The 57450-nt window shown below is 60.3% G+C and carries 52 protein-coding genes and 2 pseudogenes (1 of these 54 only partly in view); 27 read left to right on the forward strand and 27 right to left on the reverse strand.

Annotated features, from left to right (window positions below):
* The 9 genes and pseudogenes from ACIQWP_RS27790 to ACIQWP_RS27830 form a co-directional block, all read right to left on the reverse strand.
* Positions 1-421: transposase (locus ACIQWP_RS27790; protein WP_402794553.1), on the reverse strand; the 421-nt coding region annotated here is incomplete at its 3' end.
* 114 nt (positions 422-535) lie between these two features.
* A pseudogene (locus ACIQWP_RS27795) lies at positions 536-1295 on the reverse strand (IS5 family transposase).
* 403 nt (positions 1296-1698) lie between these two features.
* Positions 1699-2190, reverse strand: coding sequence for a MarR family winged helix-turn-helix transcriptional regulator (locus ACIQWP_RS27800; RefSeq protein ID WP_402794915.1), 492 nt, complete (start codon positions 2188-2190; stop codon positions 1699-1701).
* A 182-nt stretch (positions 2191-2372) separates the two neighbouring features.
* Positions 2373-3686 carry an MFS transporter gene (locus ACIQWP_RS27805; protein ID WP_402794556.1) on the reverse strand — a complete coding sequence of 438 codons (1314 nt, stop codon included), beginning with the start codon at positions 3684-3686 and terminating at the stop codon, positions 2373-2375.
* Between the two features lie 238 nt (positions 3687-3924).
* Positions 3925-4956: a leucyl aminopeptidase gene (locus ACIQWP_RS27810; RefSeq protein WP_402794559.1), complete on the reverse strand. Its 1032-nt coding sequence runs from the start codon at positions 4954-4956 to the stop codon at positions 3925-3927.
* Positions 4957-5001: 45 nt separating this feature from the next.
* Positions 5002-5643 carry an N-carbamoylsarcosine amidohydrolase gene (locus tag ACIQWP_RS27815; RefSeq protein WP_402794562.1) on the reverse strand — a complete coding sequence of 214 codons (642 nt, stop codon included), beginning with the start codon at positions 5641-5643 and terminating at the stop codon, positions 5002-5004.
* A gap of 10 nt (positions 5644-5653) precedes the next feature.
* Positions 5654-6406 (reverse strand): Asp/Glu racemase, encoded by a 753-nt coding sequence (locus ACIQWP_RS27820; RefSeq protein WP_402794565.1) that lies wholly within the window; start codon positions 6404-6406, stop codon positions 5654-5656.
* A gap of 61 nt (positions 6407-6467) precedes the next feature.
* Entirely contained in the window at positions 6468-7268 is an 801-nt protein-coding gene (locus ACIQWP_RS27825) for an alpha/beta fold hydrolase (protein WP_402794568.1), read from the reverse strand.
* Entirely contained in the window at positions 7265-8401 is a 1137-nt protein-coding gene (locus ACIQWP_RS27830) for an FAD-dependent monooxygenase (RefSeq protein WP_402794571.1), read from the reverse strand. Before ACIQWP_RS27830 ends, ACIQWP_RS27825 begins: the two co-directional genes overlap by 4 nt.
* A 402-nt stretch (positions 8402-8803) precedes the next feature.
* On the opposite strand from ACIQWP_RS27830, the gene ACIQWP_RS27835 reads away from it, so the two are divergent.
* The 19 genes from ACIQWP_RS27835 to ACIQWP_RS27925 all read left to right on the forward strand — a co-directional run bounded on the left by ACIQWP_RS27835 (position 8804) and on the right by ACIQWP_RS27925 (position 34071).
* Positions 8804-9325, forward strand: coding sequence for a (2Fe-2S)-binding protein (locus ACIQWP_RS27835; protein ID WP_402794574.1), 522 nt, complete (start codon positions 8804-8806; stop codon positions 9323-9325).
* Positions 9322-12855, forward strand: a complete 3534-nt coding sequence (locus tag ACIQWP_RS27840; protein WP_402794577.1) for a molybdopterin cofactor-binding domain-containing protein — start codon at positions 9322-9324, stop codon at positions 12853-12855. Before ACIQWP_RS27835 ends, ACIQWP_RS27840 begins: the two co-directional genes overlap by 4 nt.
* A 12-nt stretch (positions 12856-12867) precedes the next feature.
* The gene (locus tag ACIQWP_RS27845) at positions 12868-15558 is read left to right on the forward strand and encodes a carbohydrate-binding protein (protein ID WP_402794580.1); all 2691 of its coding nucleotides are present in this window, start codon (positions 12868-12870) and stop codon (positions 15556-15558) included.
* Between the two features lie 5 nt (positions 15559-15563).
* Positions 15564-17768 carry an MGH1-like glycoside hydrolase domain-containing protein gene (locus tag ACIQWP_RS27850; protein ID WP_402794583.1) on the forward strand — a complete coding sequence of 735 codons (2205 nt, stop codon included), beginning with the start codon at positions 15564-15566 and terminating at the stop codon, positions 17766-17768.
* A gap of 389 nt (positions 17769-18157) precedes the next feature.
* On the forward strand, positions 18158-19234 hold the full coding sequence (locus ACIQWP_RS27855; protein ID WP_402794585.1) for a PotD/PotF family extracellular solute-binding protein: 1077 nt from the start codon (positions 18158-18160) through the stop codon (positions 19232-19234).
* Positions 19224-20138, forward strand: a complete 915-nt coding sequence (locus tag ACIQWP_RS27860) for an ABC transporter permease (RefSeq protein WP_402794588.1) — start codon at positions 19224-19226, stop codon at positions 20136-20138. The genes ACIQWP_RS27855 and ACIQWP_RS27860 overlap by 11 nt, the downstream gene beginning before the upstream one ends.
* 12 nt (positions 20139-20150) lie before the next feature.
* Positions 20151-20930 (forward strand): ABC transporter permease, encoded by a 780-nt coding sequence (locus tag ACIQWP_RS27865; protein ID WP_402794591.1) that lies wholly within the window; start codon positions 20151-20153, stop codon positions 20928-20930.
* Entirely contained in the window at positions 20917-21963 is a 1047-nt protein-coding gene (locus ACIQWP_RS27870) for an ABC transporter ATP-binding protein (protein ID WP_402794593.1), read from the forward strand. Before ACIQWP_RS27865 ends, ACIQWP_RS27870 begins: the two co-directional genes overlap by 14 nt.
* Positions 21964-21967: 4 nt before the next feature.
* Entirely contained in the window at positions 21968-22576 is a 609-nt protein-coding gene (locus ACIQWP_RS27875; RefSeq protein ID WP_402794596.1) for a cysteine hydrolase family protein, read from the forward strand.
* Positions 22577-22618: 42 nt separating this feature from the next.
* Complete coding sequence (locus ACIQWP_RS27880; RefSeq protein ID WP_402794599.1) at positions 22619-23098, forward strand: MarR family winged helix-turn-helix transcriptional regulator; 480 nt, start codon at positions 22619-22621, stop codon at positions 23096-23098.
* A 37-nt stretch (positions 23099-23135) separates the two neighbouring features.
* Positions 23136-25466 carry a beta-glucosidase gene (locus ACIQWP_RS27885; protein ID WP_402794602.1) on the forward strand — a complete coding sequence of 777 codons (2331 nt, stop codon included), beginning with the start codon at positions 23136-23138 and terminating at the stop codon, positions 25464-25466.
* Positions 25467-25780: 314 nt separating this feature from the next.
* Positions 25781-26353: an FMN reductase gene (gene msuE, locus ACIQWP_RS27890; protein ID WP_402794605.1), complete on the forward strand. Its 573-nt coding sequence runs from the start codon at positions 25781-25783 to the stop codon at positions 26351-26353.
* Positions 26354-26395: 42 nt separating this feature from the next.
* A complete protein-coding gene (gene sfnG / locus ACIQWP_RS27895) occupies positions 26396-27499 on the forward strand; it encodes a dimethylsulfone monooxygenase SfnG (RefSeq protein ID WP_402794608.1) in 1104 nt (367 codons plus the stop codon).
* Between the two features lie 139 nt (positions 27500-27638).
* A complete protein-coding gene (locus ACIQWP_RS27900) occupies positions 27639-28544 on the forward strand; it encodes an ABC transporter ATP-binding protein (RefSeq protein ID WP_402794611.1) in 906 nt (301 codons plus the stop codon).
* Positions 28544-29440: a branched-chain amino acid ABC transporter permease gene (locus ACIQWP_RS27905; RefSeq protein ID WP_402794614.1), complete on the forward strand. Its 897-nt coding sequence runs from the start codon at positions 28544-28546 to the stop codon at positions 29438-29440. The genes ACIQWP_RS27900 and ACIQWP_RS27905 overlap by 1 nt, the downstream gene beginning before the upstream one ends.
* Positions 29441-29443: 3 nt before the next feature.
* Positions 29444-30484 (forward strand): branched-chain amino acid ABC transporter permease, encoded by a 1041-nt coding sequence (locus ACIQWP_RS27910; protein ID WP_402794617.1) that lies wholly within the window; start codon positions 29444-29446, stop codon positions 30482-30484.
* Positions 30485-30582: 98 nt separating this feature from the next.
* On the forward strand, positions 30583-31917 hold the full coding sequence (locus tag ACIQWP_RS27915; protein WP_402794620.1) for an ABC transporter substrate-binding protein: 1335 nt from the start codon (positions 30583-30585) through the stop codon (positions 31915-31917).
* A 78-nt stretch (positions 31918-31995) separates the two neighbouring features.
* Positions 31996-32808 (forward strand): ABC transporter ATP-binding protein, encoded by an 813-nt coding sequence (locus ACIQWP_RS27920; RefSeq protein ID WP_402794623.1) that lies wholly within the window; start codon positions 31996-31998, stop codon positions 32806-32808.
* 15 nt (positions 32809-32823) lie between these two features.
* The gene (locus ACIQWP_RS27925) at positions 32824-34071 is read left to right on the forward strand and encodes an SfnB family sulfur acquisition oxidoreductase (protein ID WP_402794626.1); all 1248 of its coding nucleotides are present in this window, start codon (positions 32824-32826) and stop codon (positions 34069-34071) included.
* Between the two features lie 213 nt (positions 34072-34284).
* Here the strand turns inward: ACIQWP_RS27925 and ACIQWP_RS27930 are convergent, their stop codons facing one another.
* On the reverse strand, positions 34285-34575 hold the full coding sequence (locus ACIQWP_RS27930) for a type II toxin-antitoxin system RelE/ParE family toxin (protein WP_402794629.1): 291 nt from the start codon (positions 34573-34575) through the stop codon (positions 34285-34287).
* On the reverse strand, positions 34572-34820 hold the full coding sequence (locus ACIQWP_RS27935) for a CopG family ribbon-helix-helix protein (RefSeq protein ID WP_402794918.1): 249 nt from the start codon (positions 34818-34820) through the stop codon (positions 34572-34574). Before ACIQWP_RS27935 ends, ACIQWP_RS27930 begins: the two co-directional genes overlap by 4 nt.
* 106 nt (positions 34821-34926) lie before the next feature.
* Here ACIQWP_RS27935 and ACIQWP_RS27940 point away from each other — a divergent pair, with 106 nt between their 5' ends.
* Positions 34927-35373, forward strand: coding sequence for a carboxymuconolactone decarboxylase family protein (locus ACIQWP_RS27940; RefSeq protein WP_402794632.1), 447 nt, complete (start codon positions 34927-34929; stop codon positions 35371-35373).
* Positions 35374-35442: 69 nt separating this feature from the next.
* On the opposite strand, the gene ACIQWP_RS27945 is transcribed toward ACIQWP_RS27940, so the two are convergent.
* Positions 35443-36336: a LysR family transcriptional regulator gene (locus ACIQWP_RS27945; protein ID WP_402794635.1), complete on the reverse strand. Its 894-nt coding sequence runs from the start codon at positions 36334-36336 to the stop codon at positions 35443-35445.
* Positions 36337-36481: 145 nt separating this feature from the next.
* Between ACIQWP_RS27945 and ACIQWP_RS27950 the strand changes: the two genes are divergently transcribed.
* The 6 genes and pseudogenes from ACIQWP_RS27950 to ACIQWP_RS27975 form a co-directional block, all read left to right on the forward strand.
* The gene (locus ACIQWP_RS27950; protein WP_402794638.1) at positions 36482-36877 is read left to right on the forward strand and encodes a cupin domain-containing protein; all 396 of its coding nucleotides are present in this window, start codon (positions 36482-36484) and stop codon (positions 36875-36877) included.
* 68 nt (positions 36878-36945) lie between these two features.
* The gene (locus ACIQWP_RS27955) at positions 36946-37707 is read left to right on the forward strand and encodes an SDR family NAD(P)-dependent oxidoreductase (protein WP_402794640.1); all 762 of its coding nucleotides are present in this window, start codon (positions 36946-36948) and stop codon (positions 37705-37707) included.
* Positions 37708-37729: 22 nt separating this feature from the next.
* The gene (locus ACIQWP_RS27960) at positions 37730-38953 is read left to right on the forward strand and encodes a multidrug effflux MFS transporter (RefSeq protein WP_402794642.1); all 1224 of its coding nucleotides are present in this window, start codon (positions 37730-37732) and stop codon (positions 38951-38953) included.
* Positions 38872-39183 carry a PfkB family carbohydrate kinase gene (locus tag ACIQWP_RS27965; RefSeq protein ID WP_402794645.1) on the forward strand — a complete coding sequence of 104 codons (312 nt, stop codon included), beginning with the start codon at positions 38872-38874 and terminating at the stop codon, positions 39181-39183. Before ACIQWP_RS27960 ends, ACIQWP_RS27965 begins: the two co-directional genes overlap by 82 nt.
* 96 nt (positions 39184-39279) lie before the next feature.
* Complete coding sequence (gene istA, locus ACIQWP_RS27970; protein ID WP_402794648.1) at positions 39280-40806, forward strand: IS21 family transposase; 1527 nt, start codon at positions 39280-39282, stop codon at positions 40804-40806.
* Positions 40796-40954, forward strand: a pseudogene (locus ACIQWP_RS27975) (ATP-binding protein); the annotation flags it as partial. The gene istA and the pseudogene ACIQWP_RS27975, both read left to right, overlap by 11 nt.
* Here ACIQWP_RS27975 and ACIQWP_RS27980 read toward each other — a convergent pair.
* On the reverse strand, positions 40938-41396 hold the full coding sequence (locus tag ACIQWP_RS27980; protein ID WP_402794650.1) for an Arm DNA-binding domain-containing protein: 459 nt from the start codon (positions 41394-41396) through the stop codon (positions 40938-40940). The pseudogene ACIQWP_RS27975 and the gene ACIQWP_RS27980 sit on opposite strands and share 17 nt — an antisense overlap.
* Positions 41397-41726: 330 nt before the next feature.
* Between ACIQWP_RS27980 and ACIQWP_RS27985 the strand changes: the two genes are divergently transcribed.
* Positions 41727-43211 carry an MFS transporter gene (locus ACIQWP_RS27985; protein WP_402794653.1) on the forward strand — a complete coding sequence of 495 codons (1485 nt, stop codon included), beginning with the start codon at positions 41727-41729 and terminating at the stop codon, positions 43209-43211.
* Positions 43212-43284: 73 nt separating this feature from the next.
* Here ACIQWP_RS27985 and ACIQWP_RS27990 read toward each other — a convergent pair whose 3' ends face one another.
* From ACIQWP_RS27990 to ACIQWP_RS28055, 14 genes are all read right to left on the reverse strand, one after another.
* Positions 43285-44667, reverse strand: a complete 1383-nt coding sequence (locus tag ACIQWP_RS27990) for a c-type cytochrome (RefSeq protein ID WP_402794656.1) — start codon at positions 44665-44667, stop codon at positions 43285-43287.
* A gap of 59 nt (positions 44668-44726) precedes the next feature.
* A complete protein-coding gene (locus tag ACIQWP_RS27995) occupies positions 44727-46367 on the reverse strand; it encodes a GMC family oxidoreductase (RefSeq protein ID WP_402794659.1) in 1641 nt (546 codons plus the stop codon).
* A gap of 147 nt (positions 46368-46514) precedes the next feature.
* On the reverse strand, positions 46515-47060 hold the full coding sequence (locus ACIQWP_RS28000; RefSeq protein ID WP_402794662.1) for a sorbitol dehydrogenase family protein: 546 nt from the start codon (positions 47058-47060) through the stop codon (positions 46515-46517).
* 123 nt (positions 47061-47183) lie between these two features.
* Complete coding sequence (locus ACIQWP_RS28005) at positions 47184-48263, reverse strand: ABC transporter ATP-binding protein (protein WP_402794664.1); 1080 nt, start codon at positions 48261-48263, stop codon at positions 47184-47186.
* Entirely contained in the window at positions 48260-49060 is an 801-nt protein-coding gene (locus ACIQWP_RS28010) for an ABC transporter permease (RefSeq protein ID WP_402794666.1), read from the reverse strand. The genes ACIQWP_RS28005 and ACIQWP_RS28010 overlap by 4 nt, the downstream gene beginning before the upstream one ends.
* 1 nt (position 49061) lies before the next feature.
* Positions 49062-49934 carry an ABC transporter permease gene (locus ACIQWP_RS28015; RefSeq protein WP_402794668.1) on the reverse strand — a complete coding sequence of 291 codons (873 nt, stop codon included), beginning with the start codon at positions 49932-49934 and terminating at the stop codon, positions 49062-49064.
* A 114-nt stretch (positions 49935-50048) separates the two neighbouring features.
* The gene (locus tag ACIQWP_RS28020) at positions 50049-51059 is read right to left on the reverse strand and encodes an ABC transporter substrate-binding protein (RefSeq protein WP_402794670.1); all 1011 of its coding nucleotides are present in this window, start codon (positions 51057-51059) and stop codon (positions 50049-50051) included.
* A gap of 54 nt (positions 51060-51113) precedes the next feature.
* Positions 51114-51428 carry an NIPSNAP family protein gene (locus ACIQWP_RS28025; RefSeq protein ID WP_402794672.1) on the reverse strand — a complete coding sequence of 105 codons (315 nt, stop codon included), beginning with the start codon at positions 51426-51428 and terminating at the stop codon, positions 51114-51116.
* 5 nt (positions 51429-51433) lie between these two features.
* The gene (locus ACIQWP_RS28030; RefSeq protein WP_402794673.1) at positions 51434-52897 is read right to left on the reverse strand and encodes an aldehyde dehydrogenase; all 1464 of its coding nucleotides are present in this window, start codon (positions 52895-52897) and stop codon (positions 51434-51436) included.
* Positions 52898-52902: 5 nt separating this feature from the next.
* The gene (locus tag ACIQWP_RS28035; RefSeq protein WP_402794676.1) at positions 52903-53943 is read right to left on the reverse strand and encodes an LLM class flavin-dependent oxidoreductase; all 1041 of its coding nucleotides are present in this window, start codon (positions 53941-53943) and stop codon (positions 52903-52905) included.
* Positions 53940-54875 carry a flavin reductase family protein gene (locus tag ACIQWP_RS28040; RefSeq protein ID WP_402794679.1) on the reverse strand — a complete coding sequence of 312 codons (936 nt, stop codon included), beginning with the start codon at positions 54873-54875 and terminating at the stop codon, positions 53940-53942. Before ACIQWP_RS28040 ends, ACIQWP_RS28035 begins: the two co-directional genes overlap by 4 nt.
* Positions 54872-55714: an alpha/beta fold hydrolase gene (locus tag ACIQWP_RS28045; protein ID WP_402794681.1), complete on the reverse strand. Its 843-nt coding sequence runs from the start codon at positions 55712-55714 to the stop codon at positions 54872-54874. Before ACIQWP_RS28045 ends, ACIQWP_RS28040 begins: the two co-directional genes overlap by 4 nt.
* Positions 55715-55730: 16 nt before the next feature.
* Positions 55731-56333, reverse strand: a complete 603-nt coding sequence (locus ACIQWP_RS28050) for an amino acid synthesis family protein (RefSeq protein ID WP_402794684.1) — start codon at positions 56331-56333, stop codon at positions 55731-55733.
* Between the two features lie 352 nt (positions 56334-56685).
* Positions 56686-57450 carry the 3' portion of an agmatinase gene (locus tag ACIQWP_RS28055; RefSeq protein WP_402794687.1) on the reverse strand. 147 nt of this gene lie beyond the right edge of the window, so 765 of the gene's 912 nt are visible here — the last part of the coding sequence; its start codon lies off the right edge, out of view — the gene reads right to left on this strand; it ends in the stop codon at positions 56686-56688.

A 57450-nucleotide genomic window follows, 5' to 3' on the forward strand; every position in this document is an offset into this window, starting at 1 on the left:
CCAGCGCGATCATGCCCTGCTGAATCGCCTTGCGGGCGGCCAAAAGTGCGCGAACCTCCTGTGCCGAAACGGACTTGCAATGTACAGGCCTGAACCACCCCAGCTGAAGCAGCCGGGCAATCCCTTCAGCGTCACGCCGATCCGTTTTGATCGGCATTGCCTTCAGTGCACCCTTCACTTGTCGGGTTTCCATCAGGACGACGTCCCGCCGGGCATCAGTCAAACCGCGATGCAGCCACTGGGACAGCGGTCCGGCTTCCAGCCCGATGATAGCGACCGCTCCCTCCAGGGTGTTCGCAAAGTCTGCAATCGCCTGGGGATCACTGGGAACCTGCGTTTCTTTTACGATTTTTCCATGCTCGTTGATCACACAGACCGCAGTCTTCGCTAGTGATACATCTAGTCCGATAAACAGTTTCATTCCGTATTCCTCCGATTGAGACTAATACGGGAACAGCGACAGGTTGCCGTGGGCAATTGCAAGATGCGTGAGCTGGTGGTGCACGGCGCAGGCCCCGTTACAGCATCTCGTTGATCAAAGCCAGAAGATGACGGCTGCAGCCAGAGCAATGGCGGAGAGGAAGACGGTAGGAGATCGGTCATATCGCATGGCGACGCGCCGCCAGTCCTTCAGACGACCGAACATGATCTCAATGCGGTTGCGACGTCTGTATCTTCGCTTGTCGTATTTTACTGTTGTGATCCGAGATTTTGGGCCCGGAATACAAGGCTTGATGCCCTTTTGTTGCGGAGCATCCCTGAACCAGTCGGCGTCATATCCTCGGTCAGCAAGCACATCCATTGGGCCTTTGGTAGTACATCGAGCAAGGCCGCCGCACCCGTTTGGTCGCTGATCTGACCGGCGGTCATGAAGGAGCTGAACGGCCGGCCATTGGCATCGGTCGAGGCGTGAAGCTTTGTGTTCATGCCTCCTTTGGTACGTCCGATCATCCGCCCAAGGTCCCCCTTTTTACCCCAGGCTCGAGGCCGTGCGGGTGCGCTTTCAAATAGGTTGCATCAATCATGACGGTCTTCGGATCGGCATTCTCGGCGGCAAGCCCTTCCATCATTCGGCCAAATACTCCCATCTCGCTCCACCCTTTCCACCTGTTGTAGAGCGTCTTGTGTGGTCCGTATTCTCGTGGCGCATCCCGCCAGCGCAAACCGTTGCAGTTGACGAAGGCAATCCCGCTCAGCACTCGCCTGTCATCCACGCGGGGCTTGCCATGGCTCTTGGGAAAATACGGCGTAAGCCGCGCCATCTGCCTGTCTGTCAGCCAATAAAGGTCGCTCATGATCAGTCTCCTTGCAGAGCCTGAATCACATCCAACGCATCCTATCAATGGGTCCTGACCCTGGCAAAGACAGCGCAACGAAGGTCATTTCAATGTCGACTAAGAGCCGATTACCAACCAAATCGTAGAGTTACGAAAATTGTTCATTCGGATGAATATATCACGCGGATCGGAACCCGCGATCTTATCATCCTGTTAAGCCGGCGTGCTTGCCGACGAAGAGAAGACCGGAAGTAATGCTCTTGAACGGACGCGAACTTTCTGAAGCGCATTACGTGGAATTCGACGCGAGGGTCCCGAGAAATAGAGCGAAGCCGCGCCTGCCAACCACCCATGCTTGGTGGCGAGTTAAGCCTTCCTGTCCCGAGCCTGGGCGGTAGAAATTGTCATGAACTCCACGGCGTCATATGCAATCAGGCGCCTCTTCGCTTGCCGCCTCGTGGTCCGCTATCTTTCTCAGCAGGTAAAGCAACGCAACCTCCTCGGCAACGTTCAACGGACTCGTCGTCTTTTGCGAGATCAATTTGGCTCGTGGATACATGTCATTCAAAACTGCCTCGCCAGCGGGCAGCAGCGAGACGATTACCTTACGTCCGTCAGTCGCGTCACGCGCGAGCGTAACCAGGCCTCTGGCCCTAAGACGTTCAATGATCCCCCTTATCGTCGCCTGGTCGACTGCCGTCGCCTTGACAAGTTCAGCCTGCGAGATCGGGCCTTGATCGTGCAACGCGCAAAGCGTCACGAATTGTACCGACGTCAGATCGGGATCGGTGGCATTCTCCTGAAAAATCGAAAGATGCCGTTGATAGGCCTTGCGCAGCAGGTGTCCCACCTGCTCGGTTACGCGATAGCGTCCCTGCTCGTCTGCTCTGCTTGCTTCCCGGTCTTCTTCCATTATTGCGGCGCTCACTGTGCTCCCAGGATTTTCTTCTCCCAAAAAGGAGAAAATCACAAGGCAATCCCTGTGGAAAATCCCGCGCAAAAGAAGGTACGCCCCCAATCTGCCCGCTTGGCCGGACCGAAGGCCGCTCCGGTTGAAGCCCGGCGGCGTGATGTACCGCCGGGCACGCACATGATCTATTCGAGCGCCTGGTTCCTTGACTCGACGTTGATCAGCAAGACACTGACCGCCGACAGCACGAGAAGACCGGAAATGATGCCCAGCGCCATCCCGAAGCTGGAAACCATGATCGGAGCGACGATGGACGGCGCCAGCAGTCCGCCCAGGCGGGCGATGGCACCGGCGGTGCCCATGCCGCTCGCCCGCAGCGTGGTCGGGTAGATTTCCGGGGTGAATGCATAGATGGCGCCCCATGTTCCGAGCAGCGCAAAGCTCATAAGCAGCGTTGCGGATACGACGACGGCGGCAGTCTGACCAAGCCCATAGGCAAGCGTTCCGACGGCGCTCAACAACAAGAAGCCAATCAGCGTCGGCTTACGCCCCCATTTTTCCACGCCGTATGCGGCAAGCGCGTAGCCAGGCAGTTGCGCGATTGCCAGAATGACAAGAAAGAGCTGCCCGCGAATGAAGCTGAACCCATCGCTTGCCAGTTTCACCGGCAGATAGACGAACACGCCGTAGTACGACACTGAGATCAGCAACCAGGCCAACATCAGGAAGATCGTGCGACGACGAAGGGCCGGCGACAGGATTGCTGCGATGGATTTTTTCTCTGGCGTTTGCGGAACAAGCGGGGGAATTTCCGTTTTCACCCCATTCGTATTGGCGACCCTTTGCAGAACCTTTCGCGCACTATCGGAACGCCCGTTGCGGTTGAGATAAAGCGGCGACTCCGGAACATAGAAACGCAAGACGACGCCAATGAGAGCCGGCAGGCCGGTCACAAAGAAAATCGTTCTCCAGGCTTCGCCGCCATGGCTGCCGGCGGCGAGCGCGAGCAACGCGAGTGCCACCGTCCCAACGGCCCAGAAACCTTCAAGCAACACAAGCCAGCGTCCGCGGCGATTGGCGGGAAGGAACTCAGCCATCATGGCGTAGTCGACCGGCAGGGTTCCACCAACACCAAGCCCCGTCAGGAAGCGCGCGACGCAGAGCCATTGCAGGTCGGGCGCAAAAGCCGAGGCCACGCCAAACACGGCATCGAGGATGATAGCAGCAAACAGGACCGGCCTGCGGCCGATGCGATCCGCCAGGCGCCCGAACACGAAGGCGCCGACCAGCATGCCCAGAAAGAACAGCGTCCCTGTCTGCAGGGCCTGTGGAACCGTTACGCCGAAACTTGCCGCAATCGACGGCGCACTGAAGCCGATGGCCAGCACCTGCATGGCATCGGCTGCCCAGACGAGGCCGAAGATGACGAACAGCGTATGTTGAAAACGGCCGACTCCCGCCGCCTGAATGCCTTGCTCAATGGTAATTGGTGATTGCATATGGACCCCTCACGATCTTTGATCGAATCTATTTTGTGAATATGCAGTCTATTCGCAGTGCGTGATCTGACGTCACGTTGCCGACCGCCCTGTCAGGCGGCCGGAAGCCGTTGGGTTCCCTTTTCGGGTTTATCTTATCTGAAACCTTGGATGCCCAGAGCATTTCGCTGAAACGCTCTGACCTATTGCTTTACGAAATTCCGAACGGAAAACCGCCGCGCGATTTTCCTGGGATTGCTTAGCCGAACGTGTGCTGCATTTCCTTGACCGCGATATCGCCGTCGAGAACCATCGGCTCGTCGTCCAGGAAAAGGCTGCAATTGCGCATCGGGATATCCAGATGGCATGCCGTGTCGTTCGGACCGCCGAGTTCGTTGTTCGGGCCGGTCGAGAACATCACGTTGCCGTAGAAGGAGCGAGCTTCCATGCCCATGCCACCCGGGAATTCGCCAGGCGCCATGCGATGCCACTTGGCGTTCTGATTGAGACCCCAGCCAACGTGGCTCATGCCCATGCCGCGCGGATCGTTGAAGCCGGCCATGTAAGACTTGACGAGTTCGGCGTCGAGACCGCCGCGAATGTCGGTGATCCAGCCGTTTTCGATCGTGTAGATGATCGGATCGCGCACATACATATTTTGCGGCAGCAGGATGTCCCCCGGAGCAACGACAATCGTGCCATCGACACCGTCATCGTCACCGCCGGTAAACACGAAGCCTGACGGCCAATGGTCCCAGCGGCCTGGCTCATCCGTGCACCCGTATTCGGTGATCGCGGGATAAGTGTTGAGCTTATAGGTGACATCAGTCCCGTGCTTGGAGGTGATACGCATCACCTTGGCTTTGGACAGAAGTTCGCCGCCAAATTCCACGCGCTCGCGCAGCTCTTTCGTCGGCAGCATACGAGCGAGAACTTCCGGCGGCTCCACCGCAGTCAGGATGCGCGTGCCGGATGCCTGGATCGCCATCTGTTCCGGGCTGAAAAGCAGGAAGATGCAATCAATGACCATGTCTGCGGCCTTGAGGGCTTCCACCGCATCCGGCATGGCTGCCAGTCCGGTCTGACCGACGGCCCATGCACCTGCCGGCGGAACTGGCGGCATACGCATGTGATACATTTTCGCGCCGAGACGCATACCAGCCGCCATGAAAGCATCCGCATAATCGAGGCGTTCGTTGCCTTGGGTCAGGACGATAAGCTTTTCGCCCTCATGAACGCCCGACATCTTCAATTGATGCAGGCATATTTCCGTGAAGCTGAACTGATCCATACTCGTTCCCTTATCTTGTTTGCAGGCTTAGGTGTTTCGTCCAGTTTATGGACAGTCGGACTTGACCTTGGCGATTTCAGCAATAGCCTCGCTCAACGGGATGACGTCGCCATATTTGCTGTCGATGTCGAAGAGATTGGCATTGTGCGGGTCGGGGTGACGGTCGCCGACGCAATCGCGCACCACGATCGTGCGGAAGCCGTGTTGCACGGCATCGACGGCACTCGCCCGGATGCAGCCGCTGGTCGAGCAGCCTGCAAGCACGACGGTGTCGATCCCGAGCGTATGCAGATAGGAGGCAAGGCTGGTACCGAAAAAGGCGCTCGCATACTGCTTGACGATCACCAGCTCGCCATCGGCGGGCTCGACGCCATCGCAGAATTCGGCAAGCACGTTACCTTCGACCATCGCCTTCATCACAGGCGCCTTCTGCACCCAGACGCCGCCATCGGCGCAATTGTCGGCGAAATAGAGAATGCGCGTGTGGATGACGGGAATGCCGTTTGAGCGAGCGGCCGCCAAAAGCTCCGGTGTCCTTGCGACCGCGTCGACGACGCCCGGCGCGTAGAGCGGCGCGCCCTCGACTGTGTAGGCCTTTAGAAAATCAATGACGAGGAGTGCCGGCGCGCGGCCAAAGCCGATACGATTTCCCCAGACACCCTGATAATTGGCTTCGGCGCTTGTCATGACATTCTCCTCAATAGGCACCGGACAGAAGCGCGCCGGCCCCCGGCACGACCGCTTCGAGACCAAGCGATTTCAGGATGCAATAGGTCGTGGCAACAGCAGCCGTGACGACCGGCTTGCCGGTCATGGCCTCGACCTTGGCAATGACTGGAAGCGATGGCATCTGGACGCAGGCCGACAGCACGATGACGTCGACATTCGCAAGATCGAGGCTGGCGACGATTGCCGGCAGATTTTCCGGATCGTGCCGGCCAACCTCAAGATTGTCCGGAATTTCCAGCGCCCGCCAATCGACGACGTCGAAGCCCTCTTCGCGGATATAGTTGACGACGAGCTCGGTCAGCGGCTTCATGTAAGGCGCGACGACGGCGATGCGTTTTGCCTTCATCGTCTTCAACCCCTCGATCAGCGCGCCGGCGCTGGTCACGACGGGGATATCGGCGCCATTCTCGATTGTGCGGCCACGCAGCCGGGTTTCCGACTGGCGGTGATAACCAAGGCCCATAGCCATAATCGCCACCAGGCAGGCGTAGCCCAGCACATCGACCCGGGCATCGGAGAGTTCGGCCGCGCAGCGATCGGACTCGGCATCCATCGCCGCCAGCTCATCCTTGCTGACGGTCTTCATTCGCATGCGGCTCGAATGAAACGTGAAGCGCTCCGGACGGATGCCCTGACGCGCCATCAGCATGGCGGGAATTTCCGTTTCCATCGTAGTGTTGGAGCTGGGAACGATTTGGCCGATCCGATAGAGCTTCTGCACGAGCATATCCTTCATACGAAGAGAGAAAATGAAAAAGGGGCGGCATCGCCACCCCTTGATGTCAGTCGACCAGAAAATCGCCGAGGGCCAGGAAGAAGCCGTCAAAGTCATCCCACGGGATCATATGCCCAGCATTCGGGACACGCGTTATCTCGATCGACGGATAGAGCGAGCGGATCTCCGCCTCGTCCTGCGTTTCGATGACCCCGCCGCGACCCGCCACCATCAGCATGGCAGGCAGGTTGAGCCTGGGGAGATCCGCGAAGATGTCGTCGCTATGGAAATCCTCGAACGCCTTGACGATGGCAGGCTCGTAGCAGGTATGGAGCCATTCGGCCCGAAGCTGCAGCTGTTCCTGCGTCCATGTCGGGCAAAAGGCGCGCATCCCTTCGATATCGATTCCCTTTTCGGCCAGCCGGATGGAATCGACATACCAGGGCAGCTTACTCGGATAGGGCCGCCGGCCGGGGCCGGAGACAGGTGGATCGACGAGCGCAAGCTTGCGGAAAATACCCGGTGAGCGAACCGAGGCACGAATGGCGATGCGCGCACCCATCGAATGACCGAGAATTGCCGGCCGATCGAGCTGCAGTGCCTTGGCGAAGGCTGCCGCATCATCCGCCATCGCATCGAGACCATAGTCGAGACCGGGGCCGGTCGATGACAGACCACGACCACGCACGTCGAGCACATAGACGTCGTTGCGCCGGCCTAGCTGCTCAGCGACAAATCCCCATGTGACGGCCGGACTGGTAATCCCAGGGATCAGCAGGACGACGGGGCCCTTGCCGCCATAACGCAGGTAATGCTGGCGAATGCCGTTGGCGAACACGTTGGCGCCGTAGAGATAGGTCGCGGTCATGCTGCGCTCTCGCTGCGCAGCGGTTCGGCATAGATGTCGTAACCATAGACCCAGGATGGATCTTCCTGTTCGAGCAGGAAGGTGTTGGCATTGGAAACGGACTGAACGCGCGTCGCGCGCTCACGACGATTGACCTCATAGAGCCTGAAGGCCGTTGCGTAGTCGCTGATCCCGGTTTCAACGAGGCAGCGCGTCAGCATGGCGGCGTCCTCGATCGCCATCGCGGCACCCTGGGCCATATGCGGCTTCATCGGATGACAGGCATCGCCGAGCATCACCATGCGGCCCTGACTCCAGAGCGGCAGCGGGCTCCTGTTGAAGAGTGGCCACTTGGTGACGACGTCGGTCGATTCGATCAGCGCCTGGATTATCGGGTGATAGCCCGAGAACGCCTCCGACATTTCCTCGCGGCTGCTATCGACGAAGGCAGTCTCGAACTCCCAGGCTGCATGCGGAACGCCGGTGACATAGTAATATTCGTCGCGACGGCCGGTCGTGTAATAGACCATCATGTGGCGGTCAGGCCCCCACCATTTCACGCAATCTTCGAAATCGAGACCATATTTCTGCAGCTTCCCGGCGTTGATCAGGGCGCGATGACCGACCCAACCACTGTAGTGGGGCTTTTCAAAGCCGAGCAGAACTTCGCGCATCTTGGAATTGATGCCATCGGCACCGATGACGATATCGGCGCGCGCCGAGCTTCCCTCTTCAAACTCGAGTTGAACATCGCTGCCGTTATCGTCGATCCGGACCAGCTTTTTGTTGAAATGCAGGCTGCCGGGCTGCAGCGTCTCACACTGGAGCTGCTGGAGATCGCCGCGATGGACAGTGCAATAGGTAGCGCCATAGCCGTCGAGAGGAATGCGAGAGAGATAGTCTCCCGAAAGCCCGTCGCGGCTGAACCAGAATTTCGGCGTGCTGCTGATCGAGACGACCTTCTCGGCAACCCCGATCCGCTCGAAGATCTTCAATACGTTCGGGCCCATGTGAATGCCCGCGCCGAGCCGTGCGAAGGTCGGCGCCTGTTCGTATACATCTACATCGAAGCCTGCATGTTGCAGAAGCGAGCCCGCCACCGCACCACCCAGACCGGCTCCGATGATTGCAATTTTCTGTTTGTCGCCTGACATGCGAACCCCTTATTCGTTGACCTGCGAGCGTCGCATGGTCATTTATCTTTTCTCATAAAAATAAGTGTATACGCTATAATTGGCAAGCGCAATTTTCATGCAAGCATCAAAATTATTGCGTCAATTTTTGATCAATCGCCGCATTTTCGGGCAGAATATCATGAGCCTACCACCCTTGTCACAGGCCAATAACAAGTGTATACGCTATTTATATAAATGGGAACGACCCTGACGAGCCTCGTTGAGTTACACCGCAGGCCACAAAGTTGGGGCATAACATGTCGACACCGGCTAAGGTGCCGACCCAAAGACTGGGATGTTAAGAATGCTGGCAACACCGGTTGCGGCGTACGGGCATCGTCGCGGCAGTCGCGCATATCGTGACAAGCGAGGACGCGCGCAATGATCGCACGGACGTTCGAAATTCGCGTCAATGGCGCCGCGCACTCCATCGAATGCGCAGCTGACACCCCTCTGATCTACGTACTACGCAATGACCTTGCCCTGAACGGTCCGAAATTCGGCTGTGGGCTGGGCGAATGCGGTGCCTGCGCGGTCTTGGTCGACGGGCGGGCGGTCCGTTCCTGTGTCACTCCCCTTTCGGCCATCGGAACCCGCGCCATCACCACCCTGGAAGGTCTGGCCGGCGACCGTGGCCTGCACCCCGTCCAGCGCGCGTTCGTCGACGAGAATGCCGCCCAATGCGGCTACTGTCTGAACGGCATGATCATCGCCATTGCCGCCCTGGTCTCACGCAGAGCGGATGCGACCGAAGAGGATATCCGCGAGGCGCTGCGGCATCATCTTTGCCGCTGCGGAACACACATGGAAATTCTTGCCGCCGCGCGCCGAGCTGTCCTCTATTCGAGCGAACGGGCCGATCGTGACGCCGATGGCGGGCTGCATGATGGGGTAGAGCAATGATGTCCGAAATGCAGGCCGCAAACCCGGCACGCGATATCTCCGGTTCGCTTCGCGTTCATGCCGGCTCAACGGAGGGGCCGCTATTCCTTGAGGTGGGCGCTGATGGCAAAGTCCGGGCCTATAACGGCCATGTCGACCTCGGAACGGGTATACGCACGGCCCTGACGCAGATCGTCGCCGAGGAACTGGATGTCGATTTTACGTCCGTTGAAATGGTATTGGGAAGCACCGTGACAGGTCCCGACCAGGGAGCGACGATTGCAAGCGAAACCATTCAGGTAACCGCCCTGCCGCTGAAGCAGGCTGCGGCCACGGCCAGACGCTACCTGCTCACGCGCGCCGCGACGCTTTTTGACATCGACCCTGACCGCCTCGTCATCGAAGACGGCGTGGTCCGTGATCAAGGCGACGGCAATCTGGCCATCGACTATGGCGAACTCGTCAAGGGCGCCGACGAACAGCTCGTCCTTGATCCTTCCGTGCCGCTGAAGCAGGTTTCAAGCTATCGGATCGTCGGCTCTGCACGCCCCCGTGTGGACATTCCCGCCAAAGCCACCGGCCAATGGACCTATGTCCATGACGTCAGACTGCCTGGCATGCTGCACGGCCGCGTCGTTCGCCCACCCTATGCCGGGTTCGATCATGGCGTGAATGTCGGTAACAGCCTTATCGCCGTAGATGAAGGCTCGGTCGCTCATATCGACGGCCTGATCGCTGTTGTGGCCGATCGCGACTTTGTCGGCGTCATCGCGACCCGGGAAGAAAATGCAATCGCGGCGATGAAGGCGCTCAAGGTCGAATGGCGCGAGCCGCCGCTGCGCCCGGATCTCAATCGGCCGGAAAATGCCTTGCGCGCCAATCCGGCAACGCCGCGCAAGCTGGCCGATCGCGGCAATGTCGATCTCGCTATCGAGGCAAGCACCCATCCGATACACCGGACCTATGTCTGGCCCTATCAGATGCATGGATCCATCGGACCATCCTGCGCGGTGGCCGACTATCGACCGGACGGGCTCACCGTCTGGTCGGGCACGCAGAACCCCTTCCCGATGCAACGCGACCTGGCGCTGCTGCTCGACATGTCGAAAGACGACATCGTCGTGGAACGGCTCGAGGCCGCCGGTTGTTACGGGCGCAATTGCGCCGACGACGTGACGGCCGATGCGGCCCTTCTTTCACGCGCGGTCGGCGCACCGGTCCGCGTGCAGCTGACCCGCGAGCAAGAGCATGCCTGGGAGCCGAAGGGGGCAGCCCAGATCATGGATGTCCGCGGTGGTCTCGACCTCGAAGGTGGGCCGGCAGCCTACGACTTCGAGACCCGGTATCCTTCGAACCTTGCGCCGACACTTGCCCTAGTCCTGACCGGCAAGGTAGCCCCCCTCCCCGAGGTCGTCCAGATGGGCGACCGCACGGCGATCCCGCCCTATGCCTATGGAAATCTGCGCGTTACCGTGCATGACATGCCGCCGATCGCGCGTGCCTCCTGGTTCCGCGGCGTCTCGGCGATGCCGAACACCTTCGCGCATGAGTGCTATATCGACGAGCTGGCGGCGGCGGCAAAGGTCGATCCGATCGAATATCGTCTGCGCTACCTGCAGGATCCGCGCGCGATCGATCTTGTGCATGCCGTGGCCGAGCGGGCGAAATGGGTGCCGCACACCACCTGGGGTACCCTCGGCGGCGAAGGCGACCTTCTCTACGGCCGCGGCTTTGCCTACGCCGTTTACGTCCATGGAAAATTCCCCGGAACGGCCGCCGCCTGGGCAGCCTGGGTTACCGATGTCGCGGTCAATCGCAAGACGGGCGAGATCGCGGTCATCAAGGTGATCTGCGGACAGGACTCCGGCCTGATAATCAACCCTGATGGCGTGCGCCACCAGATCCATGGCAACATCATTCAATCGACGAGCCGCGTGCTCAAGGAAAAGGTGGAATTCTCCGAGACCGCCGTGATCTCCAGGGAATGGGGCGGCTATCCGCTCATCACCTTCCCGGAGGTGCCCGATATCGACGTACTGCTCGTGCCGCGCCCGGACGAGCCGCCGCTCGGCGTCGGCGAGTCCGCCTCCGTGCCGAGTGCAGCGGCCATCGCCAATGCGGTCTATGACGCAACCGGCGTGCGTTTCCGCGAGCTTCCCCTGACACCGGAGGCGATCCTTGCCGGATTGAACGGGACGAATACGTCGCCGCCACCGCCGGCACCCGCCCGTCGCAAATGGTGGAATCTCGGCCTTTCGTTGACAGGCGTCGCGGCAGCGCTTGCCGGCGTCGTTACCATGGCATCACCCTGGCGGCCGTCCATCCCGACGATCCAGCGCCCGGATCCCGGCGTTTACAGCGCGGCCACAATCGAACGCGGCCGGCTCGCCGCTGCGATAGGCGCATGCAATGTCTGCCACGCGGGCGAAAACGGCGCTGCCTTTGCGGGCGGACGACGGTTTGAGACGCCCTTCGGCCTAGTTTACGCCACCAATATCACGCCAGATCCTGACCATGGCATCGGCAACTGGTCCTATACCGCCTTCGAGCGCGCCATGCGCGAAGGCGTGAGCCGCGATGGCCATCACCTCTATCCCGCCCACCCCTACACATCCTTCGCCGGCGCAGAAGATGCCGACCTCCAGGCGCTCTATGCCTATCTGATGACCCAGGCGCCGATTGCGGCCAAGGCGCCGGAGACGGCGCTCTCCTTCCCCTTCAACATCCGGCCGCTGATGGCCGGATGGAACATGCTGTTCCACAAGACGGAGAGCTTCCGATACGATCCGGCCCGGGATGCGGCCTGGAATCGCGGTGCCTACCTCGTCGAAACGCTCGGACATTGTTCCGCCTGTCACACGGACCGGAACCCGCTCGGCGCCGAGAAAACGGGAGCAGCCCATCTTGCCGGCGGTTTTGCCGACGGCTGGCGGGCTCCGGCGCTCAATGGCGCAACGGCGGGACCGGTCACCTGGACGGCCGACGCCTTCTACGACTATCTGCGGACCGGGCATGCCGCGCAGCACGGCAGCGCAGCCGGCCCCATGGCCAAGGTCGTCGACGTCATGAAGCCACTTCCCGACAGCGATATCCGGGCCATGGCCGGCTATCTCGCCAGTCTCAATCCATCGGCAGGCAACGCCGATACGGTGGAGGAAGCCAAGACTGCGATAGCCTCGGCCGAGACGGCAAGGACAAGCGCGTTGCGGACCGCGCCGCGTGGCCAGCGTGTGTTCGAGGGCGCCTGCGCCTCCTGTCATGGCGACGGCACGATCCTGGCCCCGCTTGCGCTGAACGGAAATCTGCACGCCGCGACCCCGGACAACCTTTTGCAGGCCATCCTTGGCGGCGTCGACGCTCCCGCGATCCTCGCCGAAACCTCGGCGGGGGCAGCGCCGGAGGTGATGTCGATGCCGTCGTTCCGCGAAACGCTGAGCGACGACGCCATTGCCGATCTGACGGCCTATGTTCGGGCGCGGTTTGCGCCGGACAAGCCGGCATGGGACGACATCACCAGCGCACTCCTACAAGCCCACTCGGCGGCGCATTGAGGAGGCGAAGACATGTCGCAACACCTCTCGGCCGGCGATAGAGCGACGCAAGCGCTGTTTGAGGCACCCTCCATCGCCTTCCAGCCTGCGGCCTATTGGTTCTGGCACAGTATTCCGGACACCCGAACCTCGAGCCGCCAGCTTACGGATTTCAAGGCACGCGGGATCAGCACCATCTACGTGCAGGCACGGCTATCCATGCCGCGACAAGACTATCTCTCCGATGCCTTCATTGCCGCTTACCGCGATGCGATGGAGATTGCCGCCGAACTCGGGATGAGCGCCGGCATCTACGACGACTACAACTGGATCAGCGGTCAGGCCGCTGGGCGAACTGTCAAAGGCCGGGACGGCCTGCGCGAACGACACTTGTTCTGGTCACAAGGTTCTCAGCGTGGAGGTGCCATCACCGGCATTCGCGTCCCGTGGGCAGCCGGCATGAGCGCGCATATTCTGGAGTGGCAATATGAAGGCGGCGAGCCCGCCTGGTGCGATTGGACACTGGAGGCCGCCCTGCTTCATCCAGCTGTCAACCTCGCCAGGCCCGAGCAAATCACTGATGTCACCCACTTGACGAAGATCGTTGAGGCAGGGGAGCAATCCTGCCGTTTCGAGTTTGCTCGAGACGTGCCGGACGGCTTTATCCTGACCGTATTCCTGAGCGCCCGAAGCCTCACCTCGCACCTCATAAACTATCTCTTGCCGGAGGCGGCGGAGAGTTTCATCGAGCGCGGGCTGGAGCCGCTTGTGACCGCTCTGGATGGACTGATCCCGGATCCGGTCAGCCATATCTTCTACGACCAGCCGGCGCCCGGTTTCTATCGCTGGGACCAGCTTACCGGAAACCTGGAAAACAGCCTGCCCTTTTCCTCTTCGCTTGCGGCAGCGATCGAAAGCCGGACAGGACTGCCGCTCGGCACTGCGCTGTTGGCGCTCGTCATCGATATCGGCCCGAGGACCCCCATCGTCCGCGCCCGGCTCTACGCAGCCGTGTCGGAGCTGACGAACAGCGCGTTCTTCGGCACGTTGCGGCAATGGGCGCAACAAAGGGGCCTCGCCATGACGGGGCACGAGATCCTCCCGCATGTTGGTAGCTGGAGCCTCAATGGCGGCTTTAGCGGCATCGATCCACGGATCGCACCGGCGGTCGACTTTTTCGGCATCGATTCCTTTCGCGATATGACGGCGGCGGACGCCAACAATTTTTCGGCTCAGCTCGCTCCGAAGCTTGCCGATTCCGTGGCGCGCGCCAATGGCCGCAGCCGCTGCATCGTCGAAACCTATGCGACGGCGCTGCGCAGCCCGGTCCGCGCCGCCGGTCAATGGGAACTGACGCTGGAAACGATGCGCGCCCACGCCATCCGGCTTCATTGCCTCGGCATGCGGCAGTCCATCTGGCACGGCCTCTACCAGACGGATGGACGGGATGATGACCCGACGCCCTTCGTCAATCCCCGCTTCGATTTCCCACCGGGGCTGAACTTCGAACCCTGGTGGTTCGTTCACGATCTCTTTGCCTCGGAGACGGCGCGCCTATCCGCCTTCATGGAGCCCGGCCGTCCGCTGATGCGCGTCGCAATCCTCTATCCGCTTCACACCGCCTGGTCCGAAGGGCCGCGGCACCTGCATGCATCCCATGTCGGCCTGTGGAGCGAGGCGCTCTTGAAGAACCGCACCGATTTTCTGTTCGTTTCGGAAGAGGCCCTATCGACGGCGCAGCTTCATCCCGACGGGATCGAGATTTCGGGACAGGTTTTTGAGGCGGTCGTCCTGCCGGCCGTATCCGTCATGGAAAGCAGGCCGGCGATAGACGTGCTCAACCGGTTCGCATCAATCGGCGGCCATGTCTGGTCGTCGGGAGAGATCGAAAGAATCCTGCTGGTCGAAGAGGACGGCTGCGCTCCCAGCCCAGCGGCGACGCAGCTCGGCAAAGCCCCGATGCACGCCGATGTGCTCGAGCTGGTGCGCACGCTGGGCGATAAGGGTCCACGCATCGGCGCTGAAAACGCTCAGCCAATGTGGCGGTGGATCGGCGAGGACGAAGACGGCGGCTGGCGCATCGTCCTGTTCAACGACGGCAACGCGGTCGCATGCGAGCATATAGCTCTCGCTGGCGGTTTCCGCGTGGAGGTCTGGTCGTGCGACACCGGCGAGATAGCGGCTCAACCGGCTTGCGCCGAACTGATCGTGGTGCTCAACCCGCAGGAGCTGCGATGCCTGCGCCTGAGACCGGCCATTCCCGAGCAGCAGAGCCTCACCCTTCCGCCGCAGCTTACCGTTTCGACCAATGACGACGGCGTGATCATACTCGACGGAAACTGGGAAATGCGGTTTTCCGATACCGAAGACACTTACATGATCACAGTCGATCGCGGATGGCACGAACAGGGTTTTGCCACCCGTTCCGGCACGGGTATCTACCGACGCATAATCGAGTTTACCGAGCCCGGCGCATGGTCTCTGGAATTGCCGAGCGTGCATACCGCGGCGACGGTCTCGATAGATGGCCGCGTCGTCGGACGACGGGCGTGGTCGCCATACTGTTTTTCGCTTGGCAAACTGAAGGCTGGAACGCATCTCCTCGAAATTTCCGTTTCGTCAACCGCCGCCAACCGCTACTACGCAGGAACCCCTTATCAGGGGGACCAAATCGATCCCTGCGGACTTTCCTCCGCCCCGCGCCTCATTCGCCTGGAACGTTGATCGCCATGTTGCAACATGCCACCATACCACTGAAACGCGCCTGGAATTCCTGGTCCGACCGCCCTGCGGAAATGATCTTCCTGCCTCTGGGCGTGCGGCTTACGCCAATCCTCTATTCGACGCGCAGCCGCTCGACGTCAGCCATAGAACCGCGCCGCGACACGGTGCGGCTCGGCCGGCATGAGATCGACGGCTCGCGGGTCGAGCTCGAAGTCGACCATTCCGGAACAAGCCTTTCCTTCCATTGGACAAAACCCGCTCCGTTCGTCCTGTGCGGCGGCTGGGAGACGATAAAGTCCGGTGAGTGGGGTCTGCGCTTCTGGGTTACGCTCGCGATCTCGTCGGACAATGGGGAAGCAGTCACCTATGACGAAAATGCCGGCGTTGCGCTGATCAAGATCGGCCAGCGTTATGTCGCGATAGCGAGTGCGGAAGCGCCGGTTCAGATCACCGGCCACGACAGCATCGCGGCCTTGCGCGATGATTTCGAAACGAATGGCTATTTCTACCTTGGAAGCCGACGGCTTTCGGCGCCTGTCCTCGGCCTGCGGTTCAATCTCGAAATGATGCGGAGCGGCGCCTATGCCGCCGCAGTCGCCGACCGCGCCGATCTGGCGATCGACAAGGCACGCGCCGCCCTCTTCGGCAAGACGGATGCAGAGCCCGATCTGGCGGACGAGGCGCTGGCCGCCATTCGCGACATCGTCGGCTGGAATACGATCTGGGATGAGACCAATCACCGTCCCTATACCGCAGTGACGCGTATCTGGAATCTTGGCAAATTCGCCGTCTGGTACAACGATCAAACCTACGCAGCGCTCCTTGCCGGCCTCTTCGACGCCGATCTGGCGCGCGAGAACATGGCAACGGCGCTTGCCGGCGCCACGCCGCAAGGCAATATCGCCTGTATCGTCACATCGAACGACGCCTGGGTGGATCGCAGCCAACCGCCGCTTGGCTCCTTGACGGTGTGGGATCTCTACCAGCGGTCCGGTGAGCGCTCCATCGTGGAGGCCAGTTACGAAGCTCTTGCACGCTGCCAGCGCTGGTGGCGCGCCAACCGCGATCCGGAGCAACGCGGTCTGCTGTCCTGCGGCTCTTCCGACGTCGGCGAGGCCCTCTACAAGGGCACCGCATTCGGCGCGCGCAACGAGACCGGCATGGACAATTCGGCGACCCATGACGAAGCCGTCTACGATCCAGCCACCCGCACGCTTTCGACATTCGATCTCGGCCTGAATTGTGTCGCGGCGGTTGATGCCGAAATGCTCGCCAATCTAGCCGACGTGCTTGGCCGCGCTACCGAAGCTCAGGAATTTCGCCTGTTGGCTGAACGCAGCCGCAGCTTGATCGGCGACATATTGTGGGACGACGAGCGCAAGATCTTCGCCAACAGGCAACGGGACGGTGGTTTTGTTCGTTCGCTATCGCCGACGAGCTTCTATCCGCTCTTGTGCGGCGCGGCCTCGGAGGAACAGGCACGCCATCTTCTTGTGCACCTGGAGGACGAGACGCTTTTCGCCGGCGAATATGCGTTGCCCAACGCAACGCGGGATGATCCTGCCTTCGCCGAAAATGTCTACTGGCGCGGCCGCATCTGGCCGAACGTCAACTATCTCGTCTGGCTTGGGCTCAAACGCTACGGTTTTGCAATGGAAGCTGAGAAGCTGGCGCGCCAATCCTTCGATCTCTTCACAAAATCCTGGCGTGGTCAGCGGATCGCGGCGGAAAACTACAATGCCACGACGGGCGAAGCGCTGGATCAGGGGGATACGGATCCTTTCTACATCTGGGCCGGCCTGCTGCCCTTGATGACCGTCGCGCGGATCGTCGATGTCGACCCTTGGCAGGGGTGGATACTGCACAACCGCGGTGAAGATGCCGAAATCGGGCCGATGCTCTCGCCTTCCGGTCCCCTCACGGCCACGATCCGCGCCGGCGAAATGATGGTTTCGATCAACGGCACGGTGGTCGTTGTGACGGACATGCCGCTGGCTATGAATGGATTCAGCGTCGATGAGGGACGGCTGCGTTGCCGTATCGGCCCGGTCGATCGGCCTGGCACTCTTCAGCTGCCGTTCCTCAATCCGGATCGCATTGTCACCGCGCGCCTCGAGGGGAAGGACATCTCCCCAAAGGCCGGGCAGTCCACCGCCTCCTTCGCTGTTGCCGCCGCTACCCGGGAAAGATTGTTGGACATCATTTTCTAACACTCTCGCAACGCTTCGCGACGGTGAAAACTTGACAAATATTATTTTGAGTGCAATTCTTTGTACACAAATAATAATGAGTAAAAAGACTCGACCGGGCAATGAGGGCTGAACAAACAAACATGTATCACTTGGATAGATATAAGAGTCGTCAAATCGGCGCATAGCGCCTGCATTGACGCGCATGGCATTTGTTGGAGACGGGATGTGATGGCATCGCGCAATGTTTTCTTATGTCCGAACGGTACTTATCTTCCGAAGTATTTTAATTTGTATACGAATTAAATTCAGCATCACTACCTACGAACTGCATTCAAAGTCCGCCCGAAGGCAAATAGCCGGAAACGGGTGGCGAAAGGTCAAAACAAACCATGAAGAGGGGTTTCAGCATGCAGCAGATAACAAGACGCCAGACATTCAAATTGATCACATCGGCGCTCGTCGCCACTGCCGTCTATCCGGCACTTCCCAAGGCGGCATTTGCCGCTGGCCAGATCACCGTTTTGAACTGGCAGGGCTATGGCACGGATGAAGCATGGTCGCTGAAGAAGTTCGAGGAGAAGACGGGCATCAAGGTCGTGCACGACTATTATAGTTCCGAATCCGAAATGCTCACGAAGCTGCGGACAAATCCGGGAACCTACGACCTGGTAATCCTCAACGCAGCCCGTTGCGCTCAGGCGGTCAGCGAAGATCTGTTGCAGCCGATCGACTTCTCGAAGGTCCCGAATGCGGCAAACATCGACAAGAGCCTGCTGGCCAATCCGAACTTCTCGCACGATGGAAAAGGCTACGCCGTTCCGTGGCTCTGGGGCATGACGGCCCTCGCCGTCCGCGAAGGTTCGCCAAAGCCGGATAGTTATGCAGCTTTGGCGAACGCCGCCTACAAGGGGCGTGTCGCCATGGACGACGACCCCATCATCAACGTCGGCATTGGCGCCTTGATGACCGGCCAGGATATGAACGACCCCAAGGATCTCGATGCCGTCAAGAATGCGTTGAAATCCATCAAGCCGAACGTAAAGCTGCTCTGGTCGACGGAGGATCAATGGAACAAGAGCTTTGCGGCAGGCGAATTTGATCTGGCTGTCTTCTGGTCGGGCGGTTCGGTGCGCAGCAAGCGTAACGCGAAGCTGCCGGTGGAATTCGTGGTGCCCAAGGAAGGCCCGGTCGGCTGGGTCGATGGCATCGGCATGCCTGCTTCCGCCCCGAATGCATCGGGAGCCCTGGCCTTTGCAAACTGGCTGATCGATCCTGAATTCTATTATGAATGGGCCACCAAGGTCGGCGCCCCGGCGTCTGCCAACTCCGCCGCCCTGGCCAAGCTGCCGGATACCGATCTCAGCCGCCAGGTGCACAAGCCGGAATATCTAAAGACGCAGAACATCATGTCCGCGTTGCCGGACGACCGACGGGAAGCCTTCAATAACCTTTGGCAGGAAGTGAAAGCCTTCTATGCTGAATAAGACAGTAGACCTTGCGTCTCAGCGCGGATCCCCGGATCCGCGCCCGAGGCGTCAACTGCCGCCGTGGCTGTCGACCGCCGCGTTGCTGCTGCCCACCTACGGCTGGCTGACGCTGGCGGTATTTCTGCCGCTTCTGACGATGCTTGTCTTCTCCTTCCTGACCGCGACCCCGATGGGCAACAAACCCATCGTGTTCACGCTCAAGCAGTATCGCGCCTTCATCGACCAGCCATATCTTATCGGCATCGGCATCAATTCGCTGATGATCGGGTTCTGGACGACCCTGTCCTGCGCCGTGCTCGGCTTTCTGGCTGCGCTCGCCCTGGCGCGCGCCACGGCGGGAAAGGCACGAGAGACGCTGCTGGTGCTCATTCTCCTGCCGTTCTGGACCAATGGGCTGGTGCGCGTCTTCTCCTGGACAATGGTGCTGCGTGAAAACGGCTTTCTCGACAATCTGCTACATATGATCGTCCCTGATGCCGGATCGATCAGCATTCTCTATACGCGTTATGCGATAGTTGTAGGTCTCGTGCACGGTTACCTGCCCTACATGATCCTGACCTGCTACATTGCCCTTGTCACCATCGACGATGCGATCATCGAGGCCGCCACAAGTCTTGGCGCGCGTTGGTGGACCATCCTGTGGAAGATCCTTTTGCCGATGGCGGGTCCGGGCCTGATTTCCGGTGCCATCCTCACATTCGTTCCGGTCATCGGTTCGTTCATGGAGCCGCGCATCCTCGGCGGTCGTGTCGGCGTCACCATGGGCACCGTGATCGAGGACCAGTTTACCCAGGCTTTCAACTGGCCGCTCGGCGCTTCGCTTTCCTTTACCTTGCTCGCTGTCGTGCTTGCCATATTCGCTACATTCTCCGGCGTCCTGCGTCGCGGAACGGCTGCATAAGGGAGGTCCATCATGAAACTGCTCGGCCGCACCTACCTGATCGCCATTCTCGTCTTCCTCTACACACCGATCCTGGTCATGATGGCCATGGGGTTTAACGAGTCCCCGCTTTACGAGCTTCCATTCAAGTTTTCGACGCGCTGGTACTCGGCGCTGATGAGCAACACCACGCTGCTCACGGCAGGCGCCAACAGCATCATTATCGCCATCATCACCGCGGTGCTGGCAACTACGCTTGGGACAATGGCATCCGTGGCGCTTTCGCGCCGCAGCTTTCGCGGCAAGAGCCTGCTGCAACTCATGCTGCTGCCGCCGATTGCCATTCCCTGGCTCATCACGGGAACGGCCATGTTGATCTTCTTTTATTGGAGCGGCATCGGAAGAGGCATGCATGCGCTGATCATCGGCCATGTCGCGCTGGCCATCCCCTATGTCGTCCTGGTGGTCGGGACCGGCTTCAAGACCGTCCGTGCCGACCTGGAAGAGGCCGCCATGAGCCTTGGCTCGACGCCGGTTCATGCCTTCTTCAGCGTGACACTGCCCCTGCTCTATCCCAGCATTCTCGGTGCGGCGCTCTTTGCATTCGCCGTCTCGCTGGATCAATTCGTCATTTCCTATTTCCTAGCCACGCCGGGCTATTCGACCCTGCCGGTGCAAATCTATGCGGCAATACGCAAGGGGTTCACACCCGAAATAAACGCCATCTCGACGCTTCTCCTGCTCGGCTCGATGGCAGCCATCCTGATCTTTGCGCGCTTTGCCAAACCCGGAGAAAACCGTGACCAACGTTAAAGTCCAGTCCGTCGCCAAGAGCTTCGGCGCAACGCCCGTCCTGACCGACATCACGACCGAATTCGGCGAAGGTTCCTTTACCAGCCTGCTCGGACCCTCTGGCTCCGGCAAGACGACATTGCTGCGCATCGTTGCCGGCTTCATCCGTCCGGATCAGGGCGTGGTGATGATCGGCAAGAACGATGTAACGCATATACCCGTTTGGGGACGAAACATCGGCATGATGTTCCAATCTTATGCGTTGTTCCCCCATATGACCATCGCGCAGAACGTTGCCTTCGGGCTCGAGCGGCGCGGCATTCGCGGAGATGCAGCCCGCAAGGAGGTGGAGCGTGCGCTCGAGATGGTGCGTCTGCCCGGTTTCGGCAATCGCCTTCCCAAGCAGCTCTCCGGCGGCCAGCAGCAGCGCGTCGCGCTGGCGCGAGCCATCGTCATCAAGCCGAGCGTGCTGCTGCTTGATGAACCTCTCTCGGCTCTCGATCGGCGCCTGCGGCAGGAGATGCAGGTCGAACTTCTGCGTATCCAGCGCGAAAGCGGCCTGACGACCATTTTCGTCACCCATGACCAGGAAGAAGCGCTGACGCTTTCCGACAATGTCGCCATTCTCGACAAGGGCCGGATCGTGCAGATCGGCGCCCCGGCTACGGTCTACGAGCAGCCGCGTACGCGCTTTGCCGCCGAATTTCTCGGTGACTCCAACTTCCTGGCCGGCACGGTCGAGGCAGGTGCGGTGCGGCTCGACAACGGCGCCGTCGTCCAAACCACAAGCACGCTTCCGGTCACCGGAAGTAAGGTGACGCTCGCGGTACGCCCGGAAAAGATGTCCACCGCGCCCGACACGGGGACCAACAGAATCTCAGCCCGGATCACCACCGTCATCTATGCTGGTGCGGTGCTGTCCTACATGCTGGAAACAGTCGATGGCCTTGCGCTGAAGCTTTTCGCACAGAACCGAGACGGCCAACTGCTACGGCAGGGCGAGACCGTGACGCTTTCCTGGTCTCCCGAACATACCGTCGCGCTCGCGGATTGACACGATGGGGGCGCACAAGCGGGCATCGAACTTCCGGCATGTCGTAATCGACATGCAGCGCCTTTTCGCGGAGAAGACGGCGTGGCACACGCCAGCGCTGGCATCGATTTTGCCGAACGTCGTGCGGCTAAGCACGGCTCTGCGTTCCCACACGCTCTTTGCCCGCTTCATCGTTCCGCGGACGGCGGAGGCGGCGGAAGGAAGTTGGCAAGGATATTATCAGCGTTGGTCGATGATAACCGGTCCATGGCACGATCCGGCGCTGCACAATCTCGTCGAACAGCTGTTGCCGCTGGCGAACGAAGCAAACATGTTCGACAAGCTTGGCTATTCCGTATTCGCCGGGACGGACCTGCATCGGCGGCTCGAGCACGAGCAAGTCGGCACGCTGATCTTTTCGGGCATCGAGTCCGATGTCTGCGTTTATGCGAGCGTGATGGCGGCGATCGATCTTGGCTATGAGGTCATCCTTGCGACCGACGCCCTCGCCAGTGCGGATGACCGAGCCCACAAGGCCGTTCTTGACGTCCTCGCGCCGCGGTTGCCGGAGCAGATCTCACTCATGTCGACGCAGGCCATTCTCGACAACTGGGCACAAGACCTTAATTCTTGAAAACGCCGCGCCGGAGAGGTGCAGCGACGATGCGGGGGGAAGATGGATAAGAGACCGGACGAAACCAACGACCAGGCAGCAAATACCCAGCCCACGGAAAGAGCCGGCATGTCGGACTATGCGCTCGGCGAGCAGATTGGCTTCCTTCTGCGCCAGGCCAACCAGCGACATGTCGCGATCTTCACGAACCTGATGATGGAGAAGCTGACAACGACGCAATGGGCAGCACTCGTCAAGCTGCGCGATCTTCAGCCCTCCTCCCAGGGCAAGCTTGGCCGAGAGACCGCAATGGACATGGCCACCATCAAGGGCGTGGTCGACCGGCTTGCGAAACGCGATCTTGTCAAAACCGCGCCCGATCCGACGGACGCCCGCAGGCTTGTCCTCACCCTGACGGAGGAGGGCGAAGGCATCGTCGATCGCAATCTCGCCGTCGCCGCGGATATTTCGCGGGAAACACTCGGGCCTCTCAGCTATGCCGAGCGCGTCATGCTGACCGAACTGCTGCGCAAGATCAGCTGATACGCCGAAGACTCCGACACAGCCACGGATGAAGACCATGGGAGAACATAGCGAGTTGAACAGCGCCGAACTGGTCGAGCACCTGAGCGACGAAGAAAAGGTAGACCTTATCAGCGGGCGCGGATTGTGGAAGACGGCCGCCATTGAGAAGCTCGGCATCGTATCGATCGTCATGACCGACGGCACCTATGGCGTCCGATATTCCACGACACAGATCGAAGCGGGTGATAGCGATGAAAACGATCTCGCGGCGTTTCAGGCGTTGGTGAACCAGCAGGCCGACGATAACATGTTCGGCTCTACCCGGCCGGCCACCTGCTTTCCGAACGGCAATCTCCTCGGCTGCTCCTGGGATGTGGAGCTGGCAGCGCGCGTGGGCGACGCCCTGGCGGCGGAATGCCTGAGCATGGGCGTGCGCCTGCTGCTCGGGCCCGGCATCAATACTCGGCGCACGCCGCTTGCCGGCCGCGCCTATGAATATTATTCGGAAGATCCAGTCATCAACGGCGAGCTGGCCGCCGCCCTCATCAATGCATTGCAGGATCGGGGCGTGGGGACCTCGCTCAAGCACTTCGCCTGCAACAATTCGGAACTCGATCGCACCACGATGAGTTCGGATGTCGACGAGAGGGCGCTTCGCGAAATCTATCTTGCCGGCTTCGAGCGCGCGATCGCCAAGAGCAATCCGTGGACGGTGATGAGCGCCTATAACCCGATCAACGGCGTGCAAGCCTCGGAACATGCGTGGCTGCTGACCGACGTGCTGCGCCGGCAATGGGGCTATGAGGGCCTTGTCGTTTCCGACTGGCATGCCATCAAGGATCGTGTGGCCTCAATCGCCGCCGGCTGCGACCTCGACATGCCGGAAAGCGCGCCGCGCAAGAGAAGGCTGCTCGCCGCCCTGAAATCCGGTCACGCCGATCGCGCAAGGCTGGATGACGCTTGCCGGCGCGTTCTCAACCTGGTTCGCAAGTGCTCTACAGCACAACCATCTGCCCCGGTCGATCTGGAGACCCATCATCAACTCGCCCGGCGGATCGCTGCGGAATCAATCGTGCTTCTCAAGAATCGTGACGATGTCCTTCCGCTCGACCCGGCCCGACTGAACCGGATCGTCGTCATCGGCGATGGCGCGATCCATCCGCAGATCCAAGGTTCCGGATCGGCGACCACTAATCCTTACCGCGTCGATCTACCGATCGAACGGCTGAGAGCGCGAAGCGGCGCATCGCTGCGCATGGATCACATTCGATCTCCGGCGTTCGCGCAGGGGCAAGAAAACGAAACAGTGGCGAATATCCTGGCCGATTGCGCCGGAGCCGACACGATCATCGTCTTCGCAGAGAACGCCAAGAGCCGCAACGGCGAAGGTAACGATCGCGACAGCCTTGAGCTGGAGCCATGGCAGAATACGACAATCGCCGCCCTCGCCGCAGCAAACCACGCAGTCATCGTGGTGCTGTCGATGCCGGACGCCGTCGCCATGCCCTGGCTCCGCGACGTCGATGCGGTGCTTGCCGCCTTCTACCCAGGTCAGGGCGGTGGCGAAGCGATCACTCAGATCATCTTCGGCGAACAAAATCCCTGTGGCAAGCTCAGTGCGACGATGCCCGTAAGGATCGAGGATATCCCGGGCTGGCATAGCTATCCCGGAGAAAACCGCCACCATGTCTACAGCGAAGGAATATTCGTCGGTTACCGTTTCTATGATCGGAAAAAGCTTGAGCCATTATTCCCCTTCGGTCATGGTCTCAGCTACACCCAGTTTTCCTATGAGACACTATCCCTGGATCGCCAGGACATAGGCGCGGATGATGTCTGCGAAGTTGCATTCACTCTTCGTAATTCCGGCGCCCGCCAGGGCAAGGAAATCGTGCAACTCTACATCCGGCCGATCGAGCCTGATCTAGCCCGGCCTTTGCGAGAATTGAAAGCCTTTACAAAAGTCGATCTGAAGCCAGAGGAGGCAAAAACCGTCACATTCACGCTCTCCCGCAGGGATTTCTGTCACTACGATCCTGCAGAAGGGCTTTGGGTTCTGCGTGCCAAGGCCTTCGCTATCGAAGTCGGCGCGTCCTCGCGCGATATCAGACAGACGGCCGAACTTTACTGCCGACCGGATACCAGGCCGGCACGAAAATTGTCACCCGCCTCGACACCCGCCGAAGTACTGTCTGATCCCAGCGCGGAGCGGGTTCTACGCAACCTGATAGGCGATAAGCTTGGCTTTTCGGCTGAAGAGACCGAAGCTATTATCGAAAAAATAAGTGGCTCGTTTCTCGGCATCTACGATACGATTAGCTGGTATCTGGATGACAAATTGCAAGAAGAAGAAATTGCAGACGCGCTCGCGAATTTGCACCAATGAACCAGTGCTTGGCTGAACCTCCTAGCTCGACGTTACATTTTGCCACCGCGCTTCTCGACGAGTTGTAAATGACGCTCTTGAGGGGAATCGAACTTCAGACAAACAAACCAAATCCCAAAGTCCTTGGATTATCGCCCGTCAGGACGGGTTAAATTCCGGCCTGGCAGCTCAGGCTACGATTTCGGTCGATTGGACTCATTCGTATCAGCCAACATTTGCGGATCATCTTTTCCCAGAATCACGAAACTTTGGGACAGATTTGTTCGATAAACTATAAAATCTATAGACTATATCATGAGAATTGAGGGGTTTGCATGACTGTGCTTGGTATTTCTGGCGCCATTCGACGCCCTTCACGGACGACTCGTCTTGTGGAGCTGATCATGGAAGCGATTGAGAGCCAGCTCGGCGTTAGGACCGGTCGACTGGATTTGGTGGATGCCGCGCCGATCCTGTTCCGCGCTCTTCGAGTTGATCAGCTTGATGCGCAGGGACGGGCTATCATCCAACATGTCGAAACGGCAGATGTGCTGGTGGTCGGCTCACCTGTCTATCGAGCGTCCTATACCGGCGCGCTTAAACATCTTTTTGATCTCGTCGACTACCGGGCGCTTGCTGGAAAGAAGGTTATTCTGGCCGTCACCGGCGGAACACCGATGCATGGGCTCATAATCGAACACCAGCTTCGGCCGCTACTCGGCTTCTTCGGCGCCTTGACCGTGCCAACCGGGATTTACGCAGTCGAGTCTGATTTCACCGATTATGCGCTGACCAATCCGGCCATACGCCGGCGCATCGAGCGTGCTGTCGACGAACTTAGCGAGCTTTTGCCTTCGGTGAGGCGGAGCGCTGACAGCCCATCACATCTCTTGCCAGCAATTGCCTGAAGCAAGCCTGAGCGGTCTGTTCTACGAAAGAGGGGAAACCTAATGTCGCGTGCAAATAATGACGCCCTGAAATTCGCCTATTGGGTGCCGAACGTGTCCGGCGGATTGGTGATCTCGAACATCGAGCAGCGCACGAGTTGGACGATCGACTACAACAGAAAGCTTGCGCAGATCGCCGAGGCGAGCGGTTTCGACTATGCGCTGAGCCAGATCCGATTTACGGCCGGATATGGTGCTGAGTATCAGCATGAATCCGTTTCCTTCAGTCATTCGCTTCTGGAGGCGACGACAACGCTGAAGGTGATTGCCGCGATCCTGCCCGGTCCTTGGACGCCGGCGCTGGCGGCCAAGCAGATCGCGACGATCAACCATCTCACCAATGGCCGCGTCGCGGTCAATATCGTCAGCGGCTGGTTCCGCGGCGAATTCCATGCCATCGGCGAACCCTGGCTCGATCACGACGAGCGCTATCGTCGCTCCGAAGAGTTTATCCGTGCGTTGCGCGGCATCTGGACGGAGGACAGCTTCACCTTCCGCGGCGATTTCTATCGTTTCACCGATTACGCGCTGAAGCCGAAGCCGATCGATCCGCAGCCGGAAATCTTCCAGGGTGGCTCGTCGCGCGCCGCGCGTGACATGGCTTCGCGGGTGTCCGACTGGTATTTCACCAATGGCAATACGCCCGAAGAGATCGCCAGGCAGGTGGACGACATCCAGTCCAAGGCAAAGGCCAACGGCCATCACGTCCGCATCGGCGTCAACGCCTTTGCCATCGTCCGCGATACCGAGGAAGAGGCAAAGTCAGTGCTTGCCGAGATCGTCGAGAAGGCCAATCCCGACGCCGTCAAGGCTTTCGGTCACGAGGTGAAGAACGCCGGCAAGGCCTCCCCCGAAGGTGAGGGCAACTGGGCGAAATCCAGCTTCGAGGATCTCGTGCAATACAATGACGGCTTCCGTTCCAATCTGATCGGCACGCCGCAGCAGGTGGCGGAACGCATCATCCGGTTGAAGCAGGCCGGCGCCGACCTGATCCTGCTTGGCTTCCTGCACTTCCAGGAGGAGGTGGAGTATTTCGGCAAGCACGTCATTCCGCTGGTCCGGGAACTGGAAGCGGCGCAGGCCGCTCAACCGGTCGCCGCAGAATAGACATGCCGAGAGAAGCGGGCCGCAAGAGTAGCCCGCAATCGGCGACGCATGGCGGAACCTTGAAGGCTCCGACGGGAACCTGTGCCTCATCAGCCAATGAATGCCGTGAGGGATCGCGAGAGGGAAGGACATAGACGCAATGACCTACGCGCTTAGAGGGGTCGACACATCCCCTCCTCTGCCGGAACCCCAGGGCCGCCGTATCGAGACCGCAGCTCATACCCGTTCGGCGGCCAACGCGGCGATTACGTCTGCAGACGTTCTGCTTGCGCTTGATGACGTCAGCCTTTCCTTTGGCGGCGTCTCAGCTCTCGCCGATATCGATCTCAGCGTCGAACGCGGCGAAATCCGCGCCATCATCGGGCCGAACGGTGCCGGAAAGAGCTCGCTCGTCAACGTCATCAGCGGCGTCTATCGGCCTGATCGGGGCCATGTCCGGATCGCTGGAAAACGTTATGGCAATGTCCCAACCGCGAAGCTTGCACGCCTCGGTATTGCCCGGACATTTCAGAACCTTGCCCTTTTCAAAGGCCTGAGCGTCCTCGACAATGTCGTCTCCGGTCGGGCTCATACCGTCCGCTCAAGCTTCATCGGCCAGATCGCGCGGATCGGCACTGCGCGCCGGGAAGAAGCGGATGCCCGCGAGCGCGCACGGCAGATCCTTTCCTTCCTGCATCTTGACGATGTCGCAGACCGGCTTGCCGGCACCCTGCCCTACGGGCTGCAGAAGCGGGTCGAACTTGCCCGGGCGCTGGTTGCGGAGCCGAATATTCTGCTTCTGGACGAGCCGATGGCCGGCATGACGGCAACCGAAAAGCAGGAAATGGCCGGCTTCGTGCAGGCTACCCGGAAAGCCCATGGCACCACGATCATTCTGATCGAGCACGACATCGGCCTCGTGATGGAACTGTCGGATCGGGTCGCCGTGCTCGACTACGGCCGCAAGATCGCCGACGGCACCCCGGAAGAGGTGCGGGCCGATCGGCGCGTCATCGATGCCTATCTGGGCGTGGCTGCCGAAAACGAAGACGGAGCGGGAATCTGATGGCGGACTTCGATTGGCTTTTTTTCATAGAGGTGCTTGTCGGCGGACTGCTGTCGGGCGTCATGTATTCGCTTGTCGCGATCGGCTTCGTCCTGATCTACAAGACCTCCGGCGTGCTCAATTTCTCTCAAGGGGCACTCCTGCTTTTTGCCGCCCTTACCTTTGTCAGCCTGGTCGAGAAAGGCGTGCCGTTTGCGCTGGCGCTCGCGCTCACCTTTGCGCTGATGGTCATCATCGGCATTGCTATCGAACGCATCGTGTTGAGGCCGCTCACCAATAAGCCGCCCATCACGCTGTTCATGGCCACGCTTGGCCTCTCTTACATCATCGAGGGTGCTGCGCAGTTGATCTGGGGGACGCAGGTGCATGGCCTTGATCTCGGCATCGACGACGTTCCCTTCGACGTCGGCGGCGTGCTCATCAGCCAGTTCGACATCTTTGCAGCAGCGGTGGCGGCCATCATGGTGGCGCTGCTGTCGATCTTTTTCCGTTATACCCGCGTCGGTCTCGCCTTCCGTGCCGTCGCCGACGATCAGTTCGCAGCCCTTGCCGTCGGTCTGCGTCTGCCCTGGATCTGGGCCACGGTCTGGGCGACTGCAGGTCTGGTGGCGCTGGTGGCGGGGCTCCTTTGGGGCGCGCGCCTTGGCGTTCAGTTCTCGCTGTCGCTGGTCGTCCTGAAAGCGCTGCCGGTCCTGGTGCTGGGCGGTTTTGACTCCGTTGCCGGAGCCATCGTCGGCGGACTGCTCATTGGAGCAAGCGAGAAGCTCGCCGAGGTCTATATCGGCGACTATTTCGGCGGCGGGATCGAGAGCTGGTTTGCCTATGTCGTGGCGCTCGCCTTCCTGCTCATCCGTCCCTCGGGCCTGTTTGGCCAGAAGCTCGTCGAAAGGGTCTGAACCATGGCGTCCATCACACATGATCTTGGCCGCACCCAGATGCTTCCGCGCTGGCTCGCACCGGCAGCCCTTCTTGCCGTCGCCTACCTCGTCGTCCCGCTCGTCGGCACAAACTATCTCTTCGAAGCGATCCTGCTGCCGTTCCTGGCGCTCAGCCTTGCCGGCGTCGGTTTGAACATCCTGACCGGCTATGCCGGGCAGGTCTCGCTCGGCAGTGCCGCCTTCATGGCGGTCGGCGCCTTCGGTGCCTATAATTTCAATCTGCGCGTCGAGGGACTGCCGCTGATCGCAAGCATCGTGCTCGCGGGTCTGTCGGCCGCGGCAATCGGCATCATCTTCGGCCTGCCGAGCCTGAGGCTCAAAGGCTTCTACCTTGCGGTCTCGACGCTCGCGGCACAATTCTTCGTGCAATGGGGACTGACCAAGTTCAGCTGGTTTTCCAACGACTCCGCCTCGGGCGTAATCGACGCACCGCCGCTTCGCATCGGCGGCCTCACCTTGGATGACGCGATCGGCCGCTATCTCTTCGCGCTGACAGTCGTCACGGTGCTGACATTTCTGGCGCTGCGGTTGGTGTCATCCCAGACAGGGCGGAATTTCATCGCAGTGCGTGACAACGAGACGGCGGCCCGCATCATCGGCGTGCCGGTCTTGAAGACCAAGCTGCTGGCCTTTGCGATTTCCTCCTTCATCATCGGCGTTGCCGGCGTGCTCTGGGCCTTTACCTATCTGCGCACCGTGGAGCCGGCGGGTTTCAACCTCGATCGCTCGTTTCAGGTGCTGTTCATCATCATTATCGGTGGGCTCGCCTCCATCCGCGGTGCCTTTCTCGGGGCGGCACTGATCGTCGTGTTTCCGCTCTTCCTGTCGCGATTGGGCGCATTCTTTCTCGGCGACATCTTTGATTCCGGCGTGCTCGACATGAGCCAGCGTATCGTGCTCGGCAGCCTGATCATCCTCTTTCTCATTCTCGAACCGGACGGCCTCGTCGCTCTCTGGGACGGAAACATAAGACGAATCGGCAGCGCTCTGACACGGCGCTGAACTGAACCCGGAGCGCGTGCTCCCAAAAGCAAGAAATCCATTTTCGATCAATGCAGGTCCGGTCATCTCGCCGGCCATCACCCGGAGTGTATCCAGAAATGACATTCTTCAGCAAACTCAAGATCGCGGCGCTCGCCGCCGGGATCGGCTTCTCCATCGCACTTCCCGCCGCACACGCCGACGAGCAGTATTTTCCGCTGCAAAGCTATCGTGTCGGCCCATACGCGGCTGGTGGCACCGGCTTCTTCGGCGGCTTCATCGATTATCTGAACCTGATCAACACGCGCGACGGCGGTGTGAACGGCGTCAAGCTCACCTGGGACGAATGCGAAACCCAATACGAAGTCGAGCGCGGCGTCGAATGCTACGAGCGACAGAAAAGCCATCCGAACGCCGCGGCGTGGAACCCGCTGTCCGTCGGCATCGCCTATGCAATGATCGACCGCATCACCCAGGACAAGGTGCCGCTGATCACGATCAATCATGGCCGCACCGATTCCACCGATGGCCGCGTCTTCCCTTACGTGTTCCCGCTGCTGCTCAATCCCTACAGCGAAACGTCCGGCATCGTGAACTACATTGCCTCCAAGCTCGGCGGGCTGGACAATCTCAAGGGTAAGAAGATCGTGGTCCTCTACCACGGCTCGCCCTATGGCAAGGAAACCATCCCGATCTACGAACTCCTGTCGAAGAAATACGGCTTCGACCTGCAGCAGATCGAGGTTCCCCATCCCGGCAACGAGCAACAGTCGCAATGGCTGACGATCCGCCGGGCAAAGCCTGATTATGTCGTATTGCGCGGCTGGGGCGTGATGAACCCTGTCGCCCTTAAGACGGCCGTCAAGGTCGGCTACCCGGTCGATCACATCATCGGCAATGTCTGGTCGAACTCCGAGGAAGACGTCATCCCTGCCGGCGAAGCGGCAAAGGGCTACACCGCCATTACCACCCAAGCCTCGGGCGCCGAATATCCGGTCGTCAAGGAGATCGTCAAGACGCTGTATGACCAGGGCAAGGGCAATCTCGAGGACAAGAGCCGTATCGGTTCCGTCTATCACAATCTCGGCATCGTCAACGGCATTCTGAACGTCGAGGCAATCCGCATCGCACAGGAGAAGTTCGGCAAGCGAACGCTGACCGGAGACGAGGTGCGTTGGGGCTTCGAGCATTTGCGGCTTGATCCGGCCCGCGTCGAGGCGCTGGGCGCCAAGGATCTGTTCCACTCCATCAATGTCACCTGGGACAATCACGAGGGCAATGGCTACGTGACCTTCCAGCAATGGGACGGCAAGAAATGGAAGGTGGTTTCCGATTGGATCGCGCCGGATTGGGCTCTCTTACGTCCTATTATCGAAAAGTCGTCCGAGGCCTATGCCAAGGAGAAAGGCATCAAGCTGCGTACCTCCCAAGACGCGGAAGCCGCCACCAACTGATTGGCGGCAAGCCGAACCCTGGCGGCAAGCATGTCGCCAGGGTTCGGTCCGGTCTGCGACAAATCCGAGGAAAGTCATATGGTCGATGCGGATATCCTGCTCAGCGTCGAAGGCGTGAAGGCAACCTACAACCATACAATCAGGGCGCTGAGCGCGGTGAGCCTCACCGTCAAGCGCGGCGAGATCGTCGCCCTGCTCGGCGCCAATGGTGCCGGCAAGACGACGACGCTCAAAGCCATTTCCAACCTTCTGCCGGCCGAACGCGGCCAGATCGCTGCGGGACATGTTCGCTTCGGCGAAATCGATGTGACGACGACAAGCCCAGCGGCACTTGTTCGCGCCGGGCTCGTGCAGGTGCTCGAAGGCCGCCATTGCTTCCGTAGTTTGACCGTGGAGGAGAACCTGATCTCCGGTGGGCTTGGCCGTAGTGCGACACGCTCTGAAATCGCCGTCGATCTCGAAAAGATCTACGCCTGGTTCCCGCGCCTCAAGGAAAAGCGCCGCGTGACCTCGGGGCTTACCTCCGGCGGTGAACAGCAGATGACAGCGATCGGCCGCGCGCTGATGTCACGGCCGCGACTGCTCGTCCTCGACGAGCCTTCAATGGGTCTGGCGCCGCTTGTCGTCCAGGACATTTTTCGGACCTTGCGCCGCCTGAATGAAGAGGAAGGGCTCTCCATTCTCGTCGCCGAACAGAACTCGGCCATCGCGCTGAAATATGCAGATCGTGCCACGATCCTCGAAAACGGTGTCACAGCCATCAACGGGACAGCCGCAGATCTGCGCCAACGCAAAGAGGTGCAAGACCTCTATCTCGGCCGCAAAGCGGCAGCCAGCGACCACCTCGCACCCCTGCTCCCCGCAATCAATCCCCAAACCCATCACAACTGAAGAGGAGAGTTTGACATGACGATTTCGCAAGTGAAGACCGACAACGCCGCCAAAGCGGTTCCACCGGTCGCAAGGCCAGCCGAGCCAGCTCACATCATCAAGAACGACGCCGAGGCAATCGCCGTCGCCAAGAAACTGGCGACTGAGTTTATCAAGGATTCCGCCAAGCGCGATCGTGAGCGGATTTGGCCGGCGGCCGAACTCGACGCCTTTTCCCAAAGCGGGCTGTGGTCGATCAACGTCCCGAAAAAGTTCGATGGGCCAGAGGTTTCCTACGCCACGCTCGCAAAGGTGATCGAGATCATCTCGGCGGCCGATTCATCCATCGGCCAGGTCGCCCAAAACCATCTGGGCGTCGTCGCCGCCATCCGCACCGTCTCCGATGAGGCACAGCAGAAGCTGCTGTTTGACGAGGTGCTGAAGGGGACCCGTTTCGGCAACGCGTTTTCCGAGTTTGGTTCCAAGCGGGCCGTCGATTTCGAGACCAAGTTTACCGACGCCGGCGACCATGTGATCGTCAAGGGGCAGAAATTCTATTCCTCAGGCGCACTCCTTGCCCATCTGGTGCCGATTGTCGCACTCGATGACGAAGGCCGCGCCTGGTACGCGATTGCCGACCGCGGCGCACCGGGGCTTACCGTCATCGACGACTGGTCGAGCTTCGGCCAGCGCACGACGCTTTCCGGCACGGTGATTATCGACGACGTCAAGGTACCCAAGACGCATCTGGTGCCGGGCTATAAAGGCTATGATAAGCCGACCGCGGACGGCGCCATTTTCCAGATCATCCAGGTTGCGGTCGATACCGGCATTGCGCAAGCCGCAATCGACGAGACGATCGATTTCGTGCGCACGAAGAGCCGCGCTTGGGTGGACAGCGGGCTCGAGCGTGCCTCTGACGACCCGTATACGATCCAGGCGGTCGGCGATCTGACCCTGCGCCTGCATGCAGCCCAGGCACTGCTTGAAAGGGCTGGCTACGCCATCGATCGGGCGGTGGCCGATCCGACTGAAGAGACCGTGGCCGAGGCGCAGATTGTCACAGCCGAAGCGAAGATCCTCTCCACGGAAATCGCCATTGCCGCCACCAACAAGCTGTTCGAATTGGCAGGCACCCGCTCGACACTCGCCGAACATAATCTCGACCGACATTGGCGCAACGCGCGCACTCATACGCTGCACGATCCGGTACGGTGGAAATACGCCATCCTCGGCAAATATTTCCTGAACGGGGAAAAACCACCGCTTCACGCCTGGAGCTAGTTGCGATGATAAACTGGGCGCGGACAATCTTTCGCGCCCTTTCCAATGAATTGAATATGCTCGAACCGGAGCGCATCCGCACAGTTCTTCGCTTTGACATCGTTCCTTGCGAACCGCTGCCAAATTTTCGAATGGAAACGGCGAAAAACATAAAGCTCTTGAAAGGATACTAACCGACATCGCCCGCGTCGGTCTGGAGCTCAAGGTAAAAGCCTAAAACCCTGAAGGCCATCGCTGATGAGCATGCATGACCGTGAGAATCTCTACGTCTTGCTCGACACGGTAAGGAATAATGTAGAGGATATCCGTCAGCACCAGTTCGCGCGTGCCGTGGATGCGACCAACGCGACCTGTTGCGGGAAACTCGGCAAGCATGTCTACTGCCGACACGATTCGCGCGACCACCCGTGCAGCGGCATCCGGATTATCCTTCTGGATATGTGCGCCAATCCCATCAAGCCGCCGCAGTGCTCTTTTCGTCCATCGGATAGGCTTTCCGCTCATGATGTATGAGCAGACTTGATGTATTTTCCAATGACTTTCGCCACCTCGCCGCCGCTGGCGAAGTCGCCTCGGCTGGCTTCAGCCAACCCAGCCTCGATTTCGGCAATTTGCCACTCCTCGCGAGCAACGTAGTCCTCGATCGCCTGGGCTGCCATGTAAGATCGCGAGCGATCAAGCTTTTCCGCGATCTGGTCGAGTTTACTAGCCGTTTCATCTGAAACACGTACGGTGAATGCAGTCATGATCAAACCTTCCCTGGTTCACAACGATTATGGATGAACCACTGTAGTTCATCAAGGTTCAAAGCAACTGAATGGATCAGCACCAAATGAAAATGGGGATCTGTTCTAGGTGGAAATCAATGCGACCGGCGCGGTGGCCGTTGCCAGGCAGATATTCGTCGCCCGCGGGATCGGCGCCGGCCAGATCCCGGAAGCATCGCCGAAGCCACTTCCGCTTGACGAGGCGACAGATACGCCGCGTGCTCAAGGCGTCGAACAGAATGTCAGTCCGCCCTCCAGGGGCGTCGTCGACTATACGAACGGCGTGCTGTTCAAGGACTTGTGGCTGCGTCCGGGTCTTGCGCCGCGCGACCGCAGCCTGATCACGGTCACCGCACTCATCGCATCTGGTCAGGTGGCCCAGATCACCTATCACCTCAACCGGGCTATGAACGCCGGATTGAGCCAGGACGAGGCGTCGGAAGTGCTCACGCACCTGACCGTCTTTGCGGGTTGGCCAAACGTGATGTCTGCAGTGCCTGTCTTTAAGGACGTCTTCGAGAAGCCACAGACGTGACCAATCGTCATGGATTCATGCCCGGTTCTACCACCAAGGATCAAGGCCTGACCGGTGGCCGACGCGGCTTCAGCCGCGCTCCCGCAGCGCGTCGACGACGATATTGAACGCTGCCGACGATTGACGGCGGCTTGGGTAGTAGAGGTGATAGCCCGGATAATGCGGGCACCAGTCGCCCAATACCTGCACCAACTTCCCCGCCTCGATTTCGGGCGCTGCCAATCCGTCCGGTATGAAGCCCAATCCGAACCCATCGATGGCCATCGACTTGATCTGTGTGATGCCGTTGCAGGTCATCTGACCGTCGACGCGTACGCGCATCTCCTGGCCGTCCTTCTCGAACTCCCAAGCATAGAGACCGCCGCGGGTCGGCAAGCGAAGGTTGATGCATTGATGACGCGTCAGGTCCTGCGGGGTGCGCGGCGCGGGATTGCGTTCCAGATAGTCGGGCGAACCGATGACAATCATCCGCTGTTCGGGGCTGATCCGCACGGCGATCATTCCCTGCGAGACGATCTCGCCGAGCCGGACGCCCGCATCGAACCGTTCGGCGACAATGTCCGTCAGGCCATAGTCGATCACGAGTTCGACCTTGATGTCGGGATAGTCGCGCAAGACCTTGCGGAGCTTCGGCCACAGCACGAAGTCGATCGCATAGTCCTCGGCGGTGATCCTTATCCTGCCGGCCGGCTTCTCTCGCTTGTCGGTGAGGGAAAACAGCTCCCCTTCGATTTCCTCGAAGCGAGGCCCTATCGTGTTCAAGAGATGCTCGCCCTCCGGCGTCGGTGCGACGCTCCTGGTCGTCCGGGTCAGGAGACGGACGCCGAGGCGCTCCTCAAGATCTCGGACGGTATGACTGAGTCCGGATTGTGAGACGCCAAGCTTCGCAGCGGCTCTGGTGAAGCTGCGCTCGCGGGCGACCACGAGAAAAGACAGCAGATCATTGACATTCTCGCGCAGCATTCCGGCTCTCCAAACGTCCTTCACGGCACGCATATCACGAATTCATGCGACAGACCCATAAGTTTTTGCAGAATTATACGTATATTTGTTCTGAATGATTGGCCCTATCTTCTTGGCGGAAATGAAAATCCAGAAGGACTGAACGATGGACATCACCAGAACTGGCACCACGCCGTCGGGCAAAGGACCGGCCGAGTGGTTCACAGGCACCGTTCGCGTCGACCCCATGTTCGCGGCAAATGAAGCACGTCGCGGTTCGGCAGCAGCAGTCACCTTCGAGCCCGGCGCTCGTACTGCCTGGCACACGCACCCGCTTGGGCAGACCCTGATCGTGACCGCCGGTTTCGGCCGCGTGCAGCGCGAGGGTGGTCCGATTGAGGAAATCCGGCCCGGCGACGTCGTCTGGTTTCCGCCAGGCGAGAAGCATTGGCATGGCGCGTCGCCGACAACTGCAATGACGCACATCGCCGTGCAGGAGCACATCGACGGCAAGGTGGCAGACTGGTTAGAGCACGTGACGGACGACCAGTATCAGGGCTGATGCGACCTTTGACGAAGTGGCGGCCGTCGGCCGAGCTCCACTCAATCAACAAACAGGGAAAAAATGGCATGACATTCAACTTCGAAAACAAGGTGGCTCTCGTCACCGGAGCTGCATCGGGCATGGGCCTTGCCACGGCGAAGGCGTTTGCCTCCGCTGGCGCCTCTGTTGTGCTTGCTGACGTCAATAAGGAAGCGGTGGAAGCCGCTGCGACTGCGCTGGCGACCGAGGGACACAAGGTCATCGGCATCCGCTGCGACGTCGCCGACCTGGCCGACGTTGAAGCGATGGTGACAAAGACAATCGAGACCTTCGGAGGGCTCGATGCGGCGTTCAACAATGCGGGTGTCCAGAGTCCCGTCGCCGAAACGGCGCTCGCCAATCCCCACGATTACGACTTCGTCATGGGCGTCAACCTGCGCGGTATCTGGAACTGCATGAAGTGTGAACTGCTGCACATGCGCGAAAAGGGAAGCGGAACGATCGTCAACAACTCTTCACTCGGCGGGCTTGTCGGCATCGCCGAGCGAGGCATCTACCATGCGTCTAAGCACGGCGTGGTAGGGCTGACGAGAAGCGCCGGTCTGGAATACGCGCCGAAAGGAATCCGAATCAACGCCATCTGCCCCGGCATCATCGCGACGCCGATGGTCACTGGCATGCTCGAAACCCAACCCGAGGCCATGGACCTGATGATGAAGGACGTGCCGATCGGGCGACTGGGCCGGGCAGAAGAGATCGCCGACGCCGTCCTCTGGTTGTCCAGCTCGGCTTCGACCTTCGTTATTGGGCACGCGCTTCCGGTCGACGGCGGCTACACGGTTCGCTGAACCACAGCAAGGACAAACCCCGATGACATCCGAGATGGACGTGATCGCGATCAAACCGACATCCCCCGCCAAGGTCTCCGAGATGTGGCTGATGGCCGTACTTGGCACATTGTTGGCGTTTGCGTCCATCTCGACCGATCTTTACTTGCCCGCCATGCCGGGGATGAGCGCTGCGCTGCAGACCTCGCAGGGAAGCCTGCAGTACACGGTCTCCGGCTACCTGATCGGCTTCAGCCTCGGGCAGCTCTTCTGGGGTCCGATAGGCGACCGATTCGGACGGAGGGGGCCGGTCGCGTTCGGCCTAATTCTTTTCATGGCGGGCTGCGCGGGTTGCGCCTTGTCGACCAACGTTACCCAACTGATATCCTTCCGTGTCCTGCAGGCGATTGGAGCATGCGCAAGCGTTGTTCTCGCCCGCGCTATGGTGCGAGATCTCTATAGTCGCGACCGCGCTGCAAAGGTTCTCTCGACTCTTATGACCGTCATGGCGATCGCACCGCTTCTCGGGCCGAGCGTTGGTGGCCTGATCCTGCGTGTTGGACCTTGGCCGGCGATCTTTTGGTCGCTTGTCGGCATCGGCTTCGTCACGCTGATCGCGCTCTTTACCATTCCCGAGACGCTCCCGAGGGACCGACGAAACGCCGAGACAATGTCTGGCGCGTTCGCGGCGTACGGAACCCTGATCCGCGACGTCCGACTGCTTGGCTACGCCGGTGCGGTCGGCTTCTTCTACGCAGGCGTCTTTGCTGGCATTTCCAGTTCGTCTTTCGCTTACATCGACTATCATCATTTGTCCCCGCAACTCTACGGCCTTGCCTTTGCCGTCGGAACGATCGGCCTGATGGCCACGAACTTCGCCAATTCCCGCCTCGTGCACCGGTTCGGCAGTGATCGAATGCTGAAGGCAGGCGCCATCGGCGCCGCCCTGACCGGTGTCAACCTCGCTCTCGTAACTGCCACTGATTTCGGAGGAGTGTTCGGGATGGCGACCAGTCTCTGGGCGTTCACTGCGATGAACGGCTTCGTCGCTGCGAATGCGATATCGGGGGCGCTAGCCAACTTTCCGACGCGCGCCGGCGCCGCCTCGGCCCTGACGGGGGCGATCCAATATGGTAGCGGCGTGATCGGATCGGCGGTCACCGGAATACTGGCCGACGGCACCCCATGGCCTATGGGAGCGGTGATCGCCGTTGCAGGCGTTGGAAGCGCCGCTTGTCTCCTCCTTCTCGGTCGTCCGCGGCCCTGAAGACTGGCACGGCGTCCACGGTGGCGGCCGGAGGCGAAGGGGCTACGTACGTTGAACGTGGGAATTCGAGGGAAATCGCAATCCCTGCTCGAAAGGTGAAGCTCGTCAGCACGCATGGAGCAGGCGACGAGTTTATCGCCGTGCTGGCTGCCAACCTTGCTGCCGGGTTGGACATTGAGGTGGCATTGGAAAAGGTCAATGAGGCGGCCGCGATTGTTGATTTCCACTGAGAGCTGACCCGGCGCAGCGCGATATTTCCATTGAGAATTGACCCATGTTTGAACCGTCCCTCGCATGTTTTCAGCGAGGGCTCTGGAGTGATCGACATGGCATTACTGAGCGTGATCCGACGCTGGCATTTTCGAGGGCATCTATCGATCCGGGAGATTTGCCGCAGGACCGGCCTTTCCCGAAATACTATCCGCAAATACCTGCGTGCCGGCGGCGTGGAGCCGAAGTTCAACGCCCCTGAGCGGCCGAGCAAGCTTGATCCGTTTGCGGATCGGTTGTCGACCTGGCTGAAGACGGAATCCAAGAAGGGCCGCAAGCAGAAGCGGACGATGAAGCAGTTGCACGCCGATCTGGTCAGCCTTGGCTACGAAGGTTCCTACAATCGGGTGGCGGCATTTGCTCGAGAATGGCGGGATGATCGGCAGAGGGAATTGCAGACGACGGGCCGAGGGACATTTGTGCCCTTGGCGTTCGAGCCGGGCGAAGCCTTCCAATTCGACTGGTCAGAAGACTGGGCGGTCATTGGCAATGAGCGCACCAAGCTGCAGGTGGCGCACACGAAGCTGAGCTACAGCCGTGCCTTCATCGTGCGGGCTTACCTCCTGCAGACACATGAGATGCTGTTCGATGCCCATAATCATGCCTTCCGTATCTTCGGTGGCATCCCTGGCCGCGGCATCGACGACAACATGCGCACAGCGATCGACAAGGTGGGCCGAGGCAAGGATCGTGACGTCAACGTGCGCTTCATGGCGATGGCCAGCCATTATGTGTTCGAACCTGAGTTCTGCAACCCAGCATCCGGCTGGGAGAAGGGGCAGGTCGAGAAGAATGTTCAGGATGCGCGTCATCGCTTCTTCCAACCGGTCCCGCGCTTTCCGTCACTGGAAGCACTGAACGACTGGCTTGAGCTGCGGTGCAAGGAGTTCTGGGCGAAAACGCCACATGGTCAGATGCGTGGCGCCATCGTCGACCTCTGGGCTGAGGAAGCGCCAACTCTCATGCCCATTTCCAGGCCTTTCGATGGTTTTGTCGAATACACGAAGCGGGTCACACCAACCTGCCTCGTGCATCTGGAGCGCAACCGCTACAGCGTTCCGGCCTCCTTCGCCAATCGACCGGTGAGCCTTCGGGTTTATCCGGAGCGTGTCGTGGTCACCGCAGAAGGTCTGATTGTCTGTGAGCACCGCCGGGTCATCGATCGTTCTCATGATCGGCCGGGCCAGACCATTTACGACTGGCGGCATTATCTGGCGGTCGTTCAGCGCAAACCCGGCGCTCTTCGCAATGGTGCTCCATTCGTCGAGCTTCCTGATGCATTCCGCACTTTGCAGCAATACCTGCTCAAGAAGCCAGGCGGTGACCGCGAGATGGTCGATATCCTGGCGCTCGTTCTTCAACACGATGAGCAGGCCGTCCTGTCGGCCGTCGACATGGCGCGGAAGTCCGGCGTTCCAACCAAAACGCATGTGCTGAACCTGCTGCATTGCCTCGTCGATGGCAAATCCTTCACACCGCCGACCCTCGACGCGCCTCAGGCGCTGACGCTCACCAATGAGCCCAAGGCCAATGTCGAACGGTACGACACCTTGAGAAAGACGGAGGTTCGCCATGCGTCATAACCCGGCAAGCGGCGCGATCGTCATCATGCTGCGGCAATTGAAGATGCATGGGATGGCCCACGCCGTCGGTGATCTTACTGAGCAAGGATCGCCGGCGTTCGAGGCTGCCATTCCGATCCTGTCCCAGCTTCTCAAGGCGGAAACGGCACGACATGGTTACGAAGCCGCGCCAAAAGGGGGGATTTGGTTGTTGCCTTTATCGGCTTTCCCTGCGCTCGACCACGCCTAATGAAACAACCTTCCTTCTCATACAAATCGATTAGCCCGCTCATCGTAATGTCACGACGCCTGCTCTGAAGAGCTTCGGCCGGATCTGCACCGGCTGCAACACCTCCGAGCTTAGCCTTGGCGACTCGTCTGGCTTGCTCGACTGTAATCGGACCGAAATGCCCTATGGTCAGAACGCGCTGGGTGGCTGATCGACCACCGCCATCCGTTCGATACTTGATGATGAAAGTTTTCACGCCTGTTGGAGAGACGCGTAGACCAAAGCCCGAAAGCTCGCTGTCCCATATATGGTAGCGGTCATGATCTGAACACGCCGAATCGACGACATGCTTGGTCAGAAGCACCGCACTTCGCTTCGCCATGATTTACCTCCAGGACCTAAAACGGGGATACCACCATGATCGGAAATTGGAGGATAATAGTAGCGGCGTTTGCGTTGGTACGTCAACTCAACATATTGATATCGTAGGTCTATTTAGAATACTAGCGTGCGATAGAGAAGCTCAATCCCGCCCCTCCTGCGGACCAAGAGACCGGTCGAAGAGAAAGGTGCAGGCGCCGACGTCCCGCCCGCACCGGCCGCCCATCCCTGATCCGGGTGGGCGGCTCGCCTGCCTGATGAAGGTGGCGCCAAGCCGCCTTCTGCACGGTGAACGAGACAATCGTTTCCAGACCATATACTGAGGTGTCCCATGCAACCCAATCCTTGGCTCGTTCTCGCCGCGGTTATTGCCGCATTCGTTCCGGTCGTCGTGGACATGACGATCCTCCATATCGCCATCCCCTCGCTGACCGTCGCGCTCGGAGCGTCGGGAAACCAGGTCCTTTGGATCATCGACATATATCCGCTCGTGATGGCCGGCCTTCTCGTTCCGATGGGCACGCTTGCCGATCGCATCGGCTATCGCCGGATGCTGTTGCTCGGTCTTGGCATCTTCAACCTCGCTTCGATCGCCGCCGCATTTTCCCCGACGGCGCCGGCGCTGATCGCGGCGCGCGCGGCTCTTGGCATCGGATCGTCGATGATCATGCCCTGCGTGCTCGCGCTTGTCCGGCAGGTGTTCGAGGACGATGCAGAACGGGCAACCGCGCTCGGCATCTGGAGCGTGGTCGGCACGGCGGGCGCTGCAATCGGACCGCTGATCGGCGGCCTGCTTCTGGAACGTTTCTGGTGGGGCTCGGTCTTCCTCGTCAACGTACCGGTCATGGCAATCGTCATCCCGATGGTCTGGGTCTTGGTGCCGTCACTGCCGGGAGATCGCCAGACCGCCTGGAATCCGTGGCAGGCGCTGGTGCTGGTCTCAGGCTTGATCCTGACGGTCTTCGGCATCAAATCCGGGGTCAAGGACGGGCTCCACGCATCATCCGCCGCAGCACTCCTCGGCGGCATCGCCATACTTGCCTGGTTCGGGCGGATGCAGGTTTCTTCCAAGAACCCGATCCTCGACCTGTCATTGCTGAAGAAGCCGGCGATCGCCGTCGGCCTGCTGATGGCGTTCATTGCGAGCGGGTCGCTTGCCGGCTTCGAACTGGTGCTGGCGCAGGAACTCCAGTTCGTTCTTGGCAAGACGCCGCTCGAGGCTGGCATCTTCATGCTGCCGCTGGTCGCCGCCGCCGCCGTTGGCGGTCCGCTCGGAGGCCAGCTGGCGACCCGCTTCGGCCTTCGCGCCGTCGCTTCGCTGTCGATGGCAGCCGCGGCTGCGTCGCTATTTGCAATTTCCTTCACCGATTTCGGAAAACACGATTATCTCGTCGCCTTCCTTCTGGCAGTTCTGGGATTTGCGCTTGGCGTTGGCCTTCTGGCATCCTCGATCGCGATCATGGGAAACGCGCCAAAGGAGAGCGCGGGGGCCGCCGGCGCTCTCGAAAGCACCGGCTACGAACTTGGCGGCGGCCTTGGGGTCACCATGTTCGGCGTTCTGGTAAACTCCATCTACCGGTCCTCCTTTTCAGGACCGGCGGGTACTCCGGATAGCGCGACATATTCAATCGGCGAAGCCATGGCGGCCGCGCGCGACCGCGGCGGCGATATGGGCGGGGCAATCGCAGGCGCGGCCAAGACGGCCTTCCTGCAGGCACACGGCTCCGTCCTGATCCTGGTCGCCGCGATGATCGCCATCCTGGCGCTGGTCGTCTTCATCGCGCTTCGAGGAGTACCCGCCGCCAGTCAGCACTGAAGCGCGACGCGGTCTTCCGGCTGGACTGCTTCCGCGATCACGGCGCGCCCGTGCAGATGGAGCGACAGGACTGTCAAGCCATCCTGCTCCTGGCTCGCCGATGCCGCCAGAAGACGAGCAGCAATATGATCACCAGACCGGCGACGACGGCAGCGGCGATGCCGATGCGCGCCAGAAGCAGGAGTGAAGACGCGGGGCCACCAGCCCGCACTTGAGCAACATCGGCAGGTGTGACCGGCGTGCCCGTCCGGCCATAATTGTCAATCACGTAATTCGCCAGCGTCGCGACCTGGCTGTCGTTGAGAGCATTAATGTCATTGGCCTTGCCGCCGAAGCCGGGCATGAAGGCCTGACCCTTGGGCGTGGTCCGGTTGACGCCGTTGAGGATGGTGGCGATCAGATTGTCGTGATTGGCCGCACCTGTCGCCGAATTGTGGAACAGGCTCGGATAATAGGCATCTTTGCTGCCTTGGCCGAGCGCCTGATGGCAGGAGGCACAATTGCCGTAAAACAGCACGGCGCCGCTCGCCTGCAGGTCCGTATCGGAGCGGATCGGGTTCGCGCCCCGCAAGCTAGCAAGCTCGGAGAAGGGTTTGCCGTAGCCGAACCGCGACTGGTCATCCGACGCATCATGCAGCGGCGCCACGGTTTTGATATAGGTCGCGATCGCCGCTACGTCTTGCTGCGTGAGCTTGGAAAAGCTGTGCTCGACGGCCTCGCCCATACTGCCGGCGGCCTGCGCCTTGCCGGGCAGCGAGCCGGTCGACAAATATTGAGCAAGTTCGTCCTTGCTCCAGCTGCCAATACCGCTGCCGCTGTCGGAGGTGATATTTGGCGCATACCATGGGCCGACTTGCCCGCCTCCCAGATAAGATCCGGACAATTCCTGCATCAGAAAGCCGCGCGGCGTATGGCATGTGCTGCAATGCGCAGGTCCATCGGCAAGATATTTGCCGCGGTTCCATTCGGGCGATTGCGTGGCGTCGGCCTCACTAGCGCCGTTGCCGAGGAAAAGGAGGTTCCACGCCATCATCGAGAGGCGAATATTCATCGGAAACGGCAGGGCGGTGCGCGTCGGCACGGTATCGACGGGTTCGACGCCGTGCTGAAAGTAGGTGTAGAGGTCGTGGATATCCGCGTCCGTCAGCACATTGTACGATGTGTAAGGCATCGCTGGATAGAGGTTGGCGCCATCGCCGCGAACACCGCGCCGCACGGCGCGGGCAAACTGGTCCTCGCTATATTGCCCGATGCCCGCAGTCGTCGAAGGCGTGATATTGGTGGAGAAGATCGTGCCGACCGGAGAGACGATGGCCAGCCCCCCTGCAAACGGCTTGCCGCCTGGCGCCGTGTGGCAGGCGGAGCAATCAGACGCGATGGCGATATAGGCCCCGCGCTTGACCGAGGCTGCCTGCGCATCGTCGCCTGCAGCGAAGGCTGCCGAGCTTGCGGACATCAGACAGATTGCAGCGCCCAGAAACCGGAAGCCAAAGAACCTGAAGAAAGTATCCACGTTCAGCCTCGCTTCAACTGGTCGATGATGGCATCGCTGGCCTTCATGGCCAAGGCCGCCATCGTGATGGTGCTGTTGCCGCATCCTCCCGATGTCATCGCCGCGCCGCCCGGCAAGAAAAGATTGTGATGATCATGCGCGCGACAGTCGACATCGACGACGGAGTCGGTGGGATCGGTGCCCATGATGCAGCTTCCCATCATGTGGTCGCTGTTGGTGAAGGTGGTGGCGATCTCGCTTTCGACGGCACCAAGCTCCGTGATCAGTTTCTTCAGCAGCGGCAGAGTATATTCCTGGTGGCCGCGGCGGACATAGTCGCCGACGTCGTAGTAGATGTTCGGCTTGTTGAGGCCGAGCCAGTCCTTCTTATCCGACAAGGTCAGGCGGTTGTTGGGGTCCGACAGGATCTCGTGCTCGATCGTCAATCGCGCGGTGCAGGCCGAGAGCCTGCGAATCTCGGCGTCCAGCGCTTTGCCGACCAACCCCTTTGCAAGCGCTGCCTGACCGCCGACGGCACTGAGAGCCGCATTTTCGCAGCGAAGCATGGCGCCGGCATGCTGGCTACGGAAATCGCCCTGCCCCGTCATCATGATGCTGCTGCCCTGCACAGGGCCGACGCCCGTCCACATGGGTTCCGCAAGCAAGAGCTGCGCGGTGATCTTGGGCTGATCCATCAGATTGCGTCCGACCTGATCCGAATGGTTGGCAACGCCATTGGGGTTGCGTTCGTCCCTGGACATCAGAAGCAGTTTCGGCGTCTCTATGGCGTTGCAGGCAATGACGAAAAGCCTGCCGACAACCCTTTGCGTTTCCTTGTTGGGATTGAAGAAATGCACCGCCTGGATGTTTTGCTTCGCATCCGTCTCCACGCGGTAGACGACGGCATTCGCAAGAATCCTGCCACCTTTTGATTCGATCCGTGGCAGGGCCGATGCCGCATCGTATTTCGCAGAGATCGGACAGACCGGGAAGCAGTTGTTGTTGCCGCAACAGGGTGGCCGGCCATCGTAGGAAACGCCGCTGTTGCGAGCTTGAGGGGCCGGAAGATTGGTGATGCCGACCCGTGCAGCAGCCTCGGTAAAACGCTGCTCACCCTGGCCGAAAGGAATACGGCCCATCGGATAGGGCTTGGAGCGCGGCAATGGCGGCCATTGCAGCTCAACCTCGGACGGACCGCAGACCCCCAGCGCATATTCGGCTCGGGTATAATAGGGTTCCAGCGTGTTGTAATCGAACGCCCAATCGCGGCCGACGCCGTAGAGGCTCTTCAGCCGCATATCATCGGGATGCAGGCGCCAACAGATGCCCGCCCAATGCCACGTCGCACCGCCGGCATAGCGCACATAACCCTGACGGTATGCCCGCCCGTTTGGCCCTTGCAGTTGCAGGTAGTCGGTCGTGGCGTCTACCAACTCTGATTCAATATGCGGTGCCCAAGGCTTGGCCGGATAGGGCGCATTCCAATTCTGTTTGAACCGAGGCGGCACGTTGCGATAGTTTTCAACGATCTGCCAGCGCTCCACGCGAGGGCCTGCTTCCAGCATGAGCACAGACAAGCCCGCGTCCAGCGCCTGCTCGGCGACAATGCAGCCGATGACGCCTGTCCCGACGACGATAACATCGGCACTGTAGTCGTTTGCCATCCTATCGATCCCAAATATCCAAAGACTGAGGTAGGCACGTCAAAACCCGCTACAAACCGGCCTTCCCTTGAAAAAACCCTCTCAAGGGCCTTGCTCGATTTGCTGGAAGCCGCCAGCGACGCGTATTCGCGCGCTGGGCGGCTCTCGTCAGAATGTCGGCATATTGCCGAGAGGTGGGGCCTCCGCATTCCATCCGTTCGGAGCGGATATCGCGTAGGTTGGGATTGTCATGACGTCATGGGTCGGCTGGTACATAAGCGCCGTCTCGAAGGCGAAGACTTCTGCGGTGCTGGAATTATCGACGACACCGGTATACCAGGCCGAAATAATGGCGAGAGCCGTATCCTTGAGGCTCCCCTCCGGAATATCGGCAAAGAAGTCCTCGACGATCCTGGCGTTCTTTTTCTTCGCAATTTCAATAATCGCGCCGATATCCTGCGCAAGCGTCGGATGTATCCGCAGCATGGCACCGGCCATGCGTGCGCCGACCTCGGCATCCAGATGATGATCAATGAGGAGAGACGACACTTCCATGAAGTTCGTCGAGACTTCCGGCGCGACCGCACCTAAAGTTTGCGCTGAAACCTCCGGAGGCAGCAACGCGCCTCCCACGAACAAAGCCCCACCCACCAGCAGTTTCCGGCGCGTGAGACTGAACTCCTCGGGACAGTCATCGCGAGACGGGTGAGCCATGTCCATCAACATTCCTCGTCAACCATTTCCGTTATTTTTTAACGCAGGCGCACGTTGGGAATACTAGGGAAATTTATGCACGGCTCACATTAGAGTCAATCTACCAGATTTATGTGACACACTTCAGCAGAAGACATGGGCGGCGTCCGGATCGAACTCCAGATGCACATTATCGCCGCGGCTGAGGCCCGAGATTGCCTCGTGGCCAAAGGGCAGTCGCACGGAGAGCGTTTCGCCGGCGGCGATCCGGGTCGTCACATGCACATTGTTGCCGAGGAAGGTGATATCGTTGACGGTGGCGCTGAGGCTCCTGCTTGCGCCCGCCTGGCGCCCGAGCCGGATGCGCTCCGGCCGCAGCATCAAAGCCGCCTTGCTGCCCGATGTCGGCCGGCCATGAACCGGGATGCTGTCGAAGACGGTCTTGTCGCCGAGCGAGATCGTCGCCTGGCCGTCATTCGAGGACAGCAGTTGACAGGATATGAAATCGCTGTCGCCGATGAACTCGGCAACGAAGCGGGTTTTGGGATTTGCATATAGCTCCGGCCCCGTGCCGATCTGGTCGATGACGCCCTTGGAGAAGACGGCGATACGATCGGACAAACGCAGCGCCTCCTCCTGATCATGGGTCACGTAAAGGATCGTTACCTCAGTCTGCTGGTGGATACGCCTGATCTCGTGCTGGATCTCCTCGCGCAGCTTCTTGTCGAGCGCCGACAAAGGCTCGTCCATGAGCAGCACCGGCGGATCATACGCAAGGGCTCGTGCAAGCGCCACGCGCTGCTGCTGGCCGCCCGACATCTGTGCGGGCTTGCGATCCTCGAAGCCCTCGAGCCGGACGAGACGCAGCATTTCCCTGACACGGCTATCGACCTCGGCCTTGGACTTGCGCCGCACCTTCAGCGGAAAGGCGATATTCTCGCCCACAGTCAGATGCGGAAACAGCGTATAGCGCTGGAACACCATGCCGATATTGCGCTTGTGCGAGGGCGTCGACAGCAACGTCTCGCCATTCAGCAGGATATCCCCTTTGGTCGGGTTCTCGAAGCCGGCGAGGATATAGAGCGTGGTGCTCTTGCCCGATCCGGAGGGGCCGAGAAAGGTCAGAAACTCGCCGCGCCTGACCTCGAGATTGACGTCGTGGACGGCAACGACGGGGCCGTATTCCTTGCGGATGCCTTTGATCTTCAGGAAGGATTCGCTCATGATTTCAGAACCTTGCGTACGATCGCGGCCAGCGTCATCAACATGACCGTCAACAGAATGAGAAGTGTGGAGGCGGCAGCGACGACGGGCGTGAGATCCTGCCTGAGCGTCGTCCAGACCTTGACCGGCAGTGTCTGCAATGTCGGGCTCGCCATGAAGATCGCCACGACCACCTCGTCCCACGATGTCAGGAACGAGAAGACGGCGGCGGAGAAGAGCCCGTGGCTGATGGCCGGCAGCGTCACCCTGATCTTCGCCTCGAGCGGGGAGGCGCCACAGAGCACGGCTGCATCCTCGATGGACTTGTCGAAGCCTTCAAGCGCGCTGGAAATGGACAGGATGGAAAAAGGCAGCGCCAGGACAAGATGCGAGAGCACGAAACCGATCAAGGTGCCGCCAAGCCCTACGCGCAGGAAGAAGGCATAAAGCGCTACCGCAAAGACGACGACCGGAAGGATCATCGGCGTCAAAAACAATGCCTTCAACGCATCGCGAAACAGGAATTTTCCCCGCACGAGACCGAAGGACGTCACCAGGCCAAGCAGCACCGAAAGCACCGTGACGATCGCCGCGATCTTGAAGCTCGTCCAGGCGGAGGCGAGCCATTGCGGATCGGAAAGCAGCTCGGCATACCAACGCCAGGTCCAGCCCGGCGGCGGAAAGATCAGCCATTGCGACGAGCCGAACGACAAGGCCGCAATGAAGAGGATCGGCATTAGGAGGAAAGCCGCCGTCAGGACCGTGATGGCGAGCAGCACATATTTCCACCAGCCGAGGCGGTCGAAATTCAACAACATCTCAGCGCCCTCCCGTGTTCTGCACGCCGAAGAGCCGCAGCTGGACGGCATAGAGTGTGAGCGTGACGACGAGCAGGACGAAGGCGGCCGCTCCGCCCATGCCCCAGTTGACCAGGGATTGCACGAATTGCGCGATGAGCTCGGCCAGCATCATGTTTGCCGTGCCGCCAAGCAGCGAGGGCGTGACGTAATAGCCGAGCGACATGACGAACACCATCAGGGCGCCGGCCATCATGCCAGGAGCGGCAAGCGGCAGCAGTACCCGGGTCAGGCATTGCCAGCGGCTGGCACCGCAGAGTGCTGCCGCCTGCAGCACGGCCGGGTCGATCTTCCTGATGACGCCGTAGAGCGGCAGGACGATGAAGGGCAGCATGATATAGGTCATGCCGATCGTTACGCCTGTGAGGTTGTTGACGAGCGCGAGCGGCTTGTCGATCAATCCGGCGCCGATCAGCATCTTGTTGATCAATCCCGTGCGCTGCAAGAGCACCATCCAGGCATAGGTTCGCGCCAGCAGATTGGTCCACATCGATAGAAGCAGGATCGCAAAGATCACGGAGGCCCATCGCGACGGCATGATCGCCAGCGTCCAGGCGACGGGAAAGCCGATCAAAAGCGATATGACGGTGACGAGGCCCGATACGATGAAGGTGTTGACGAAGATCTTCAGATAGGTTTCGGACCCCAGCAGTTCGGCATAATTGCCAAGGCCGAATGCCGGCTCCATCACGCTGCGTAAAAGCAGCGCGATCACCGGAAGGACAAAGAAGATCGTCACGAAGGCGAGAGCGGGCGCCACCTGTGCAAATCCCGTGGGCCTTGCCGCCTTGCGCACCGATACAGCCTCTTCCGCAATGTCCATATATGTCGACATGGCAATTCCTTCCCGCCAGGGGCGCCGACAGGCAGCCTTGGCTGCAGCGACGCCCGGATCTCGCATTGCCCCGCCGCGGACCTCGATCCGCGACGGCCTAGTTGTCTTAGGAGCTTACTTTGCCTGCCAGGCGTACCATCTCTTGCCGATGGCATCCCGGTTTGCAGCCCAATAGCTCATATCGGCGTTCACTTGGCTCGCCGTCTGCTGGTCCGGCAGGGTCTTGGCCGTCTCCGGGTCCATCAATTTCGCCGAGTCGATATTGATCGGCGCATATCCGGTCGCCTTCGCCATGTCTGCCTGCGCCTGTGCCGAGGTCGCCAGCGCGATGAACTTCATCGCCGTTTCCATGTTCGGGGCACCCTTGGGAATGATAAGGGAATCCGCTGCCGTGATGTTCTGGCTCCAGGACGTCTCCGTCTTGACGCCGCTGTTGGCAAGCGCGGTCATGCGGCCGTTCCAGAGACTGCCGAAGGGCGCCTCGGCCGATGCCAGAAGCTGCTGGGACTGCGCGCCGCTCGACCACCAGACGATATCGGATTTGATCGTATCGAGCTTCTTGAACGCACGGTCGAGATCGAGCGGATAGAGCTTGTCGGCGGGAACGCCGTCGGCGAGCAGTGCGGCTTCGATGACGCCCGGTGCGGACCATTTGTAGAAGGTGCGCTTGCCGGGGAATTTCTTCGTGTCGAACAGATCTGCCCAGGTCTTCGGGCACGCACTGACGGCATCGGCATTGCAGCCGATGACGAAGGAATAATAAAAGCTGCCCACCGAGTAGTCGCTGACGAAACGCGGATCGAGCTTGGACTTGTCGATGACGGAGAAGTCAAGCTTTTCAAGCAGGCCGTCCTTGCCAGCCTGCGCGGCATAGTCGCCCTCGACGTCGACGACGTCCCAGCTGACCTGGCCGGCTTCGACCATCGCCTTCAGCTTGCCGTAGTCCGTGGGGCCGTCCTGCATGACGCCGATATTGGTCTTTGCCGTGAACTGGTTGGCCCAGGCGACCTTCTGCGCATCCTGCGTCGTTCCTCCCCAGCTCGTAAAGACCATGGTGTCGGCCCTGGCGGGCATGGATGCGGCCATCATTGCGGCAAAGGCCGCGAGTGCAATTCTTGCTTTCATGTTCCCTTGTCCTTGTTTTTCAGTCTTTGAGGCATGCCTTATGCGGCCGCCCGTTCATCCCAGCGGGGAAAAACCGGCGGGCTTCATAATCTTGTTTTCCGCGACTTCGATCAGATCGCGAATCCTCGGCAGGAAGGCCTGCCATGCGGGGTCGGCCGCCAGTCGCCCGCGCCGCGCTTCGCGGTCGTCGAGGCTCGCATAGGCCCAGATATGCACGATCTCGTTGATCGTTCCGATTTCAGAGAAGAAGTAGCCGACGAGGTTGCCGAGATGCGCCTTCTGGATCGCAATCCCTTCCTCTTCCACGACTTTCAGATATTGGGGGATCGTGCCGTTCTTCAGCCTGTAGGTGCGGATCTCGTAAAACATCGGCCTTACCTCATGACGAAGGGATCGGGGATCGGATCATCCGACGTGCGTAGCCAGATTGTCTTGGTACGGGTGTAATCGAGCGCCGCTGCCAACCCGCCTTCCCTGCCGTGGCCGGAAAGTCCGAAGCCGCCGAAGGGCGCAATCGGCGATACCGCGCGATAGGTGTTGACCCAGACGACGCCGGCGCGGATGCCCTTCATCAGGCGATGGGCGCGCGTGAGGTTTTGGGTGAAGACACCGGATGCCAGTCCGTAGCGCGTGTCGTTAGCAAGGCGCAGGGCTTCCGCTTCCGTCTGGAAAGAGACGACGGACAGGACGGGACCGAAGAATTCCTCGGCGAGCGACGGCGAGTTGACGCCATCGCAATCAAGGATCGTCGGCGGGAAATAATAGCCGGCGCCATCGGGCCTTTGCCCGCCAGTGACGAGCCGGGCGCCGCTCCCGATGGATTTCTCGACGAGAGCGACCACATGATCCTGCTGGCGTTTGGTGGCAAGCGGGCCGACCTCGGTTGCCATGTCGAGGGGCGAGCCAATGCGGATTGCCTCGGCCTTGCGCTTGAGGATCGACACAAATGCGTCCTTGACGCTGCGCTCGACGATCAGGCGGGAACCTGCGACGCAGCTTTGGCCGGTCGCTGCAAAAATGCCGGCAACCTGCGCATTGGCGGCACTTTCGAGATCGGCATCGGCAAAGACGATGAAGGGCGATTTGCCGCCCAGTTCCAGCGATGTCGACGCAAGGTTCTCGGCCGAATTGCGGATGACATGACGCGCCGTCTCCGGTCCGCCGGTGAAGGCGATATGCGCGACCTTGGGATGGCGTCCCAACGCTGCGCCGCAAGACGGGCCGAAACCGGTGATGATGTTGATGACGCCAGCCGGGAAACCCGCCTCGTGGACCAGCCGCGCGAATTCCAGGAGCGGTGCAGGACCGTCTTCCGATGCCTTGACGACCATGGTGCAACCTGCCGCGAGCGCAGGGCCGATTTTGACGGCGGAGAGAAAGAGCTGGCTGTTCCACGGCACGACCATGGCGACGACGCCGATCGGCTCCCGGCGCAGCCAGACATCCATGTCAGGCTTGTCGATCGGCAGGTAGGAGCCTTCGATCTTGTCGGCGATGCCGGCATAGTAGCGATAATAGTCGGCGACATAGGCGATCTGCGCAGAAGTTTCGCGAATGATCTTGCCGGTGTCGCGCGTCTCGAGTTCAGCGAGCTTCTGCGCATTGGCCGCAACCAGATCGGCAAGCTTGTAGAGAAGCTTGCCGCGCTGCGTCGCCGTCATCTTCGCCCACGGACCTTCATAGAGGGCCATCTCGGCGGCATTGACAGCACGATCGACATCGGCCTCGCGCGCTTCCGGCATCTCCGCCCAGACGTCGCCGGTCGCGGGATCGATGCTCTGGAAGCGGGCCTCCCCGTCCAGAAACTCACCGTCGATATAGGACTGGAAGCGCTGCATGACATTTACTCCGCAAATGCCGGCATGACCTCGGCGATGAAGCGCTCGAGCGAGGCTTTCTTGCGCTCGAACGACATGCCGGTGTCGATCCAGAAGGAATATTCGTCGTAGCCCATCGCCTGATAGGCCTTCAGTCGGGCGATCACTGTGGATGCATCACCGACGACATTGTTGCTGCGCATGACCGCATCGGACAGCATGCCGTTGGCTAGAATCTCTTCTTCAGGAATGCGCTCGATCAGGCCCTGATGGACCGGCTTCTCGTTCTTGAACCAGGCGAAGAAGTAATTGTAGTAGACGCTGAGCTCATGGGCAGCCCGGGCGATGTCATCCTCGGACGAACCGACATAGGTATGGCGCAGGAGCATGATCTTCGGTCTGTTGATATCAGGGTTCTTGACGCAGGCATCGTTGAACCGGCCCATCAGCGCCTCGACCTCGTCATCCCCCTGCCAGAGCGGCGTCACCTGGACATTGCAGCCATTGGCAACGGCAAATTCATGCGAATTCGGGTCGCGCGCTGCAACCCAGATCGGCGGGTTCGGCTGCTGCAGCGGCTTTGGCGCCGAAGTGGTCGCGGGGAATTTGAAGAACTCGCCTTCATGAGCGTAATCCCCTTGCCAAACGCCTTTGACGGCGGGGATCAACTCGCGCATGCGCTGACCCGCGCCCCAGGCATCAAGACCCGGCAGCAACCGTTCATATTCGAAGGAATAGGCGCCGCGGGCGATGCCGATATCGAGCCTGCCATCGCAGATGATGTCGGCCATGGCTGCTTCGCCGGCAAGCTTGATCGGATGCCAGAATGGCGCGATCACCGTTCCCGTGCCGAGCCTTGCCCGCGATGTCCGCCGCGCCAGATCGGCGATCGTCACGAAGGGATTGGGCGCGATGGTGAAGTCCATTCCGTGATGCTCGCCCGTCCAGATCGCGTGCATGCCGCCCTTGTCGGCGATCTCGCACAGCGCGACGAACTCGTCATAGAGGCTCTTATGCGTCTGGCTCGCATCGAGGCGCTCCATGTGGACGAAGAGGGAGAATTTCATGCTTGCACCGCCTTCCCGGAAACTGGCCGCACCATGCCGGAGGTCTCGTCACCAAAATAGACCCCGAAATTGCCGATCTGGCTTTCCATTGCGAAGCGGGCGACGATATCGGCCGTCGAACTCGTCTTGAAGTGCGCAGCCTTCAATGCGTCAGGCTTCAGGAACCTACCCTCACGCGGCTCGCCTTGCGAGGCGAAGGCGCGATAGACGATGTGATGCTTGCCGTCGCTCTTGCCTTCATAGACCGAATAGAGAAAGCCGACCGTGACCGAAAGACCGGTCAGCGCAGTCAGATACTGGTTAAGAATGTCGGCGGGGCTACCCTCCCTGCCCTCGCAATTGGGAAGAGCCAGAACATCATGCCCGAGCAGCAGGATTTCGCCATCGCGCTCGACGACCGCACCCAGTTCGATATCGCCTTCCGCAGCGGCAGAAACCGCCTTGCTCGCCAGGATCGGTGTGAAATAGCCGCCGCGGGCATAGCCGAGACCGTTGCGGCCGCTATTGTCGAACGAGACGATGCGTCCCATCAAGACGACATGGTCGCCGGCTTCGATCACCTCTTGCATTACGCATTCGAACCAGGCGGCGACATCGGCAAGGATCGGACAGCCATCCGCGCCTGAATTCCATTCGACGGCGGCAAACCTGTCTTCCACGGGTCGCGCAAAGGTGTTGGAGACGGCCTTCTGCGTCTCCGACAGCACATTGATCGCAAAGTGGTTGGCGCTCGTCATGGCGGCGAAATTGCGCGAGGTCTTTGCGAGGCAGACAAGAAGGAGCGGCGGATCGAGCGACACTGACGTGAAGGAATTTGCCGTAAAGCCAAGCGGCAGGCCCGCCTGATCGCGTGCGGTGACGACCGTGACACCGGTCGGAAATGCACCGAAGGCGTCGCGCAGCGCCCTTGAGTCGAAGTCTTGCGTCGTCATCTCGCGTCCTCCCCGCATGAAAGCCACTCGGCGAGCAGCTCGTTGACGATATCGGGCGCCGTCAGGTTCACCATATGGCGGTGCCCCTCGACGATCTTCGCCCAGCCTTTGGGTGCGGCAGCGGCCATCTGTTCGGCCATCAGCGGCGTCGAATTCGGATCATCGGAACCCGTCAGAAACAGGGCAGGCGCACCGACATCGGGCCAGCGATCGGCATAGGTCTCGTCACCGCCGGCGAAAGCGGCATAGGCCGTGGCATAACCCTGCGGATCGACAAGGCTCAGCCAGTAGCGGGTCAGCTCCCGCGCGACCGCACTTTGAGCATCGTCGCCAAACCAGCGCAGCAGCGGGCCTTCCTTGTCGACGCCAACGAGCGATATTGCAGCGGCACGCGCCAGCACGGCCGCCGTGGCTTCGGCATCGCGACGATAGACACCGTTGAGATAGGCGACCCGCTTGATCCGTTTGCCGAACGTGGCAGCCGCCCCTCCGGCAACGAGCGCGCCCATCGAATGGCCGGCAACATTGACCTCATGGAGCGCCATCTCATCGAGGAAACCGCCGAACCAGCCGACGAAGGCTTCCAGCTTGCTGCCTGCAGGCAATCCAGCGCTTTCGCCATGTCCCGGCATATCGACGGCAATGACCCGATGACTCTTTGAAAAACCCGCGATCTGCGGAGACCAGGCTTCGAGCCGCATGCCGACGCCATGAATGAGAACTAGCGGCGCCCCCTCGCCCACTTCATGATAGGCGGTCCCGCTCGCCGTATGCTTACGGAACAGACCTTCCGTCTTCAGATCGGCCTTGTCGTGGTCCATGGTTTCCATCGTCGGCATCCCCGGGCGCCGATCCTTACACGCCGGCCGGATTGGAGACATCCTGTCCCAGATCCTTGAGATCCTGGTAACGATCGCCGATCCGATGATGCGGCCGTCCGCCCACAGAGGCGCCAAGCGCCACGACGATCTCGTCGGCGGCAGGCGCATCGGGGACCGACGTCTGGATCGTCAGATAATGTGAACGGCGGCCTTCATCATTCTTATCCATAAGCGGGATCATGATCGGCGCATTGGCGGGACCACGCGTGTTGCAGAAGGCGAGATAAGATTTGGCGCCGACGGCGTGGCGATAATGATTGCCGAACCGCAGGGTGTGGATCAGCGCGGATGCGTGTTCGATCTCGCCATCGAGACCGACGACTGCCGATTTGCCATAGGCCTCGACTGCCTCGCCCGATCCGACCGCATCGATGATCATCTTGGTGAGCAATTCGCCGAGAACAGGCGCGGCGGTATGAATCTCGGGCTTCAGATCCGCGACAAAGCCGCGGCCGGCCCAGGGGTTTTTGACGATCGCGCATGCCGAGAAGAGCTTCAACGGCACGGCCGCCTCCTTGCCCCCTTCAACAAGCGTCGTTTCGATCTGCAGGACGGTTTTTCGGATTTGAAGGCTCATGGCTCGCTCTCATCTAAGATTATATATGATGGTATGCCATAATACCGTACTGTCAAGCGTCTTTGAGCGACTGGACTGAAAAACTGCCGCACACCAGAAATTCTCAATTATAACAATATCTTACCGGCAGACAACGTGAAGCGCCCGCGAAAGCGATGCTTGTTCGTCGGATATCTTCAGCTGTCGATGTTCCGCTTTGTATTAGTTATTATGGTATACCGTCACATCGAAGGCATGACGGAGTCAACCCGCGTCGCCAGCCAAACGGCAATTTGATGAGGACGATGTCCATCGGCCTCGTCCGGCGTCATGCAGGTCGGCGTGCCATCACGGCGAAGGAAATCGGCCGACTTTATCCCTGGCGAACGATGGCGCCTATCGCGTTGACGATGATACGCGCCGCAGTCATGGCCGACAGGCCGTCGATATCGGCGGGAGGATAAAGTTCCACCAGATCGAAGCCTGCTATGTCAGCGCGCCTGCCAAGGCCGGCGATCAGGTCGATGACCTGCATATAGGTCAGCCCGCCGGGTGTCCGCGCCGCGACGCCAGGCATGATGCCGGGATCGATGCTGTCGCAATCCAGGGTGACGACGACCCGGGCTCCCTCCGGAATATGTCGAAGAGCAGCCTCGACGCCTTGTGCGTGAATATCGCAAGCCGTCACGAAGCGACTGCCATAGCGCTGCGCTGCCTCGACGTCCGAAGGACGCGCGCTGCCGACACTGCGCAGACCGACTTGCACCATTCCGGCAACATGCGGCATCTCGCTTGCCCGGCGCATCGGGCTTGAATAGCCGTGGCGCTCGCCATGCAGTTCGTCACGCCAGTCGATATGGGCATCGATCTGCAAAATCCAGACCGGTCCGTGGTCCGCAAAGCCGGCGATGAACGGCATCGTGACGGAACAATCCCCGCCAAGCAGGATCGGCACGGCCGACAACGCCAGCACCTCGCGCGTCCTCGCCTCGATCCGGTCTCGGTTGCCGGCATTGTCATGCATGACGGTCTCGATGTTTCCGGCATCGACACAGCAGGCCGGCTTGCCGTCGAACAGCGGGCCGCCGAGATCGAAATCCCAATGCTCGACAAGCGCGGCATCCCCCTGGCTGGCGGC

The organism is Rhizobium sp. NPDC090279 (genome assembly GCF_044769665.1).
Classification (GTDB): domain Bacteria; phylum Pseudomonadota; class Alphaproteobacteria; order Rhizobiales; family Rhizobiaceae; genus Rhizobium.

Excerpts from the sequence above, each read along its gene's own strand:
- ACIQWP_RS27835 (WP_402794574.1), top strand. The coding sequence starts at position 8,804 with ATGATCGCACGGACGTTCGAAATTCGCGTCAATGGCGCCGCGCACTCC.
- ACIQWP_RS27855 (WP_402794585.1), top strand. The coding sequence starts at position 18,158 with ATGCAGCAGATAACAAGACGCCAGACATTCAAATTGATCACATCGGCG.
- ACIQWP_RS27875 (WP_402794596.1), top strand. The coding sequence starts at position 21,968 with ATGGGGGCGCACAAGCGGGCATCGAACTTCCGGCATGTCGTAATCGAC.
- ACIQWP_RS27860 (WP_402794588.1), top strand. The coding sequence starts at position 19,224 with ATGCTGAATAAGACAGTAGACCTTGCGTCTCAGCGCGGATCCCCGGAT.
- ACIQWP_RS28045 (WP_402794681.1), bottom strand. The coding sequence starts at position 55,714 with ATGCCGACGATGGAAACCATGGACCACGACAAGGCCGATCTGAAGACG.
- ACIQWP_RS27930 (WP_402794629.1), bottom strand. The coding sequence starts at position 34,575 with ATGAGCGGAAAGCCTATCCGATGGACGAAAAGAGCACTGCGGCGGCTT.
- ACIQWP_RS28020 (WP_402794670.1), bottom strand. The coding sequence starts at position 51,059 with ATGAAAGCAAGAATTGCACTCGCGGCCTTTGCCGCAATGATGGCCGCA.
- msuE (WP_402794605.1), top strand. The coding sequence starts at position 25,781 with ATGACTGTGCTTGGTATTTCTGGCGCCATTCGACGCCCTTCACGGACG.
- ACIQWP_RS27830 (WP_402794571.1), bottom strand. The coding sequence starts at position 8,401 with ATGTCAGGCGACAAACAGAAAATTGCAATCATCGGAGCCGGTCTGGGT.
- ACIQWP_RS27925 (WP_402794626.1), top strand. The coding sequence starts at position 32,824 with ATGACGATTTCGCAAGTGAAGACCGACAACGCCGCCAAAGCGGTTCCA.
- ACIQWP_RS27845 (WP_402794580.1), top strand. The coding sequence starts at position 12,868 with ATGTCGCAACACCTCTCGGCCGGCGATAGAGCGACGCAAGCGCTGTTT.
- ACIQWP_RS27965 (WP_402794645.1), top strand. The coding sequence starts at position 38,872 with ATGGCCTATGGGAGCGGTGATCGCCGTTGCAGGCGTTGGAAGCGCCGC.
- ACIQWP_RS27800 (WP_402794915.1), bottom strand. The coding sequence starts at position 2,190 with ATGGAAGAAGACCGGGAAGCAAGCAGAGCAGACGAGCAGGGACGCTAT.
- ACIQWP_RS27825 (WP_402794568.1), bottom strand. The coding sequence starts at position 7,268 with ATGACCGCGACCTATCTCTACGGCGCCAACGTGTTCGCCAACGGCATT.
- ACIQWP_RS27885 (WP_402794602.1), top strand. The coding sequence starts at position 23,136 with ATGGGAGAACATAGCGAGTTGAACAGCGCCGAACTGGTCGAGCACCTG.
- sfnG (WP_402794608.1), top strand. The coding sequence starts at position 26,396 with ATGTCGCGTGCAAATAATGACGCCCTGAAATTCGCCTATTGGGTGCCG.
- ACIQWP_RS27990 (WP_402794656.1), bottom strand. The coding sequence starts at position 44,667 with ATGTCCGCAAGCTCGGCAGCCTTCGCTGCAGGCGACGATGCGCAGGCA.
- ACIQWP_RS27805 (WP_402794556.1), bottom strand. The coding sequence starts at position 3,686 with ATGCAATCACCAATTACCATTGAGCAAGGCATTCAGGCGGCGGGAGTC.
- ACIQWP_RS28010 (WP_402794666.1), bottom strand. The coding sequence starts at position 49,060 with ATGTTGTTGAATTTCGACCGCCTCGGCTGGTGGAAATATGTGCTGCTC.
- ACIQWP_RS27900 (WP_402794611.1), top strand. The coding sequence starts at position 27,639 with ATGACCTACGCGCTTAGAGGGGTCGACACATCCCCTCCTCTGCCGGAA.
- ACIQWP_RS27960 (WP_402794642.1), top strand. The coding sequence starts at position 37,730 with ATGACATCCGAGATGGACGTGATCGCGATCAAACCGACATCCCCCGCC.
- ACIQWP_RS27980 (WP_402794650.1), bottom strand. The coding sequence starts at position 41,396 with ATGGCGAAGCGAAGTGCGGTGCTTCTGACCAAGCATGTCGTCGATTCG.
- ACIQWP_RS28000 (WP_402794662.1), bottom strand. The coding sequence starts at position 47,060 with ATGGCTCACCCGTCTCGCGATGACTGTCCCGAGGAGTTCAGTCTCACG.
- ACIQWP_RS27905 (WP_402794614.1), top strand. The coding sequence starts at position 28,544 with ATGGCGGACTTCGATTGGCTTTTTTTCATAGAGGTGCTTGTCGGCGGA.
- ACIQWP_RS27880 (WP_402794599.1), top strand. The coding sequence starts at position 22,619 with ATGGATAAGAGACCGGACGAAACCAACGACCAGGCAGCAAATACCCAG.
- ACIQWP_RS28040 (WP_402794679.1), bottom strand. The coding sequence starts at position 54,875 with ATGACGACGCAAGACTTCGACTCAAGGGCGCTGCGCGACGCCTTCGGT.
- istA (WP_402794648.1), top strand. The coding sequence starts at position 39,280 with ATGGCATTACTGAGCGTGATCCGACGCTGGCATTTTCGAGGGCATCTA.
- ACIQWP_RS28025 (WP_402794672.1), bottom strand. The coding sequence starts at position 51,428 with ATGTTTTACGAGATCCGCACCTACAGGCTGAAGAACGGCACGATCCCC.
- ACIQWP_RS27920 (WP_402794623.1), top strand. The coding sequence starts at position 31,996 with ATGGTCGATGCGGATATCCTGCTCAGCGTCGAAGGCGTGAAGGCAACC.
- ACIQWP_RS28050 (WP_402794684.1), bottom strand. The coding sequence starts at position 56,333 with ATGAGCCTTCAAATCCGAAAAACCGTCCTGCAGATCGAAACGACGCTT.
- ACIQWP_RS27950 (WP_402794638.1), top strand. The coding sequence starts at position 36,482 with ATGGACATCACCAGAACTGGCACCACGCCGTCGGGCAAAGGACCGGCC.
- ACIQWP_RS28005 (WP_402794664.1), bottom strand. The coding sequence starts at position 48,263 with ATGAGCGAATCCTTCCTGAAGATCAAAGGCATCCGCAAGGAATACGGC.
- ACIQWP_RS27865 (WP_402794591.1), top strand. The coding sequence starts at position 20,151 with ATGAAACTGCTCGGCCGCACCTACCTGATCGCCATTCTCGTCTTCCTC.
- ACIQWP_RS27985 (WP_402794653.1), top strand. The coding sequence starts at position 41,727 with ATGCAACCCAATCCTTGGCTCGTTCTCGCCGCGGTTATTGCCGCATTC.
- ACIQWP_RS28035 (WP_402794676.1), bottom strand. The coding sequence starts at position 53,943 with ATGAAATTCTCCCTCTTCGTCCACATGGAGCGCCTCGATGCGAGCCAG.
- ACIQWP_RS27840 (WP_402794577.1), top strand. The coding sequence starts at position 9,322 with ATGATGTCCGAAATGCAGGCCGCAAACCCGGCACGCGATATCTCCGGT.
- ACIQWP_RS27955 (WP_402794640.1), top strand. The coding sequence starts at position 36,946 with ATGACATTCAACTTCGAAAACAAGGTGGCTCTCGTCACCGGAGCTGCA.
- ACIQWP_RS27910 (WP_402794617.1), top strand. The coding sequence starts at position 29,444 with ATGGCGTCCATCACACATGATCTTGGCCGCACCCAGATGCTTCCGCGC.
- ACIQWP_RS27945 (WP_402794635.1), bottom strand. The coding sequence starts at position 36,336 with ATGCTGCGCGAGAATGTCAATGATCTGCTGTCTTTTCTCGTGGTCGCC.
- ACIQWP_RS27815 (WP_402794562.1), bottom strand. The coding sequence starts at position 5,643 with ATGACAAGCGCCGAAGCCAATTATCAGGGTGTCTGGGGAAATCGTATC.
- ACIQWP_RS27810 (WP_402794559.1), bottom strand. The coding sequence starts at position 4,956 with ATGGATCAGTTCAGCTTCACGGAAATATGCCTGCATCAATTGAAGATG.
- ACIQWP_RS27995 (WP_402794659.1), bottom strand. The coding sequence starts at position 46,367 with ATGGCAAACGACTACAGTGCCGATGTTATCGTCGTCGGGACAGGCGTC.
- ACIQWP_RS28030 (WP_402794673.1), bottom strand. The coding sequence starts at position 52,897 with ATGCAGCGCTTCCAGTCCTATATCGACGGTGAGTTTCTGGACGGGGAG.
- ACIQWP_RS28015 (WP_402794668.1), bottom strand. The coding sequence starts at position 49,934 with ATGTCGACATATATGGACATTGCGGAAGAGGCTGTATCGGTGCGCAAG.
- ACIQWP_RS27915 (WP_402794620.1), top strand. The coding sequence starts at position 30,583 with ATGACATTCTTCAGCAAACTCAAGATCGCGGCGCTCGCCGCCGGGATC.
- ACIQWP_RS27850 (WP_402794583.1), top strand. The coding sequence starts at position 15,564 with ATGTTGCAACATGCCACCATACCACTGAAACGCGCCTGGAATTCCTGG.